General features: G+C 46.1%; 51 protein-coding genes and 1 tRNA gene. 30 read left to right on the forward strand and 22 right to left on the reverse strand.

Annotation, left to right across the window (positions count from 1 at the left end; genetic code table 11):
- Positions 1–926: 926 nt before the first annotated feature.
- The 4 genes from OPS25_RS05610 (at position 927) to ilvN (ending at position 5,695) form a co-directional block, all read left to right on the forward strand.
- On the forward strand, positions 927–2,474 hold the full coding sequence (locus OPS25_RS05610) for a tetratricopeptide repeat-containing sulfotransferase family protein (protein ID WP_265616673.1): 1,548 nt from the start codon (positions 927–929) through the stop codon (positions 2,472–2,474).
- A gap of 320 nt (positions 2,475–2,794) precedes the next feature.
- Positions 2,795–3,286: a DUF4442 domain-containing protein gene (locus tag OPS25_RS05615; protein ID WP_265616674.1), complete on the forward strand. Its 492-nt coding sequence runs from the start codon at positions 2,795–2,797 to the stop codon at positions 3,284–3,286.
- A gap of 199 nt (positions 3,287–3,485) precedes the next feature.
- Positions 3,486–5,198: an acetolactate synthase 3 large subunit gene (locus OPS25_RS05620; protein WP_265616675.1), complete on the forward strand. Its 1,713-nt coding sequence runs from the start codon at positions 3,486–3,488 to the stop codon at positions 5,196–5,198.
- Positions 5,198–5,695: an acetolactate synthase small subunit gene (gene ilvN / locus OPS25_RS05625; RefSeq protein ID WP_265616676.1), complete on the forward strand. Its 498-nt coding sequence runs from the start codon at positions 5,198–5,200 to the stop codon at positions 5,693–5,695. The genes OPS25_RS05620 and ilvN overlap by 1 nt, the downstream gene beginning before the upstream one ends.
- A gap of 16 nt (positions 5,696–5,711) precedes the next feature.
- Here the strand turns inward: ilvN and OPS25_RS05630 are convergent, their stop codons facing one another.
- Positions 5,712–6,710 (reverse strand): hypothetical protein, encoded by a 999-nt coding sequence (locus OPS25_RS05630; RefSeq protein ID WP_265616677.1) that lies wholly within the window; start codon positions 6,708–6,710, stop codon positions 5,712–5,714.
- A gap of 152 nt (positions 6,711–6,862) precedes the next feature.
- On the opposite strand from OPS25_RS05630, the gene tatA reads away from it, so the two are divergent.
- Genes tatA through hemB form a run of 7 tightly spaced genes read left to right on the forward strand, consistent with a single transcriptional unit; the run spans position 6,863 to position 12,397 of the window.
- On the forward strand, positions 6,863–7,132 hold the full coding sequence (gene tatA, locus OPS25_RS05635; RefSeq protein WP_265616678.1) for a Sec-independent protein translocase subunit TatA: 270 nt from the start codon (positions 6,863–6,865) through the stop codon (positions 7,130–7,132).
- Positions 7,132–7,431 carry a Sec-independent protein translocase protein TatB gene (tatB, locus tag OPS25_RS05640; protein WP_265616679.1) on the forward strand — a complete coding sequence of 100 codons (300 nt, stop codon included), beginning with the start codon at positions 7,132–7,134 and terminating at the stop codon, positions 7,429–7,431. The genes tatA and tatB overlap by 1 nt, the downstream gene beginning before the upstream one ends.
- Positions 7,431–8,177: a twin-arginine translocase subunit TatC gene (gene tatC, locus OPS25_RS05645; RefSeq protein WP_265616680.1), complete on the forward strand. Its 747-nt coding sequence runs from the start codon at positions 7,431–7,433 to the stop codon at positions 8,175–8,177. Before tatB ends, tatC begins: the two co-directional genes overlap by 1 nt.
- Positions 8,178–8,194: 17 nt before the next feature.
- Positions 8,195–8,734, forward strand: coding sequence for a hypothetical protein (locus OPS25_RS05650; protein ID WP_265616681.1), 540 nt, complete (start codon positions 8,195–8,197; stop codon positions 8,732–8,734).
- 1 nt (position 8,735) lies between these two features.
- Positions 8,736–9,515: a TatD family hydrolase gene (locus OPS25_RS05655; protein WP_265616682.1), complete on the forward strand. Its 780-nt coding sequence runs from the start codon at positions 8,736–8,738 to the stop codon at positions 9,513–9,515.
- A 4-nt stretch (positions 9,516–9,519) separates the two neighbouring features.
- Positions 9,520–11,403, forward strand: coding sequence for a sensor domain-containing diguanylate cyclase (locus tag OPS25_RS05660; protein ID WP_265616683.1), 1,884 nt, complete (start codon positions 9,520–9,522; stop codon positions 11,401–11,403).
- Positions 11,396–12,397: a porphobilinogen synthase gene (gene hemB, locus OPS25_RS05665; RefSeq protein WP_265616684.1), complete on the forward strand. Its 1,002-nt coding sequence runs from the start codon at positions 11,396–11,398 to the stop codon at positions 12,395–12,397. Before OPS25_RS05660 ends, hemB begins: the two co-directional genes overlap by 8 nt.
- 16 nt (positions 12,398–12,413) lie before the next feature.
- On the opposite strand, the gene OPS25_RS05670 is transcribed toward hemB, so the two are convergent.
- Entirely contained in the window at positions 12,414–13,925 is a 1,512-nt protein-coding gene (locus tag OPS25_RS05670) for a Ppx/GppA phosphatase family protein (RefSeq protein ID WP_265616685.1), read from the reverse strand.
- 3 nt (positions 13,926–13,928) lie between these two features.
- Positions 13,929–15,218, reverse strand: coding sequence for an ATP-dependent RNA helicase RhlB (gene rhlB, locus OPS25_RS05675; protein WP_265616686.1), 1,290 nt, complete (start codon positions 15,216–15,218; stop codon positions 13,929–13,931).
- Between the two features lie 103 nt (positions 15,219–15,321).
- On the opposite strand from rhlB, the gene trxA (OPS25_RS05680) reads away from it, so the two are divergent.
- From trxA (OPS25_RS05680) to OPS25_RS05695, 4 genes are all read left to right on the forward strand, one after another.
- On the forward strand, positions 15,322–15,648 hold the full coding sequence (gene trxA / locus OPS25_RS05680) for a thioredoxin TrxA (protein ID WP_265616687.1): 327 nt from the start codon (positions 15,322–15,324) through the stop codon (positions 15,646–15,648).
- A gap of 241 nt (positions 15,649–15,889) precedes the next feature.
- Positions 15,890–17,155, forward strand: a complete 1,266-nt coding sequence (gene rho / locus OPS25_RS05685; RefSeq protein WP_265616688.1) for a transcription termination factor Rho — start codon at positions 15,890–15,892, stop codon at positions 17,153–17,155.
- Positions 17,156–17,378: 223 nt separating this feature from the next.
- Positions 17,379–18,617 carry an amidohydrolase gene (locus OPS25_RS05690; RefSeq protein WP_265616772.1) on the forward strand — a complete coding sequence of 413 codons (1,239 nt, stop codon included), beginning with the start codon at positions 17,379–17,381 and terminating at the stop codon, positions 18,615–18,617.
- Between the two features lie 23 nt (positions 18,618–18,640).
- On the forward strand, positions 18,641–21,433 hold the full coding sequence (locus tag OPS25_RS05695; protein ID WP_265616689.1) for an ATP-binding protein: 2,793 nt from the start codon (positions 18,641–18,643) through the stop codon (positions 21,431–21,433).
- Here OPS25_RS05695 and OPS25_RS05700 read toward each other — a convergent pair.
- Positions 21,425–22,321, reverse strand: coding sequence for a LysR family transcriptional regulator (locus OPS25_RS05700; protein ID WP_265616690.1), 897 nt, complete (start codon positions 22,319–22,321; stop codon positions 21,425–21,427). The two genes, OPS25_RS05695 and OPS25_RS05700, sit on opposite strands and share 9 nt — an antisense overlap.
- 193 nt (positions 22,322–22,514) lie before the next feature.
- Here OPS25_RS05700 and purE point away from each other — a divergent pair, with 193 nt between their 5' ends.
- From purE to OPS25_RS05730, 6 genes are all read left to right on the forward strand, one after another.
- Entirely contained in the window at positions 22,515–23,003 is a 489-nt protein-coding gene (gene purE / locus OPS25_RS05705) for a 5-(carboxyamino)imidazole ribonucleotide mutase (RefSeq protein WP_265616691.1), read from the forward strand.
- Positions 23,003–24,151, forward strand: a complete 1,149-nt coding sequence (locus OPS25_RS05710; protein WP_265616692.1) for a 5-(carboxyamino)imidazole ribonucleotide synthase — start codon at positions 23,003–23,005, stop codon at positions 24,149–24,151. The genes purE and OPS25_RS05710 overlap by 1 nt, the downstream gene beginning before the upstream one ends.
- 70 nt (positions 24,152–24,221) lie before the next feature.
- Positions 24,222–24,297, forward strand: a tRNA-Thr gene (locus OPS25_RS05715).
- Between the two features lie 200 nt (positions 24,298–24,497).
- The gene (locus OPS25_RS05720; protein WP_265616693.1) at positions 24,498–24,983 is read left to right on the forward strand and encodes a copper chaperone PCu(A)C; all 486 of its coding nucleotides are present in this window, start codon (positions 24,498–24,500) and stop codon (positions 24,981–24,983) included.
- A 121-nt stretch (positions 24,984–25,104) separates the two neighbouring features.
- Positions 25,105–25,578, forward strand: coding sequence for a Dps family protein (locus OPS25_RS05725; RefSeq protein WP_265616694.1), 474 nt, complete (start codon positions 25,105–25,107; stop codon positions 25,576–25,578).
- A gap of 13 nt (positions 25,579–25,591) precedes the next feature.
- Positions 25,592–26,701 carry a PQQ-dependent sugar dehydrogenase gene (locus OPS25_RS05730; RefSeq protein ID WP_265616695.1) on the forward strand — a complete coding sequence of 370 codons (1,110 nt, stop codon included), beginning with the start codon at positions 25,592–25,594 and terminating at the stop codon, positions 26,699–26,701.
- A 352-nt stretch (positions 26,702–27,053) separates the two neighbouring features.
- Here the strand turns inward: OPS25_RS05730 and OPS25_RS05735 are convergent, their stop codons facing one another.
- The 3 genes from OPS25_RS05735 to OPS25_RS05745 all read right to left on the reverse strand — a co-directional run bounded on the left by OPS25_RS05735 (position 27,054) and on the right by OPS25_RS05745 (position 30,620).
- Positions 27,054–27,530 (reverse strand): LabA-like NYN domain-containing protein, encoded by a 477-nt coding sequence (locus tag OPS25_RS05735; RefSeq protein WP_265616696.1) that lies wholly within the window; start codon positions 27,528–27,530, stop codon positions 27,054–27,056.
- A 621-nt stretch (positions 27,531–28,151) separates the two neighbouring features.
- Positions 28,152–30,233, reverse strand: a complete 2,082-nt coding sequence (locus OPS25_RS05740) for a S9 family peptidase (protein ID WP_265616697.1) — start codon at positions 30,231–30,233, stop codon at positions 28,152–28,154.
- A 33-nt stretch (positions 30,234–30,266) separates the two neighbouring features.
- Positions 30,267–30,620 carry a DUF962 domain-containing protein gene (locus tag OPS25_RS05745; RefSeq protein WP_265616698.1) on the reverse strand — a complete coding sequence of 118 codons (354 nt, stop codon included), beginning with the start codon at positions 30,618–30,620 and terminating at the stop codon, positions 30,267–30,269.
- Positions 30,621–30,782: 162 nt separating this feature from the next.
- Here OPS25_RS05745 and trxA (OPS25_RS05750) point away from each other — a divergent pair, with 162 nt between their 5' ends.
- The 6 genes from trxA (OPS25_RS05750) to OPS25_RS05775 all read left to right on the forward strand — a co-directional run bounded on the left by trxA (OPS25_RS05750) (position 30,783) and on the right by OPS25_RS05775 (position 36,451).
- On the forward strand, positions 30,783–31,643 hold the full coding sequence (trxA, locus tag OPS25_RS05750) for a thioredoxin (RefSeq protein WP_265616699.1): 861 nt from the start codon (positions 30,783–30,785) through the stop codon (positions 31,641–31,643).
- A 29-nt stretch (positions 31,644–31,672) separates the two neighbouring features.
- A complete protein-coding gene (locus OPS25_RS05755) occupies positions 31,673–32,842 on the forward strand; it encodes an aminotransferase class V-fold PLP-dependent enzyme (RefSeq protein WP_265616700.1) in 1,170 nt (389 codons plus the stop codon).
- A complete protein-coding gene (locus OPS25_RS05760) occupies positions 32,842–33,027 on the forward strand; it encodes a DUF2065 domain-containing protein (protein WP_265616701.1) in 186 nt (61 codons plus the stop codon). Before OPS25_RS05755 ends, OPS25_RS05760 begins: the two co-directional genes overlap by 1 nt.
- 103 nt (positions 33,028–33,130) lie before the next feature.
- The gene (locus OPS25_RS05765) at positions 33,131–34,429 is read left to right on the forward strand and encodes an adenylosuccinate synthase (RefSeq protein WP_265616702.1); all 1,299 of its coding nucleotides are present in this window, start codon (positions 33,131–33,133) and stop codon (positions 34,427–34,429) included.
- Between the two features lie 187 nt (positions 34,430–34,616).
- The gene (locus tag OPS25_RS05770; RefSeq protein WP_265616703.1) at positions 34,617–36,017 is read left to right on the forward strand and encodes an aldehyde dehydrogenase family protein; all 1,401 of its coding nucleotides are present in this window, start codon (positions 34,617–34,619) and stop codon (positions 36,015–36,017) included.
- A gap of 17 nt (positions 36,018–36,034) precedes the next feature.
- A complete protein-coding gene (locus OPS25_RS05775) occupies positions 36,035–36,451 on the forward strand; it encodes a VOC family protein (RefSeq protein ID WP_265616704.1) in 417 nt (138 codons plus the stop codon).
- Here OPS25_RS05775 and ggt read toward each other — a convergent pair.
- Together ggt and OPS25_RS05785 are read right to left on the reverse strand one after the other, a co-directional pair.
- Positions 36,448–38,130: a gamma-glutamyltransferase gene (gene ggt, locus OPS25_RS05780; protein WP_265616705.1), complete on the reverse strand. Its 1,683-nt coding sequence runs from the start codon at positions 38,128–38,130 to the stop codon at positions 36,448–36,450. The genes OPS25_RS05775 and ggt overlap by 4 nt on opposite strands.
- A 4-nt stretch (positions 38,131–38,134) precedes the next feature.
- Positions 38,135–39,511, reverse strand: coding sequence for a Na+/H+ antiporter NhaC family protein (locus OPS25_RS05785; RefSeq protein WP_265616706.1), 1,377 nt, complete (start codon positions 39,509–39,511; stop codon positions 38,135–38,137).
- A gap of 229 nt (positions 39,512–39,740) precedes the next feature.
- Here OPS25_RS05785 and OPS25_RS05790 point away from each other — a divergent pair, with 229 nt between their 5' ends.
- On the forward strand, positions 39,741–41,582 hold the full coding sequence (locus OPS25_RS05790) for a glycoside hydrolase family 3 protein (protein WP_265616707.1): 1,842 nt from the start codon (positions 39,741–39,743) through the stop codon (positions 41,580–41,582).
- Positions 41,583–41,627: 45 nt separating this feature from the next.
- Here OPS25_RS05790 and OPS25_RS05795 read toward each other — a convergent pair whose 3' ends face one another.
- From OPS25_RS05795 to OPS25_RS05810, 4 genes are read right to left on the reverse strand one after another with little or no spacing between them, the layout of a single operon-like run.
- Positions 41,628–44,465, reverse strand: a complete 2,838-nt coding sequence (locus OPS25_RS05795) for an FAD-binding and (Fe-S)-binding domain-containing protein (RefSeq protein WP_265616708.1) — start codon at positions 44,463–44,465, stop codon at positions 41,628–41,630.
- Between the two features lie 8 nt (positions 44,466–44,473).
- Positions 44,474–45,622, reverse strand: coding sequence for an exo-beta-N-acetylmuramidase NamZ family protein (locus OPS25_RS05800; protein ID WP_265616709.1), 1,149 nt, complete (start codon positions 45,620–45,622; stop codon positions 44,474–44,476).
- On the reverse strand, positions 45,612–46,541 hold the full coding sequence (gene murQ, locus OPS25_RS05805; RefSeq protein WP_265616710.1) for an N-acetylmuramic acid 6-phosphate etherase: 930 nt from the start codon (positions 46,539–46,541) through the stop codon (positions 45,612–45,614). Before murQ ends, OPS25_RS05800 begins: the two co-directional genes overlap by 11 nt.
- A 5-nt stretch (positions 46,542–46,546) precedes the next feature.
- The gene (locus tag OPS25_RS05810; protein ID WP_265616711.1) at positions 46,547–48,106 is read right to left on the reverse strand and encodes a sodium:solute symporter; all 1,560 of its coding nucleotides are present in this window, start codon (positions 48,104–48,106) and stop codon (positions 46,547–46,549) included.
- 135 nt (positions 48,107–48,241) lie between these two features.
- Here OPS25_RS05810 and alr point away from each other — a divergent pair, with 135 nt between their 5' ends.
- Positions 48,242–49,315, forward strand: coding sequence for an alanine racemase (gene alr / locus OPS25_RS05815; RefSeq protein WP_265616712.1), 1,074 nt, complete (start codon positions 48,242–48,244; stop codon positions 49,313–49,315).
- A 19-nt stretch (positions 49,316–49,334) separates the two neighbouring features.
- Here the strand turns inward: alr and OPS25_RS15910 are convergent, their stop codons facing one another.
- Positions 49,335–50,279, reverse strand: a complete 945-nt coding sequence (locus OPS25_RS15910) for a GGDEF domain-containing protein (RefSeq protein WP_265616713.1) — start codon at positions 50,277–50,279, stop codon at positions 49,335–49,337.
- Positions 50,280–50,543: 264 nt separating this feature from the next.
- Here OPS25_RS15910 and OPS25_RS05825 point away from each other — a divergent pair, with 264 nt between their 5' ends.
- A complete protein-coding gene (locus OPS25_RS05825; RefSeq protein WP_265616714.1) occupies positions 50,544–51,440 on the forward strand; it encodes a BadF/BadG/BcrA/BcrD ATPase family protein in 897 nt (298 codons plus the stop codon).
- 10 nt (positions 51,441–51,450) lie between these two features.
- Here the strand turns inward: OPS25_RS05825 and OPS25_RS05830 are convergent, their stop codons facing one another.
- The 8 genes from OPS25_RS05830 to OPS25_RS05865 all read right to left on the reverse strand — a co-directional run bounded on the left by OPS25_RS05830 (position 51,451) and on the right by OPS25_RS05865 (position 57,470).
- Positions 51,451–52,092: a YitT family protein gene (locus OPS25_RS05830; protein ID WP_265616715.1), complete on the reverse strand. Its 642-nt coding sequence runs from the start codon at positions 52,090–52,092 to the stop codon at positions 51,451–51,453.
- Positions 52,093–52,243: 151 nt separating this feature from the next.
- Entirely contained in the window at positions 52,244–52,765 is a 522-nt protein-coding gene (locus OPS25_RS05835) for an O-acetyl-ADP-ribose deacetylase (RefSeq protein WP_265616716.1), read from the reverse strand.
- A gap of 11 nt (positions 52,766–52,776) precedes the next feature.
- Positions 52,777–53,130, reverse strand: coding sequence for a DUF1428 domain-containing protein (locus OPS25_RS05840; RefSeq protein WP_265616717.1), 354 nt, complete (start codon positions 53,128–53,130; stop codon positions 52,777–52,779).
- Between the two features lie 105 nt (positions 53,131–53,235).
- Positions 53,236–53,700: a GNAT family N-acetyltransferase gene (locus OPS25_RS05845; protein WP_265616718.1), complete on the reverse strand. Its 465-nt coding sequence runs from the start codon at positions 53,698–53,700 to the stop codon at positions 53,236–53,238.
- A 353-nt stretch (positions 53,701–54,053) separates the two neighbouring features.
- A complete protein-coding gene (locus OPS25_RS05850) occupies positions 54,054–54,515 on the reverse strand; it encodes a nuclear transport factor 2 family protein (protein ID WP_265616719.1) in 462 nt (153 codons plus the stop codon).
- Positions 54,516–54,527: 12 nt separating this feature from the next.
- Positions 54,528–55,538: a cytochrome d ubiquinol oxidase subunit II gene (locus OPS25_RS05855; protein WP_265616720.1), complete on the reverse strand. Its 1,011-nt coding sequence runs from the start codon at positions 55,536–55,538 to the stop codon at positions 54,528–54,530.
- A gap of 8 nt (positions 55,539–55,546) precedes the next feature.
- Positions 55,547–56,908, reverse strand: coding sequence for a cytochrome ubiquinol oxidase subunit I (locus OPS25_RS05860; RefSeq protein WP_265616721.1), 1,362 nt, complete (start codon positions 56,906–56,908; stop codon positions 55,547–55,549).
- 19 nt (positions 56,909–56,927) lie between these two features.
- Positions 56,928–57,470 carry a GbsR/MarR family transcriptional regulator gene (locus tag OPS25_RS05865; protein ID WP_265616722.1) on the reverse strand — a complete coding sequence of 181 codons (543 nt, stop codon included), beginning with the start codon at positions 57,468–57,470 and terminating at the stop codon, positions 56,928–56,930.
- Positions 57,471–57,671 lie beyond the last annotated feature (201 nt).

Raw genomic sequence — 57,671 nt, forward strand, 5'->3', positions numbered from 1 at the left:
TCACGACAGTGATTGCCAAGGTTGGGGTCGCGACCGGATGCCGGCCAGTTACAAGTCTCGTTTCCCGCTCCAAATCTTCATTTCTTTTTCGAATCTTCCTTTGTGAAAAATTACGCTTATCCTATTAAGCGCACAAGCGGGAATAGCTCAGTTGGTAGTGCACATACCTCGTCACGACAGTGATTGCCAAGGTTGGGGTCGCGACCGGATGCCGGCCAGTTACAAGTCTCGTTTCCCGCTCCAAATCTCATTTCTTTTTCGAATCTTCCTTTGTGAAAAATTACGCTTATTCTATTAAGCGCATAAGCGGGAATAGCCCAGTTGGTAGTGCACATACCTCGTCACCACAGTGATTGCCAAGGTTGGGGTCGCGACCGGATGCCGGCCAGTTACAAGTCTCGTTTCCCGCTCCAAATCTACATTTCTTTTTCAAATCTTTCTTTGTGAAAAATTACGCTTATCCTATTAAGCGCACAAGCGGGAATAGCTCAGTTGGTAGTGCACATACCTCGTCACCACAGTGATTGCCAAGGTTGGGGTCGCGACCGGATGCCGGCCAGTTACAAGTCTCGTTTCACGCTCCAAATCTACATTTCTTTTTCAAATCTTCCTTTGTGAAAAATTACGCTTATTCTAATAAGCGCACAAGCGGGAATAGCTCCGTTGGTAGAGTACATACCTTTGCACGACCGTGATTACGAAGGACGGGGGTGGCATGGTTCGAAATGGGGGCGGTTTCTGTTGTGTAGTGTTTTAGGTCTACTCCAAAAATTTAATCTATCTGATACGACCTCATTTAATCCGGTTACATTAAACCTGTGTAATCATTTATAATCGCAACGAACCCAACAAACGGAGTAAAGCGGCTATCCTATCCCTAAGAACACCATCAATAACCAGAAAATAGCCGTCGCAGTATATAAAAAATGGAAACTCGTAGTCAGTTAATATCAGAAGCAGAAGCCGCTTGCGAAGCTGGTGATGTTGTCAATGCGCAACGCGTCTGTTCTATTTATCAGAAACAGTTTGGTGAAGATCCAGATATCCTGTATTTAACGGGACGGACTTTTTTAAATCTTCGCCAGTATAAAGAAGCAGAAGAAGCCTTAGAGCAATCGTATAAGCAATCGAATAATAACCTCGCATTGGCCTACCTGATTATTGCAAGCAGCGCCACATTCAACAGAACGAAGGTGGAAAAAAATTTTTCTAAGCTTGCCCTGAACACGATCTCGCATTTTGAACTGCTTATGCACCTCGGGCACAGCTTGTCAGCGTTAAACCTATATACCCAAGCGCTACAGGCTTTCACATCAGCCAGCATTCAGATGCCTCAACAGGTTGAAGGTTATTATCATGCAGGATTAATGTTGACGAAGTTGGGTAAGGTAGAACAGGCTGTAGAAGTATTTACTCAAGGCTTGAGTTATCAACCGGACCATCATCTTACCCTTTACGCTCTGGCTCAAACGAAACCGGATTATTTCGAAGCACAAAAAATGACTGACCTTTTACAGCAGTCTGCGCATTCGGAAACCTCTAGGGAGCTAGAAAGAAACGTGGTGCTGGCTCACACCTTAGCTAAAGTTTACGCATATCAAGGCGCGTACAAACAAGCCGAAGATATTTTACTTAACGCACGCGCTAAGTTTGAAAGTGAAGCTGAAATATCTGAAGCTAAAAATGCGGCTATTTTTGATTGGTTGCTTGATGGCAAACGCGAAAATTGCTTTGGCTCTATCGGCTGTGCAAGTCGGCAACCTATTTTTGTGGTAGGGATGCCTGCTTCAGGACTGGATAAAATTGCACAGATTATCTCGTCTCATCCTGACGTTGCGCCGCCGGTTACCACTAACCTGTTTGTCCACACCGTTAGCCAGTTAGTAAACGGTAAAAAGCTGCCTTTTTTGGATTTAAAAACCATGTTGGCAGCGGAAGAGCTTGATAATCTGCAAATTGGCGAGGGCTATATTAATGCGACGGCAGGTTTAAAGTCTGGTGATGAAAAATATACGGTTGATTTTCAACCCTACAATTTTTTTAATGTCAGTTTGATAAAACGCGCTCTTCCCAACGCTAAAATTATCATTGTCCAGCGTGACCCACTCGAATCTGTTGTGCTGAATTTTCTCAAACTTCAATGGCCGTTTAATCAGTCAAACGGCTACAGTTATGATTTAACTTATTGTTGCCGATACTACCGCCATTTTCATAACTTAATGCTCAGGTGGAAAACAGTATTTGGGGATTCCATTAAGGTGCAGTCCTATACCTCCTTGAGGTGTAATTTTGACGAGGAAGTGGAAGCCCTGTTTAACTACTGCGGTCTGTCCCAGGTAGATAAAAAAAACCAGAGTGTGCAGACAAGGTTATCGGCACTTCAAGATCAGCTGGGGCAGGGTACAGACGTTAACCGATACAAAAGATTTGTCGAAATAGTTGAAACGAAGTTGTCTGACATTATCACCGATTAATAAGACGCTCTGCTATTCAAAAAGTCACAGGTGCGCTGGCCATATCGTAGATTTCCATATGTAATATAGCTTAGCGCTTCGATCTCCACACTCAGCTTTCCTTGTCTTTCCACGCGTCATAAGAACATTATTGATATCTTTTTTATGGCGGCGAATCTACTTTATCCCTATCCACGGTAACGTGTACTTCATCAAAAAGCAGGTCCGAAGTAGCGTATAATTCATGCACTCAGAGAAAACATTTCGATTGGCATCTGTTGTAATTTGAGTCGCGATTATATAGCCTCACTGGTCTAACCAGAAGAGGTGGGAGTCCGAGTGTGTCAAAAACAAATCCTTTAAGAAAATTTGCTGTCTGGGCAATGAACAAGCCAGAGTGGTTGAGTCATAGGTTATTAACCTGGATGTTTCGTTTCAAAGTTAAATTGACAGGTACCACCAAGCTTGAAGTGCTGAGTACAGATCTAACTACTGTTACCTTTCGCCAGCGTAATTTGAAGCGAGTTCAAAATCACATTGGCAGTGTCCATGCAGCCGGAATGGCGTTGTTGGCAGAATCTGCGACAGGTTTTATTGTGGGAGTTAACCTGCCAGGAGATAAGTTACCCCTCATAAAGTCAATGGAACTTAAGTACGTAAAAAGAGCAACAGGCGACATGCAGGCGGTGGCTTCGCTCACCAACGAGCAAATCGAACTTATGCAGCTGGAAGATAAAGGTGAACTGACAGTGGCAGTAAAAGTGACCGATGCGACGGGAATAGAACCTGTAATGTGTCAAATGGTATGGGCATGGGTTCCACGGAAGTCATAACACGTAAGGCTCTATTTTGTAAAAATTATGTTAAATGCACTAAATAGCGGCGATTTGTAAGCCCAAAAGAAATTTTTATCCTATTTATTGCTTATATAGGGATATACATCTCACTTTATTAAAAAATGTTGTTTAACCTTCCTATTTCCTTAGATATAGTCACAAAACGATGATTTTGTAGACGATGGGGGAGGGGACTGTGAAGATGATGTCAGGTGCGGCGATGGTGGTTGAAGCATTGAAAGATGCGGGCGTCAGCCACGTTTTTGGTTATCCGGGGGGCGCTGTTCTTGACATTTATGATGCACTTTTTGCGCAAGATGCTGTTAAACATATTTTGGTACGTCATGAACAGGCTGCCGCTCATATGGCGGATGGCTATGCGCGCTCTACGGGGAAAACCGGCACCGTTTTGGTGACGTCGGGTCCCGGGGCGACCAATACTATTACGGGTATTGCCACTGCCTATATGGATTCAATCCCGATGGTAGTGCTGTCTGGACAGGTGCCTTCCATGCACATTGGGGAGGATGCATTTCAGGAAACTGATATGGTGGGGTGCTCACGTCCTATTGTTAAACACAGTTTCTTGGTTAAACGCACAGTGGATATTCCCCATGCGATAGCCAAAGCGTATTACATAGCTAATACCGGCCGACCCGGCCCTGTAGTTGTAGATCTTCCCAAGGATCTGGTCAATATTCAGGAGCAGCATCCGTATAGCTATCCACAATCTATCTCGATGCGGTCATATAACCCAACCCTTAAAGGCCACAAGAAACAAATTAAGAAAGCCGTGCAGGTTCTTGAACATGCACAACGCCCGGTGTTATATGTGGGGGGAGGAGCAATTGCAGCCAATGCCGCAGACAAGGTGGTAGCATTAGCAGAGCGTCTATGTGCTCCAGTTACCTGTACTTTAATGGGATTGGGAGCCTTTCCTGGTCCCCATGCACAGAGTCTGGGAATGCTTGGCATGCACGGAACGCTTGAAGCCAATAAAGCCATGCACAATGCCGACTGTATTCTGGCGTTAGGGGCGCGATTTGATGACAGAGTCACCAATAACGTGGCTAAATTCTGTCCTCATGCCACCATCATTCATGTGGACATCGACCCAGCTTCCATTTCCAAGACGGTGAATGCCCATATACCGGTAGTGGGAAGCGTCGACAACGTGCTTGAACAGTTACTTGAAGAGGTTAGTTTGCCTGCAGCACAAAGTGAGAAGCTGGCCGATTGGTGGCAACAAATTGAGCAGTGGCGAGAGCGTGATTGCCTGCAGTATCAATCTGATTCAGACCAAATTAAGCCTCAGCAAGTAGTGCAAAGCGTATATCGACATACACAAGGTCAGGCATTTGTCAGTTCTGATGTGGGCCAGCACCAAATGTTTGCCGCACTGTATTACCTGTTTGAACGTCCTCGCCAATGGATTAATTCCGGTGGGTTGGGCACTATGGGTTTCGGTTTACCCGCCGCGATGGGCGTGCAGGTGGCGCATCCCGAGGCCACATCCGTAGTCATAACGGGCGATGGCAGCATTCAAATGAACATTCAGGAGTTATCGACCTGTCTACAATACAATTTGCCAATAAAAATTATTTCTCTGAATAACCGAGCATTAGGCATGGTGCGTCAGTGGCAGGACATGAATTATAAAGGGCGGCATTCGCAATCGTATATGGAGTCGATGCCTGATTTCGTCAAACTGGCCGAAGCGTATGGACATGTTGGCATTCGAGTTGAGCATCCGGATGAACTGGAAGGGGCAATGGAGCAATGTTTTAGTCTGAAAGGTCGTTTAGTGTTTGTGGATGTAAAAATTGATCAGAACGAACACGTTTATCCCATGCAGATAAAGTCTGGGGCAATGGATGATATGCGGTTAAGTAAAATGGAGCGTACCTGATGAAAAGAATTATTTCGGTATTGATGGAAAACGCACCAGGTGCTTTATCTCGAATTATAGGGGTATTCTCGCAGCGTGGGTACAATGTGGATTCTTTATGTGTCGCCCCCACCAGTGACCCGAGTTTATCTCGCCTAACCATCATCACTCACGGTGACAATAAGGTAATTGAACAAATCACCAAACAGGTTAACAAACTGATAGACGTTTTAAAAATAGCCGATTTGACAGAAGGCGCACATATTGAGCGGGAATTAATGCTGATAAAAGTGGCCACTCGAACAGAAGCAATTCGATCAGAAATAAAGCGTAATGTGGATATTTTCAGAGCTCGGATTGTGGATGTAAATGCCCACAACTATACTATCGAAATTACCGGTACTACTGACAAATTGGATGCGTTCGCAACGACCATGAGTCAAGCTTCGGAGATTATCGAATCTTCCCGTACTGGAGTGTGCGGCCTGGGGCGTGGAGAGCGTTCACTTCGTCCCTAACAGCTAAAAAAACTACCTACAGGTGATATTTTCCATAATACACCTCGATGCGCATGGCTAAGCCGTAAGAGGGCTTGAAGTCCTCTTCTCTTAGCCACAGTACAAACGGTTCTACTTCGTAAAATAACCACTCCCGATGTGGATTGGTGCGGTAGCGAGCACTGATATAATATTGGTCAAGTCGATTGCCTGGTTTCGTAAAGCCTTCTGTAAACAAGTTATAAATGACCGCAGAGTCATCGGTTAAAGGTTGTAAAAACTGCAGCTCATGCCGCCACATCCAATCTTCACTGGTGTCGCGATAGTAGTACCGATTATTAAAACGAAACACATGATCTGTCTCGTTAACGTGCTGAAATGATGCCCCCACCTCAGCCCCGAATTCGTCGCGGGTGTAATAGTAGGCTTCGGCGTCGTACTGCAAAGACCAGTGCTGATTAAAGGCATAGGTGTCGCGGTAACGGGATTTCAGATATATCTGCCCCCGGCGTCCTGTGCCTATGCGGTGGGAGAGGGAGGAGTCATCAGCTTGTTTGAAACGCAATGCTATAGTGGTACTATCCCTGCGCGACAATGCCTGATCGCGCACTGCATTAATGGTATCTTCTTCCTCATAATCATCGTTGTCGCTCAGTAATAAGTCGACTCTGTCTTTCAGAGCAGGTAGCTTCACTCTTACTCGAAACTTCAGATCCAGCTCAGACATATCGCGCGTACGCGGCTCCCAGCCCAATCTGACTCGTCCTTCCGCACGGGCATCTTTATATGCATCACTGCCTTGCACGGCGAAAAAGCTATCAAGTTGCCGAGCAGTGTAATCCATTGAGTGAGTTAAATTTTGTTGCCAGCGGTCAAACCATGAGGCATCGCTATTTTCGACAGAATCCTGGAGCGCTGGGCGAACGATCTCATGAGTTTTGGCTTCAGCGTCAGCTTTGCGACGCTGCGATATTGCGTCGGTGGTGGTGTCTTCTACTGCAAGAGAAGAGCAAAACAATAATATCAAACAAGACATTGCTTTCAACAAACTACTTATCCATGTATTACTTTAGCATGCTTGCTATTTGGCGAGAGGTCAAATGAGTTTTTTGTCTATTCGGGATAAAGATAATGAAAGCCGCGTCAGGCAGTGGCATACTGTAACTTCTGATGTAAAGGAGAATTGATATGGGGATCAGTATTTGGCAATTGCTGATAGTGTTGGTAATTGTAATATTATTATTCGGTACCAAACGCCTAAAAAACATCGGCAGTGATTTAGGTGGAGCATTGAAAGGCTTCAAAAATGCTGTCAATGACGATAAAGATGCTGATTTTGAGGCTGATGAAGCAAAAAAAGTTGAGCAGCAAGATGCGCAAAAGCAAGCCTCAGCTGTGCAAACGGATACACAAAAAAAGCCAACTCCTGCTGAGCAGGAAACTAAAGAAAAACACTAATGTTTGATATTGGCTTTTGGGAATTGTTGACTGTTGCAGTGCTTGCACTGCTTATACTGGGGCCGAGCAGGCTACCCGGTGCGTTGCGCTCAACGATTTCGACCGTACGAAAAGTTCGCAACATGGCGACTGGCTTTAAGCATGAAGTCGAGCATCAGCTACGTATCCACGAACTGCACGAAAACCTCAAAAAAGCCGAGCACGACGGACTTGAAAACGTTTCACCTGAGCTTCGAAAAAGTGTGGAAGAGTTGAAACAAGCTGCCAACTCTGTGCAAGAACCTTATAAAAAGAAATAATGACTGACGAAAACAGTTTGCTGTTCCATTTAATCGAACTTAGGAGTCGAATTTTAAAGGCGTTACTAAGTGTATTAGTGGTATTTTTATGCTTAGCATATTTTGCGCAGGACCTATATCAGGTGTTGGCTCGTCCATTGTTAGATGCGCTACCTGATAACGCCTCTATGATTGCCACCGATGTCGCATCGCCCTTTTTTGCACCGTTCAAACTTACTTTGGTACTCTCATTTTTTATCGCCATCCCGTATGTACTATATCAAGTGTGGGCATTTGTGGCGCCGGGTTTATATAAAAATGAAAAGCGCCTCGTCGCGCCTTTACTGATTTCCAGTACCTTGCTTTTCTATGCTGGGATGGCGTTCGCGTATTTCGTGGTGTTTCCTCTGGCATTTGCCTTCTTCACCAGTGTGGCTCCCGCCGGCGTCACAGTAAGTACCGACATCAACAGCTATTTGGACTTCGTACTGAAATTATTTTTTGCGTTTGGCATCTCTTTTGAAATCCCTATCGCTATCATTTTACTGTGTTGGACTGGGGCAACAGATGCAAAGAGTCTTCGTGCCAAACGTCCTTACGTCATCGTGGCGGTTTTTATTGTCGGCATGTTACTCACGCCTCCTGATGTTATTTCGCAAACACTTTTAGCATTGCCCATGTGGCTATTATTCGAAGTGGGTGTGATGCTTGGGGGCTTGTATTCCCGACGCGATGAATCCTCTTCAAGTTTGAAAAGTCATGAATAAGTAAGCAAGGAAAATATATGAAATTTATCACACTGGTAAGTATGGTCGCCCTTACGCTATCGGCTACAGTTTGTGCTGAGACCATTGAAGAAGCATTAGTGAACTGTAGTAAGGTAGAGAATAGCCTGCAACGATTAATGTGCTTCGATAAGGTGGTTAAAGACGTCAAACAGTATTCAGGAGTGGAAGCGGCGGTCAAGCGAGGATACGCTGTCCCTGGCACCGCAGCACAAAACGACGCGGCACCGCGCCCAGCACCACGCCATTCATTTGAAGCCACGACAGTGAAGTCTGCTCCAACTCCATTTGGATTAGAAGCAAAAGAACAAACTGAAGAAGTGGAAGAAATAACCAGTACTGTCGCTAAGATAGATAAGGCCCCGCGGGGCGAGCTCATCATTACGCTATCTGACGATGCGGTATGGCGCCAGCGAGATGATAAACACTATAAGCTGAAAGTCGGCGATGTGGTGAAAATAGAACGTGGAATGTTGGGGTCTTTTTATCTTTCTAAGCCCGACCAGAATACCCGGATAAAGGTTAAGCGAACTAAATAACATGAGTTGGTTTGACGCCGGAGTAAATCTATTGGATCGGCGCTTTGATCCTCATGCCGTTATTGAAAACGCGATAGCGGCGGGGGTCGACAAACTGTGTGTCATCACCACGCAGCCAGATGAGTGGTTGCTGGCCGAAAAACTTGCTTATGCTTATCCCGACAATTTAGTATTTACAGTGGGAATTCATCCCCATAACGCTAAGTTGGCAAAGCCCGATGATTTTACACAATTAAGCGATATTATCTCGCATACGCAAGCCGTTGCGGTTGGTGAATGTGGCTTGGATTTTAATCGTAATTTCTCCCCCCCGGACGTCCAACGAAATGTGTTTGACCAACAGCTTCAGGTTGCGATAGAAGCAGGAAAACCGGTTTATCTTCATGAACGTGACGCTTTTGAAGATCAAGTTACGATACTTGCACCCTACCTGCCGCAACTTAAAGGGGGGCTGGCTCATTGCTTCACTGGTTCAGCACCACAACTTCAAGCCTACGTGGCAATGGGATTTTACATCGGCATTACTGGTTGGTTGTGTGACGACAAGCGTAACCAATTATTGGTTGAAGCTGTGCGCGCGCTGCCCTTGGATAAAGTAGTGCTTGAAACCGATGCCCCCTATCTGTTTCCGAAGAACAGACGTCCCCGCGCGCGCAATAATGAGCCCGCCTTTTTACCAAGCATCGCTGAAAAACTAAGCGAAGTGATTAATTTACCAAGTGAAACCCTTCAACAGACAAGTTATGCTAACGCATGTAAATTATTCGGAATAAAAAAATAGCGCGATGCAGCAAACAGCTTTTACAGTACGTAAATATGATTTGTGGTTACTGGGTGTTACCAGCATCTTGGTCGCGCTGTTAGTAATAATCGCGTTTCGTTTTGCGGCTGTGGATACCCAGGAACAGCGCATCAAGGATCTGCGTTATAGCTTCAATTTCGAAAAAGACGCGCCGATAACCGCTAACCAAAATTGGCTCCCAGTGGCTAACCCGGTAAATCTGGGAATGTTGGATGAACCTACCTGGTTTCAATTTGATATTTCGCCTTCGAGTGGTGACGTACGGCATTTATTGGAAGTACAGTATCCCTTGCTGGATACCTTAACGGTGGCTTTTTATACCCCTGATGCATTAACGCCGGTGGCGCAATTTGATGCGGGTGATGGAATGACATTCACCGACCGGCCAATTTTACACGAATCTCTTTTATTTCCGGTCCCAGTAAGCGAAGGTGAGTTGACAGTAATAATTAAGGTACAGTCATCGGGAACCATTCGGGTGCCACTCAGGTTATGGACAAAGACGGAGTTTATTGAATACACGTCAAAACATAACCTGCTGATGGGCATGTTTTTCGGATTTCTGGCGGCGATGGGGATCAGTAACCTGTTTTTCTTTTTTACTACCCAAAACCGTACTTTCGTTGTCTATTCCGGGTACGTCTTTTCCTTAATGCTCACCCTTTTGTCAGTTCAAGGGCTAGCTTATGCGCACATTTGGCCTAATTGGGTATGGTTTCAAGAACGGGCGGTAGGGATTTTTGCTAACGCGGCCATCATGTTTGCGGTCATATTTTCCAACTGGTTATTAAATGTTAAACACTACAGTCCCCGGTTAGCTTTGTTGCTGCAAGGATTTGGCTGGGTGTTTCTAGCGAATATTTTCATCAGTCTTGTGTTGCCTTACTCCTATTTAATAAAGTTATTTTTCGTCTTACTTAGTATTGCCGTGACTGTCACCTTTTCAATTGGTATCTGGCTTGCTCTACGCGGGGTAGTGATCGCAAGGTATTATTCGTTCGCCTGGTCAATATTATTACTAAGTGGTTTGCTCGCCAGTCTGGATAATCTGCAACTGATCTCTATCAATATACAATCAAATTATTTACTGATGTTGGGGGGAGCGGTTGAAACTTTACTGCTGGCCTTGGCACTGGCGATTTCCTACAATGTAAATCGCAACGAGATGTTGGACGCCAAAGAGATTGCGATAGTCCAAGAGAAAACCGCTTTAAATGTCAAAGAACAACTGCTGGCTGTACAAGAACAATACCAAAATGAGCTTGAGTACAAAGTGCAAGAGCGGACACTAGAGCTAGAGGTCGCGTTACGGGAACTTTCAGAGGCTAACCGCGAGTTGGAAACGCTTAATACGATTGACTCCCTGACCAATATTAAAAATCGGCGCCATTTTGACAAGCGCTTACTTGCAGAAGGAAGACGTAGCCGGCGCGAGCAAACCCCTCTTAGTATCATTATGGCTGATATTGACTACTTCAAAAGAATTAACGACGAATACGGGCACGCTGCGGGCGACGCATGTATTCGGCATGTGGCGAACTTGCTAAAAGAAACTCTTCGTCGCCCTAGTGATGATGTCTGTCGTTATGGCGGAGAAGAATTTGCCATTATCCTCCCCAATACCGATTCTGAAGGGGCTGCGCTAGTGGCAGAATTGATGCGCGAAAAAGTAGAGGGCGCACCTGTAATAATAGATAATGTCACCATCAACATGTCATTAAGTGCTGGTGTAGCTAGTGCTATCGTCACCGATGAAGATCAGGAGCTAGCCATTTTGAAACAAGCCGATCAAATGCTGTATGCAGCGAAACAAGATGGTAGGAATAATGTGAAAATATGGAGTTATCAGGATGCGAAAGATGAGTAGCAATAATTTCCCCGTTCGCAGAATGCGCCGACTTCGATACAACGAATCACTTCGCTCATTAGTCACTGAGCATCAGTTGCATGTAAGTGACTTAATTTATCCAGTTTTTGTTTTGCCTGGCAAAAAACAACGTGAGTCGGTGTCGTCTATGCCGGGAGTTGAACGTCTTTCTGTTGATGAATTAATTGCCGAAGCAAGTGAATGGTATGCATTGGGTATTCGAGCTCTAGCAATTTTTCCCGTGACGCCAGCGGAAAAAAAATCCTTATGTGCCAGCGAAGCCTTTAATCCACAAGGGTTAGCGCAGCATGCCATTAGTGAACTAAAAAACGCATTACCTGAAATGCTGGTTATTTCAGATGTCGCATTGGACCCCTTTACTTCTCACGGTCAAGATGGGCTCGTCGACGACTCAGGCTACGTTCTTAACGACGAAACCGTCGAGGTTTTAATTAAACAAGCGGTTTCGCATGCCAAGGCTGGCGCGGATATTGTTGCCCCTTCAGATATGATGGATGGTCGCATAGGTGCCATTCGTGAAGCGTTGGATTCAGAAGGGTTCGTTAATACATGCATAATGGCGTATTCAGCAAAATATGCCTCAAGTTACTATGGGCCGTTTCGTGATGCAGTGGGTTCGGCGGCAAATATCAAAGGTGGTAATAAAAAGTCATACCAAATGAATCCAGCCAATTCAGATGAGGCGATCCAGGAGATAAGACTGGATATTGATGAAGGCGCCGATATGGTCATGGTTAAACCGGGTATGCCATATCTGGATATTGTAAGGCGCTGTAAAGATGAATTTCGTGTTCCTACCTTTGCCTATCAGGTAAGTGGTGAATATGCCATGCACACGGCTGCTTTCGATCAAGGCTGGTTAGATAGAGAGGCGGTAATACTTGAATCTTTATTGGCGTTTAAGCGCGCGGGGGCCGACGGTATTCTAACGTATTTCGCAGTGCAAGCTGCCAAGTTGCTAAGCCAGAAATGAATCCAATCAAGATGGATCAGTGGCAGTTAAGGGTCCAGCCCGCCTTGTGTTGAAGCCAGCGTTCGTTAGCCAGCTCAGCTTTGATTAATGGATGTTGATTCAGCCAACCTTCGGGAAAACGCAACGTCCACTCATCGTTTTCAACAAGTAACTCCACCGTCGGAATGTGTTTATTTTGACGACGTATACACAGTACAACGGCAATTCGTAAAATCCGTAGCATACCTCTTAACATGGGTTGAATGTCGCTATGATAGCCGTTAAAAATACTGGCTTGAATTGGCATGCGGTGGGCTGAAACCAGATCTCTTATCGCCGCGCGCTGCAGGCGCGTATAGCCAGGCAATTCGATGTGATTAAGAATATAGGCGCCATGCTGATGGTGCTTTTTGTATTCGATGTGCAGCCCGGTCTCATGTAAAACAGCAGCCGCCCCTAAAACCGCCTCAGTATCAATATGACAGATACTTTGCTGGGCACATAGCTGATGACAGAGCTTTAACGCTAATGACTTGACCAGCTCAGCGTGGTGCACATCAATGTGATATCGTAATACGATCTGGTTTAAGGTTTGCTGGCGGCGGTCATTGTCTTGCAGGTTGTCTAACATGCCATAGATAAGCCCTTCACGTAAGGCGCCACCCGCGATGTTCATAGTGTTGATATGTAATTGTTCAAACAAGGTAATGAGAATAGCCAGACCACTGGGGAATATGGCTTTTCGGCTTTCTTCCAGACCTTCAATATTTAATGTCTTGACGGACGCGCAATCAATGCATTGCTGGCGAAGGTGATAAAGGTACGGCAAACGGATTGCATCGCTAATCCCCTGTTTCACTAATATCTCGACGATTGCTTGGGGGGTGCCAGATGCGCCCAAACAATTTTGCCAGTCAAAACACAGAAAGCTGTCTACCCACTTCCCCAATAGTACGGTGGCTGCAGCCTGAGCCTGCTCAAAGGCTTCTTTAGTTATTTCGCCACCTTTAAAATAACGTTCCATAAAAGTAACGCAACCCATATCGGTACTTACACAGTGAATAGGTTGTAAGTCATTTCCTAAAATAATTTCAGTACTGGCCCCCCCGATATCAACCACCAGACTATTGCCCTGGTTGGCTGAGGTATACGCCACACCCAGGTAAATCTGCCGAGCTTCTTCTTCACCACTGATTACATCAAGGCGGAGGCCAAGAATTTCTTCGGCCCGCTTGACAAAATCGTGGGCATTGGACGCTAAGCGGAGGGTGGCAGTCGCCACTGCTTTTACATTTGATGCAGGTATATCTTCAAGACGTTCAGCAAATGACTCCAGGCATTTCCAGCCTCGTTCCATACTTTCTGAACTTAGCTTCATGTTGTTATCGAGACCAGCTGCTAGGCGTACCTTTTGTTTGATTTTACCTACAATTTGTACGCTGCCATTCACCACGTGCACTACGACCATATGAAAACTATTAGAGCCTAAATCGATGGCTGCATAGTATTCGCCGTTGACAATGGTTTCCTGAAAGATCTCTGCCTGCATAGTTTACGACTGTCTGTAAGAAGGCCTTTTATTATTATTGCGTCCACGACGGGGAGAGTTGCGATTACTGCTATTGCGCTTTCTATGCTGGGGACGCGGTGTTTTCACATCATCCAATAAAGCAGTCCTGTCATAATCAGTGACTGGAATAGCATGATGAATGTAAGTTTCAATGGCCGGTAGATTAAGCGCATACTTTTCGCATGCAAAGCTAATCGCGTGTCCGCTCTTGCCAGCACGTCCTGTACGACCAATTCGGTGGACGTAATCTTCGGCGTCATCCGGTAAGTCGTAATTAAAGACGTGGGAAACTTTGTCAATGTGTAGACCACGTGCGGCAACGTCCGTGGCAACCAATATATCAAGCTGACCTTTGGTAAAATCTTCTAAAATACCCAGGCGTTTTTTCTGCGGCACGTCACCGCTTAACAAGCCCACCCGGTGTCCATCGGCCTCTAGCCAGTCATTGATTTTTTCGCATGCATGTTTCGTGTTGGCAAAGACAATCGCCTTTTCGGGCCACTCTTCCTCTAACAAGGTTAGCAGTAACAGCATCTTGTCATCGTCAGATGGGTAAAATAACTCCTCCTGTACACGACTGGCGGTTTTTTGCTCTGGCGCCACCTGGACATGTGTCGGATTATTCATGTGTTCGTAAGCCAATTCCTGTACTCGATATGAAAGCGTAGCAGAAAACAACATACTCAAGCGTTCTGTAGCGGGTGGCATACGCCGAAATAGAAAGCGAATATCTTTGATGAAACCTAAATCGAACATGCGATCGGCTTCGTCCAGCACAGCGACTTGAATATGTTTAAGGGTAAACACACCTTGTTTATTGTAATCGAGGATGCGTCCAGTTGTACCAATGATGATATCGACACCGCCTTCTAACACTTCCCGTTGACTTTGGTAGCCTTCGCCCCCATATATCAATCCAAGCGTTATTCCAGTGTGTTCACTGAGTAATTTCGCATCATTATAAATTTGTACGGCAAGTTCCCTGGTGGGTGCCATAATAATAGCTCGTGGTGCATTAGCCGGGCGTGAGGCATCGTCTTCCGATTGAGGATTTCTCAATAAATAGTGGAAAGTCGCCACCAGAAATGCGATGGTTTTGCCGGTGCCGGTTTGAGCCTGACCCGCAATGTCCAAACCTTCTAATAGCGGAGGTAAGGCTAACGCCTGGATGGGCGTGCAATGAGTGAAGTTGGCAGCACTAAGTGCTGAGACCACTTTCTCATTGATAGGCAAGTCAGAAAAATGAGTTTCGGTTAAATGAGTTGTTTGCATAATAGCTTATAGCTTAACATTGCTTGCATTAAATAACAGTTTCTATATAACACTTAGGGTAAAGCTGAGCAAATCAGCAGTAGACCAAATGACGGAGAAAAGAATGAGCGACAAAATTATCCAGTTAACTGACGATAAGTTTGAGGCGGATGTAATCAATGCTAGCAGTCCTGTACTGGTTGACTTTTGGGCAGAATGGTGTGGCCCGTGTAAAATGATCGCACCTATTTTAGAAGAAATTGCGAACGACTTTGAGGGCAAGTTAACAGTTGGTAAACTGAATGTCGATGAAAATAATGAAACCCCACCAAAATATGGTATTCGCGGCATCCCAACATTGTTGTTATTCAAAGATGGTAATGTGGCTGCAACCAAGGTTGGTGCGTTATCAAAAGCGCAATTAACAGAATTCTTAAACGAGAATCTGTAAGTTATTTTGAAAGCCAGCGTAATCGCTGGCTTACCCTGCTATATCAAACTCGATTGCGTATTTGAAGATAAATTTGTGTTTTTTAGGTGAAAACACTGGACGCGCTAAAAATATGGTGCTAACTTTCACCTTAGCTCATACCTGAGCTGCGTTCTGCAAGCCCATATCCGGGCGGTATAAACTACTCAAATTAAACTAGTGACATTTAGTCCCGAATGCGAAGTCCAAAAGACCCACCAGTATGAATTTAACTGAACTGAAGAATAAACCCATAAGCGAATTGGTTTCCTTGGCCGAAGAAATGGGCCTGGAAAATATGGCTCGCGCCAGAAAACAAGATATCATTTTTTCGATTTTGAAAAATCACGCCAAGGGCGGTGAAGATATTTTCGGGGATGGCGTATTAGAAATTCTACAAGATGGATTCGGCTTTTTACGTTCCGCCGACTCTTCCTATCTTGCCGGACCAGATGACATTTATGTGTCACCAAGTCAGATTCGGCGATTTAATCTTCGCACGGGCGACACTATCGCCGGTAAAATACGCCCACCCAAAGACAGTGAACGATATTTTGCCCTTCTAAAAATCCGCGAAGTTAATTTCGACAAACCTGAAAATTCCCGCAATAAAATTCTTTTCGAAAACCTCACGCCGCTACACGCTGCGTCACGTATGCGGATGGAGCGAGGGAATGGGTCTACTGAAGATATTACCGCGCGTGTGCTTGACCTGGCATCTCCCATAGGGAAAGGACAGCGTGGCTTAATTGTTGCCCCCCCTAAAGCGGGTAAAACACTCTTACTGCAGAATATTGCGCAGTCGATTGCCGCGAATCAACCAGACTGTGAACTGATGGTATTGCTCATTGACGAGCGCCCGGAAGAAGTGACCGAAATGCAGCGGCTGGTGCAAGGTGAAGTGGTAGCGTCAACTTTTGACGAACCAGCCAGTCGACACGTCCAGGTAGCCGAGATGGTTATCGAAAAAGCCAAGCGTTTGGTAGAACACAAAAAAGACGTGGTGATTCTACTGGATTCTATTACCCGGCTGGCACGTGCATACAACACAGTTATACCTTCATCAGGTAAGGTGCTAACGGGTGGTGTTGATGCTAACGCCTTGCATAAACCCAAGCGCTTTTTTGGTGCAGCCAGAAACGTCGAAGAGGGTGGCAGCTTAACCATTATCGCCACCGCACTTATTGATACCGGCTCTAAAATGGATGAAGTTATCTATGAAGAGTTTAAGGGTACGGGCAATATGGAACTGCATCTAAATCGCAAGATTGCAGAAAAACGCGTATTCCCTGCGATTGACTTTAATCGTTCTGGTACTCGTCGGGAAGAGTTGCTGACTAATCAGGAAGAACTGCAGAAAATGTGGATCCTGCGCAAAATTGTGCATGAAATGTCAGAAATTGATGCGATGGAATTCTTAATCAATAAGCTTTCCATGACCAAAACCAATGATGAATTTTTTGATGCAATGAAGCGCCAAAAAGGTTAATTCATTTTTCGAAAGCGCAGAGTCTTCTCTGCGCTTTTTGCGTTATATTTCTCTTTTACCTCCTCTTTTTAAATTCCACTGTTTCAGCGAGTTAGTTAAATGCTGTTAGCTTTCCATTAGTTTGGAATTACGCTACTGTGTAGGCTTGATAAATGACTTCGAACAGGACAAATTTATGCTTCGTGCGCTATTAGGCTCTTCAATACTTTTCTTTTCATCTGCAATGCTGGCAGACGAACGCCTCACTACCTTAATTGATAAGGTGGAGCCTGAAGTAATTAAGTGGCGTCATCATTTTCACGAATTTCCAGAACTTTCTAATCGCGAATTTCAGACGGCCGAATATATTGCTGAATATCTACGCGGACTCAACTTAGATGTGACTACTGGCGTGGCAAAAACTGGTGTGGTGGCTGTACTGGATAGTGGCAAACCGGGCCCGGTTGTGGCATTACGGGCGGATATGGATGCGCTGCCGGTAAAAGAAGAAAACGATTTGCCTTTCAAGTCTGAGCAAATGGGTGAGTACAAAGGAGTAACAGTTCCTGTCATGCATGCGTGTGGGCATGATACCCACATGGCGATGTTGATGGGTGCAGCAAAAGTGCTGGTCAATATGAAAGACCAGTTGAACGGCAAGGTGAAATTCATTTTCCAGCCCGCTGAAGAAGGTGCACCGCCAGGAGAAAAAGGGGGCGCTGAAGTGATGGTTGCTGAAGGCGTACTCAAAAACCCAGATGTAGATGTTATTTTTGGATTACACATTAGTGCCAACAGAGATGTGGGCACGGTAATGTATAATTCAGGCGGCGTTATGGCAGCCGTTGATCCCTTTAAAATCGTGATCAAAGGTAAACAAGCTCATGGCGCTTATCCCTGGAAAAGTGTAGACCCTATTGTGACTGCCGCCCAGATGATCATGTCGCTACAGACTATCGTCAGCCGCGAAATAAAAGTAATTGATAATGCGGCCGTGGTTACAGTGGGTTCAATTCATGGCGGCAATCGTTCCAATATCATTCCCTCAGAGGTGGAACTAATCGGGACTATTCGTACCCTTGATAAAAAAGCGCGCGAACTGATGTATGAAGCCATGCCAAGAAAGGTAAAAGGAATTGCCGACAGCATGGGGGCTGAAGCCGAACTCACATTACCTTTAGACTACAGTTACCCGATTACTTATAATGATCCTCAGTTAATGGCAAAAATGCTACCAACCATCCAAGCGACTGCTGGCAAAGAGAATGCCATTCAAGACAAGCCGGTGACTGGAGCGGAAGATTTCTCATTTTTTCAACAGCAAGTGCCAGGCCTGTATTTGTGGGTAGGGGGTAAACCAAAAGATGTACCGGAGAGTGAGTCTCCCGCCCACCATACCCCCGAATTCTATGTGGATGACAGTGGCATGAAATTAGGCGTTAAGTTGTTAACTAATCTCACACTAGACTATATGAATCAATAAGAGGCCAGTAAGGGAGTAAGGCTTTGAGAACAGCGAAAAATGTATTTATTTACTTGCTTCTTATTGTCGCAGGGACAATCGGTAACAGCCTTGCTCCTCCTATCATTTCAGATGGAATTTTTGCTTATGGTATAGCGGCGTCAATATTTATTGCGTTGAAGTATCGTCCATTACTGGCTATTCCTGCGGCCTTTATCATCGCATTTCCACTCAGCTTTCAGCATCCCCTGCTGGCGGTGACTGCACTCCTGGCTCAGCCTGTTGTCATTAGTTGCTTTTGCTATCCAAAACGAATCTTGAAACCGCTGATCTATGCCGGTTTTTTTTGGAGCCTGTTCGCGCTTCCGGTAATGGGCGTCGCATTTATGGGGGAGCAGATTGAAACCACGTCTGAACTTATAACGGCCAGCTTGATTAGCTGGTTGGGCGGCGTGGTCGGTCTACTAATCGGCCATATTGGCTACTGTATAACCAATCGTGCTCGAATAGCCGCTTCACCTGAGCTCATCCCCGCCAGAGGGATGCTAAGTTATATCTTCGCCAGCTTGTTGTTTCTAATCATTTTAGTGATTTTTATGGGCTATATGCACATATTCCAGAAACAGCAAAAAATGCAAATTAACAAATATATTGTCGAACGAACTGAAATTATCGCTGAACAGGTAGAAGATTTCTTAAAGAAAAATCAAAGTGCCATTAATCTGACTGCCAATCTGCTTGCCTCTGCAAAAGAGCACGGGAGCGTGAGTGACCAGGGGGTCAACGAATATTTACGTTCGTTAGCCACCAACCAGCCCCACTTTCTTTCGTTTTTAGTAGCCGACGGCGAGGGCAGGATTACCAATGCATTTCCTCCTGGCTTGCGAGAGAAGGCCGAGCAACAAGGACATAACAGTGTTGCTACACGGCCTTATTTTACTCACGTCGAAGCTACCGGGCAGCCTTATCTGTCTAACGCTTTTCAAGGTGTCGGTTTTGGCAATGACTTGATTGTAGCCATATCTTCACCAATTTTAGTCAATAGTGAATTGGCCGGTATTGTAGAAGGGTCGTTATCATTAAGTAGTTTCGCTCAATTTGATAAACAGAAAATTCCAGGGTTTGTTGTGATTATAGAGGACGCAGCAAAAAACGTGGTATATGCAAGTGAGCGGCTAAATTTACCACCCCTGGCACCTGTCGAGTTTGAAACCTGCCAAAACAGTCGGTGTGAGCAGGGAGTTCGATTAAAAGAAAACGATTGGCTACAGTCTCGCCTTCAGGTTCCCCAGACTAACTGGCAGGTGCGTTTGTTGTATGACTTTTCGCGTTTTACCGATACGTTTAATACCTGGTTACTTTTAGCCCTTGCCGTATTGCTGTGCCTGGCTGTCATGAGCGTGTTGGTTGGGCATATTCTTGCTACGGTGTTTACAGCACCCATGAACAACCTGGTACGTTACTTTGAATCCTTTACTCCTGACAGTGAATATAGCGAGACTCTGCCACCACGAAAATATTTTTATGTGCGCGAAATCAGCCAATTGCATGAAGCATTTTTAAATCTGCAGGAGCGTCTGGTAAAAGCGTTCAAAGATTTAGCCCAATCCCGCTCAGAACAGGAAGTGTTGAATAAGCAATTGCGTGTGCTTAACATTTCCCTTGAAGAAAAAGTAGCAGAAAAAACTCTATCGCTTAAAAAAGCATTAAAACGAGCGAACTTAGCCAATAATGCGAAAAGCCAATTTTTGGCCAATATGTCTCACGAAATCCGAACGCCTATGAATGGTATTCTAGGAAGCTGCGAAAACTTACTGGAAATTCCTCTGCCCGAGGGAGTGTCTAAAAAGGTCGAAGTCATTCACTACTCTGCCAGCCATTTACTGTCAATATTGAACAGCATTTTGGATTGGTCAAAAATTGAAGCAGGGAAGATGACGTTAGACGAGCACCCCTTTTCGTTGCGAACCTTGATTGAAAGTCTTCTATTTTTGCATTCTCAAGCGGCCCAAAATAAATATGTGACCCTTCATTCAAATGTAGATGCGTCGGTGCCAGAGCATCTGCTGGGGGATGGTGGAAAACTGAATCAGATACTTAACAACTTACTTAGTAACGCCATCAAATTTACCCAAAATGGAACAGTGCAGGTGGATGCGTTTTTCAACAAGGGCAAATTGAGTGTCAGTGTTATTGATTCAGGCATCGGAATGAGTGACGAACAACTTGAACGAATATTTAAACAATTTGAACAAGCAGATTCCTCAACCACGCGCGTTTATGGTGGGACTGGGCTTGGGTTGTCCATTACCAAAAAATTAATTGAGCTGATGGGTGGGAACATACAGGTTCGCAGCATACCGCATGAAGGAACTACCTTTACCGTCGTGATCCCTTTCACGCCAGAGGTAAAGAGTGCCAATAAAGAAGCAAGCGTGTTACCCCCACTTCCTAAAAAACTGAAAATTTTACTGGTGGAAGACAATAGCATTAATGCAGAGATTGTCGCCGATATTGTTAAATCGCAGAAATGGGTATACTTATGGGCAAAAGATGGGCAGCAAGCATTGGATGTGTTGTCTAAACATAATTTTGATTTGATATTAATGGACTGTCAGATGCCGGTTATGGATGGGCTTGAAGCCACTCGCCATATCCGCGCACGGTCCGACGCTAAGGCTTCCACTCCTATCATAGCGCTGACAGCGAATGCGTTTGAAGAGGACAAAAACGCGTGTTACAAAGCGGGTATGGACGCCCACCTGGCCAAACCATTTAAGAAAGAACAATTACTTAATATTATCGCGCAAACACTATCCGGCGACAGGTTAAGCTAATGGTGTATGTTCCGAGTGACGAATTAACAAATCTCTGAACGATTCGGCTGCGGGACTGATAGGCCGGTTTTTCAAGGTGACGACCTGCCAGTAGGTGCTAATCGGGAATCCTTCAACATTCAATATTTTTATCTGGTCCTCCGCGTTTTGAGCCACCGTATGACGAGACAGTATTGCCAGACCAAGCCCGGAAGAAACAGCCAGACGGATGGCATCATTGCTCTCAATCATCATTACATTGTCCAGTTTAATATGATGCGTTTGGCAGAACTCATCGATGGCATTTCTGGTGGCACTGCCCGGCTCTCTTAGCAAAAACTTGTTATTGGCTAACGTTGCAAGATCACACTGGTCAGGACCTTGAAAATCCGGAGGGGCGATCACAACTAATTCATTTTCTTGAAAAGGGGTGGCGATGATTGGCATATCTGCAGGGGGCTGACTAAAAATATATAAGTCGTCCTTATTGTTTTCCATTCGTTCAATAACCTGGGCGCGATTGCCAATAGTGAACTGGACGTCTATGTTTGGGTGGGCTTTACAAAAAGAACTTAACAGAGGCGGAATAACATATTTTACGGTTGTCACTACAGCCAAATTTAACGCGCCCGTTTCCATACCTTTAAGGGCCTGAATTTGACTGTGCAGCTTATCTTGAGAATTTTGTATTTCCTGCGCGCATTGATATACCGCCACACCAGCCTCGGTCATTCGAAGTGTGCCCTGGTATTGTTCAAGCAGAGGCATACCTATAATTTCTGTTATTTTTTTTAACTGCAAAGAGATAGTCGGTTGTGAAAGTGACATCGCTGTGGAAGCCGCTGTAACCGAACCGCAATCAACCACCTGTCGAAATACTTCCAGTAAGCGAAATGTGAGTGCATACATAAACTATCCCGCCATTATTAGCATTAAAATTTATTGTTATTGATGAATGATATTAAAGTTAAACTCCTCTTTTGGCTATGGGCAACGCGCGGCTTTTGCGTTAAAATTGCCCGCTTTTCCACTCACCGTTTTTCGTGCTCACAAAACTGCATTTGTAGCGCACGGAAAAAAATAGCGTTATCAGGAGCTGTTGATGGCAAAAGTCGCGATTGTTATGGGTTCAACCTCAGATTGGCCTACAATGCAGCAGGCCGCGAAAATGCTGCGCTCGTTCGGGGTCGAATTTGAAGCAAAAGTTGTATCCGCTCACCGCACCCCTAATTTGCTTGTGGAATTTGCCGAGGGCGCTGCCGAAGAGGGTTTTAGCGTAATTATCGCAGGAGCTGGGGGAGCCGCCCACTTGCCAGGTATGATTGCTGCCCATACACATCTCCCTGTTTTTGGTTGCCCTGTACAGTCTAAGGCATTAAACGGGCTCGACTCTTTGCTCTCCATAGTCCAAATGCCTAAAGGTGTCGCCGTAGGAACGCTGGCGATTGGCGAAGCCGGTGCTGCTAATGCAGGTTTGCTTGCCGCTCAGGTTGTCGCTTTACAACACCCCGAGGTGGCTGACGCAATTAAACAGTTCCGTAACAAACAAACTGAAACTGTGCTGAGCAACAGTAATTTGGAGCTTAATTGATGCAAGTGCTGGTTTATGGGGCCGGGCAGCTGGCGCAAATGATGTACCTTGAAGGCTGCCCAATGGGTATCGAAGTACATGCTGTCGATGTTAAAAATGAACAAGTGGTTCACCCTGTTTCTAAGCAGGTAATTGAAATTTCTCTAGCGCATGCCATAGCCAATGCTGACGCCTTAACAGTTGAATTCGAACATGTTCCCGAACACTTACTTGAGCAAGCTTCCCGCTCAGGCAAATTGTTTCCTTCCATTGACGCTGTGCTTATCGGCGCAGACAGAGTACGTGAAAAACGTTTGTTAACGCGGCTGGGCGTGAAAAATTGCGCGCACCAGGTTGTCACCCATATTGACCAGTTGGATGAATGTGTAGAAGCGTTAGGCGAGCGATTGATTGTAAAGGCAAGCAGGGATGGTTATGACGGTTATGGACAGTGGCGATTAACTGAAAAATCTGAATTACCGGCCCTTAAGTCAGCGCTGCAGGGATTAGATTTGCAAACCGTACCACTGGTTGTCGAGCAGATGCTAGAGTTTGATCGGGAAGTGTCAATTATCGGTGTAAGAGATAAACAAGGCGTAGTTCGCGTTTATCCGCTCGCCGAAAATCTTCACCATAAGGGGCAATTGCATGTTTCCGTTGCCCCCGCATTCAATATTACAGAGGCTTTGCAACAACAGGCGGAAGCAATTTTTACCACCCTTGCAGAAGGTATGGAATATATTGGTGTACTGGCTGTGGAATTGTTCCAATGTGGGGAGCAGTTATTAGTCAATGAGATAGCGCCACGTGTGCATAATTCGGGGCATTGGACATTAAGTGGCAGCGATGTCAGCCAGTTTAATAATCACCTGCGTGCTGTAACCGGGTTACCGCTTGGTCGATGCAATTCACATAGAATCAGTGCAATGATCAACATCATTGCCTGCAGTGCATTTTCAAGTGACTTGTTAAGTATCCCTGGATGTCATCTTTACTGGTATGGAAAAACTGTGCGCGAGAAGCGTAAGATGGGGCATATCAACGTTACCGCAGAAAACTATGCTGAGCTGGGTGATAAGCTCCTGGCGTTGAGTGAATATCTCCCAATAGAATATTTCCCAAAGTTAGTGAGTGAAGCGAAGCGATTAAAATCACTAAGTGCTGCTTGACAAGTGGAGTGCGGACGCTAAAATACGCGTCCGCTTTGGCCGGAATTGGTTGAAGCGAGTACTTTAGTGTGCCGACTTAGCTCAGTTGGTAGAGCAACTGACTTGTAATCAGTAGGTCGCCAGTTCGATTCCGGCAGTCGGCACCATTTTTTTACTTTTTACTTTTTAACTTTTTACTTTTTAACTTTTTACTTTTTAACTTTTTACTTCTCATTATTTTTCCTGTTTATCTCCCTCTCTTCCATTCTGGTCTTCGTATCACGCTTTAACGACATGTAAATGCTATACCATTTCGTAGGTTACTTTGTTAACGTAGATTTTTGACAAAAAAGAGTGAAATATTACGATGATGAAACTACGCTTTTTAGCTGCTTTCATTTTACTTGGGCTAGCTAAGCTGTCACACGCATCAACTCATCAGATTGAAGTAAGAGATGTGTATGCTAAGGCTACCTTTGCAATGGCAACGACTGCGGCCGTTTATATGACACTAGAAAATCAAAGCGACAAAGAAAGACAACTAAATTCTGTCACGGTCGACAAAACGCTTGCTGATGAAGCCCAAATCCACACCACACAAATGGTAGGGGAAATGGCAAAGATGCGGGAAGTTAAAAAAGGTGTGACGTTACCATCACATCAAGCCGTTCAATTTATGCCGGGGGGACATCATATCATGTTGCTTGGTTTAAAAAGGCCGCTTAAGAAAGGAGATAGCTTCATGCTCACCCTGCTTTTCGATGAGGGGGCATCTCACTCAGTTAACGTTATTGTCCGTAAAGAACACCCTGTGCCAACTCAGTCTGAGCATCACCATGATTCTCATCATTAAACATTAAAGCAATGCTATTTCTCATTTTTGTAATCCAAAATGCGCTTTAAGGGATATTAAATATATATAACACGGGGCTAATCAGTCCTTATTTTTTTGTCTGCTTAACAAGGGGTAATGAATGAGTAAAATCGACATCGGTATTTCTGAAGGAGATCGTAATCAGGTCGCAGAAGGGTTGAAGAGCCTCTTAGCTGACTCGTATACATTGTATCTTCAGACGCATAATTTTCACTGGAACGTGATTGGCCCCCAGTTTCGTGATCTGCACTTAATGTTTGAGGAGCATTACACCGAACTGGCTGAAGCTGTGGATGATATTGCTGAACGGATCAGAACGTTAGATGTTCCCGCACCAGGCACCTATAAAGCTTTCGTTGAACTTAGTTCAATTGAGGAAGTGGATGGTGTACCTGAAGCTACTGAAATGGTGCGCTTATTGACCCATGGCCACGAACAGGTAGTGAAAACCTGCCGAAAGGCCCTTAAAATGGCGCAGGAGGCAGACGACGAGTCTACTATCGCGCTGGTTTCAGACCGTATGAGAGTTCACGAAAAAACTGCCTGGATGTTACGGGCACTCACTCAAAAATAAAATAGGAAAAATTTTGAATAATACGTCCATCTTCTGTCGCTTCGCTGCGACTAGCTTAATTGCTTGTTCAGTCTCTGTGACTGCGGCTGACACTGCCGAGTTAGAGGTTAAAGAGTTGGCAACAGGGTTAAATCACCCTTGGGGTATGACGTTCCTGCCTGATAACAGGCTGGTCATTACCGAGCGTGGAGGAGCCATTCGTATTTACGATGCGCAGAATGGGTTGAGTAGCGATTTACAGGGGGTACCGGACGCTGCTACGAACAATCAGGGCGGAATGCTAGATATTGTCGCTGATCCGGATTTTGCTAACAATCAGACGTTATATTTTTGTTACAGCAAACCCGGTGAAGGGGGCAGTAGCTCCGCAGTCAGCCAAGCAAGGTTAGACGGAGAAATGCTGGTGGAAGTCAAAGATGTTTTCACTGCTCAGCCTTTGGTTGACAATGGCTTTCATTTTGGCTGCCGATTAGGCTTCGATGCGCAGAAAAATTTGTATATCACATTAGGTGATCGCTACAAATATATGAAAGAAGCGCAGAACCCTGACAACCATTTCGGGACGATTGTTCGTATTCGTCCTGACGGCTCCGTTCCTGAAGATAATCCTTTTATTGATGGTAATGCACCTGAAGTCTTCAGCTATGGGCATCGAAACGTGCAAGGACTGACCATTCACCCTGTGACGGGTGATGTGTGGGCCATGGAGCATGGTCCCAAAGGTGGCGATGAAGTTAATAAACTGGGTAAAGGGAATAACTATGGTTGGCCAACTATCACCTACGGTGTGGATTATAGCGGCGAGATCATTTCTGATAAAACCAAACAGCAAGGTATGGAGCAACCCGTCATTTATTGGGACCCTTCTATAGCTCCCAGTGGTATGACGTTTTATCAGGGCGACAAATTTAAGGCCTGGCAAGGTGATTTGCTCGTGGGCGCGCTGAAATTCACCCATCTGCGCCGCATTGAAATGGATGGCGACAAGCCTGGCAAACAACATGAATACTTGCGAGATCGCAACCAGCGTATTCGTGATGTTGAAGTGGGGCCGGACGGATTAATCTATCTGCTCACTGATGAAGCGAATGGCAAGTTATTACAGGTGTCACCGGGTAAATAAAAAAGTTGAATGGACTCACTGTCGAATTCTTAATGCGAAAGTGAGTCAACTATTCCATATCATTAAAGGGGGCTGACGTAGAAAAATACGTTCGCCCTGATAAAGCTAGGTTATTTCTTACCATCAGAAGAGAGCCAACGGTGCGAATCAAAGGAGGGGCGAGCACTTTAGTTATGTGGGTCCATCAGATAAACAAACTGCATATCCTCCCCCTATATTAAGACACCCAACCTAGCACCTAATTCTGTGCCGCGCTGCCGCTTACCGGTTTTACAGAAAAGTCAGGCTTATGGCGGATACCGTTGTTGTGATACTGTCCAAGCATAAAAAATAAGTTGACCACGCAACCTAATCAACCTAGTAACCACTCTGGGGTTATCTCGACATAGTGACTTGCTACATTGATTAGACTGGTGGCAGTCAACGTGGGCACGCCATATACGTCAACATCTTTACCATTATGTGTCTTAAGTCTGTCTACCAGTATGTCAAAGTCGCCGTCGCCGGAAACGAGTATAAGCTTATCGACTCGTTCAGCATTTTCCAGCATGTCGATGGTAATGCCTACATCCCAGTCACCTTTGGCGCTGCCGTCTGCACGTTGAATGAAAGGTTTTAATTTCACTTCAAAACCAATCGCACGTAGAATATTTTGAAATTCCTGTTGTTTTTTGTCTCCCCGCTCCACGGCATAGGCAATGGCGGTGATGACGTCTTTACCTTCGGTGACGGTACGCCAGAATTTATTGTAATCAAAATTCCGTTTATAGGCTTGTCGGGTGGTGTAATAGACGTTTTGCACATCAACAAAGATAGCGATTTTTTCCATAGAATTCTTTCTTAAATTTTCCAGTATGCCAGGCGTTGGTCATTGACCCATTGATTGGCGCGATAGACGAAGTGTGTAGTATGTCAATGGTTGAGCCGCTCACAGGTACAATGCACTCTTTTCCCGCTTTCCGCCATTCATAAAATAAAAAACATATTTTCGCCCTTTTAACTGCGAGACATCAGGGCATCAATCGAGCGAATACATTGCATTACATCGAGGAGCCATAGGTCGGTAGGGATATGAATTGTTTTGCTAGGTCCAACGTTGAACAAAGCGCAAGGTCATGTCAGGGAAGCGGCCTGTATCACCACTGTACTGGAATCGCTTGTGTTGCCACCATTTAGTTTCATTTTTAAGAACCCAATATAAGGCGAATTATAATCTTCTAAGCGACTCGGCCGCTATCAATGCCTGTATAATTTGGATCCCAGTCCTCCCAGCCTGTCTACAAAAATGGAGAAATGCCAGTTTAGAAAAAACAACGCCTGACTGTTTGCAAGGCTTAGGGGGCGAGAACATGCCGGATTATTACAGTGGACGTATATCATCTTGGCAAAAAGTTAACCGGGATAGGGTTGTTATCTGGCAGAAAAACGCGCCCCATGGGGCGCGGTTTCGTTAGTGGGAAGTTGCCACCTTTTTGTCGTGGTGATGGTCATTCTCTCTATAACGTTCAAACCAGGCTATAATATTACCGACTTTTTGAATCAGGCGGGAAGGTTTACCCGCAATTCCATGCGGCGCGCCGGGGATCCTTACCATTGCTGCATCCACACCTTTCAATCGCAACGCCTGGTAAAATTGCTCCGATTCGCTTATCGGCGTACGGTAGTCTGATTCACCAGTTAATAATAAAGTAGGAGTATTTACGTTTCCAACTAATGAAAGCGGTGAACGCTTCCATAACTGATCGGCAATATTCCAAGGCATGTCGGGCATCCAATACTGGCTAAAAAACGGGTAGGCGTCTGCGGTGAGTGCAAAGCTCATCCAGTTGATGACAGGTTTGGCAACAACGGCCGCTTTGAAGCGATCGGTTTTGCCTATAGACCAAGCTGTAAGCACCCCACCGCCGGAGCCGCCGGTTATAAATAAATTACTTTTATCTACATTACCCTGTGCGATGGCTGCATCCACCACATCCATCAGATCGTTGTAATCTTGCGAGGGGTAGTTGTGATGGATCAGGTTACCAAAGTCTTCCCCATACGAACTGCTCCCACGAGGATTAGACCACACCACCATGTAGCCTTTGGATGCCATCAACTGAACTTCCATGGAAAAATGCGGACCATACGCTGCATGAGGACCGCCATGAATCTCAAGAATTAATGGGTAGCTTTTGCTGCTGTCAAAATGGGGAGGATAGGCTACCCAGGCATCAATTTTGCGCTCGTCTACCGACGAGGTAACGTTCAATGGCTTCACCTCTGCCAGCGCCAAATGACCCAATGCATCGCTGTTTAAGTCGGTTAATTCTACCTGCTTGTCACTACCTGCTTTTATCAGGGCGAGGTCGGCGGGCTTATTCATATTCGCTTTGGTAAACGCAATATCGCCATTTTGGTTGACGGCAAACTTACCTGATGTATAAGGACGCCCCATGGACTGCCCCCCTAACGTCACCGCAATTTTTTGAATATTGCCCGACAAATCGGTGCTGGCAACTTTATGCTCTCCCTGGTCAAGGTAAGAAAACACGATTGTTTCGCTGTTGGGTTTCCAATAAAAATTTTGGATAGAGCGATCTAGTGCCGAGGTAATACGATTAGCTTCACCAGAGGCCAGGTCCATCACCATTAAATCAGCATTCTGGTAAGACAGTTTTCGGTCATTAAGCTGCATGAAAGCCAATTTTTTACCGTTCGGGCTTAGCTGCGGGGAAAACTCCGGGCCAGTCATGGAAGTAACCTGGGTGATATCACGTGTGTGAATATCGACCTTATAAATATCTGACGTCAATGGATTTAAGGCATAGTCTTCGTTTCGGTTCGCAGAAAAGAAAATCGACTTATTGTTTTTCGCGAATGCCAGTGTGCCTGAATGGGGAAACTTACCAGTTGTTAACTGCCGGGGAGTACCGCCCGTCACCGGTAAAATGTATAGCTGCTTATAACCGTGTGGAAGATAGCCTGCACCATCTGATCGATAATGGGTACGCTCAATAAATTTCGCACTATCCGCCCATGTTGCCCCATCGGGTTTTGCTGGCATGTCGGTGAAAAGGGGTGTTTCCTTAGCCGGAGTGAACATGCTAAACGCCAGAGCTTTACTGTCGTGGGACCAGGTAATGTCGGCAGGACGGTAGGGCAGCGTCGAGATTTTAGCATGCTCCGCTGAGTCGAAATAATACACATAGATTTGAGAATTGGACACATACGCTAGCATATTGCCATCGGGCGAGAGGGAAGCCTGACTAACACTGTCATCTTGAGCAATAAGCGGACGGTGTTTGTTACCATCTAATGACACTTGCCACAGCGCGGTATGGGTACGATCCTTCATGATATCCATAGAGCGGCGTTCATATATAATACTTTTGCCATTGTGACTGAACAGCATTGAGCCTGGGTATTCCAGGTTGAAGGTGTCTGCGTACTGTAAGGTCGTGGGCAGTGCAGTATCTGTTTCCTGGGGGACTGCCGCCCCTTTAAACGTGGTCGCGGCTAAAAATAATGAGGCATACCAAGTATATCGCATGTGTCGTGTTACTCCTTTCCCTTTTATAAATGGTCAATCATCATCATGTTGAGACACTGATGCTGTATTTTTTTTTAAAGTTACCCGGCCAAATAGAATGTCTTTATACATAACCCAGTCACCAATTAAACTATAAAGAGGGTAGCGGAAGGTTGCAGGCTTGTTTTTCTCATAAAAAAAATGCCCCACCCACGCAAATCCGTAGCCTAAGAATGGTAATAACCATAATAGTGCCCACTGTTGGGTGAAAAGTGCAAGAACCAGCACGATTAGTACGAGAGTAGAACCGATAAAATGCAATAGCCGGCAAGTTGGATGAGCGTGCTCTTTTAAATAGTACGGGTAGAATTCGTCGAACGTGCGAAATCGCTCTTCAGTTATGCTCATTTGCAACCCCTAATTAAAACAAAACTAACTTACCATTTACGTTGCCATTAGAACAGTGGAAGTGTTTCAATGGGCTGCTAAAGCAAGAAAGTGTAAGGTTATTGTTTTTCTTCAGGCGCGCCCCATATACACTTTCACAATCGCATGAAACAGGCAGAGCAAATGGATAACTTAGTCGCAAATAATATCGTGGAAATCACGGTGGAAAATTTTCAGCAGGTCATTTTGCATGACTCCCGTGAAAAAATTGTATTGGTAGACTTTTGGGCTGACTGGTGTGAGCCCTGTAAAGATCTGATGCCGATCTTGGAAAAAATCGCCGGGGAATACCAGGACAGTATGATTCTGGCAAAAGTAGATTGTGAAAAGCAACAGGAAGTGGCCGCCCAGTTCGGCATTCGTAACCTACCTACGGTAATGGTGGTAAAAGACGGACAACCCATTGATGGTTTTGCTGGCGCACAATCTGAAGCGCAAATTCGCGAGATGCTGGCAAAATATTTACCCCAGCCAGAGGACGAGTATTTAGAAAAAGGTATGCAACTAATTGCTGAGGGCAATTATCAAGAGGCCTTCCCTTTGGTGAAACACGCATACGAATTGAACGAAGCTAATCTTGAAGTAAAGTTGTTATACATTGATTGCATGATAGAAACAGGTTCGATTAATCAAGCTAAGGAACTGTTAGCAACGATTAAACTGGTAGACCAGGATAATCGTTACCACGCATTAAACAGTAAAATTGAATTGGCTGAACAGGCATCGCAAAGCCCGGAAATGCAAAAATTAAAAGAAGCGGTGGAACAAAATCCTAACGACTTGCAGCTTAAAATTGATTTAGCGGTACAGTTGCAACAAGCGCACAAAGCAGATGAAGCATTAGAGTTGTTGTATCAGGTGTTATTAAAGGATGTTAATTTCGGCGATGCGAAGAAGGTGATGCTCGACATGATCAACGCGTTGGCTGACGGTGACACCCTGAAATCATCCTATCGTCGGAAAGTCTACAGCTTACTTTATTAATCGAAATAGTATTCACGGCCGGATAAATCATGTATCAGCAATTTTATCAGCGCTTCATAAACGCTAATCAGGGTAAGCAGCATTACTCTTGTCATAGTCATTATTTTTGGCCAGATGTCACGCGGGATGCCATGCTGGCCTACTGGGACGATAGCGCTAAATGGGTGGACGACAAGTGGGGACATTTTTTTCAGGATGTGGTGCCAACCGTTCAACGTAACATTGCCGACACGTTAAATACAGATTGGCCTGAGCAGATTGTCTTTGCACCCAATACGCACGAATTTGTCTTTCGCATTTTATCTTGCCTGGATTTTTCAACACCACAAACGATTGTTACGACGGATAGCGAATTTCATAGTTTCCACCGCCAGCTTAACCGTTTAGATGAGCTCGATACTATCAATGTTGTACGCGTGCCAACGCAGCCATTTGCGACATTCAATCAGCGTTTTATTTCAGCTATTCAACAAAACCAGCCGGATCTGGTGTTCTTTAGTCACGTGTTCTTTAATTCCGGTTATTGCGTGCAGGACATTGAGCATATTGTGACCTCGGTTAACGATGCTGATACATTAGTTGTTATAGACGGCTATCATGCCTTCATGGCTTTACCGATTGATATCAAGACAATCCAGCAGCGCGTATTTTATTTGGGCGGAGGCTACAAATATGCGCAAAGTGGCGAAGGGGTCTGTTTTGCACACGTTCCTCCTCAGACGAGATTAAGACCACTCTACACGGGGTGGTATGCTGAATTTGGAGCGTTAGAAAAACGTAAAGGCAAACAGGTCCAATACAGTGAAGATGGCATGCGATTCGCTGGTGCTACCATGGACTTTTCGGGACTGTATCGCATGCGGTCTGTTTTTGAGCTGCTAAAAAGTGAGAATATAAATGTTTCGGCGATTAATCATTATATTAAAACCATTCAGCAGGCATTTCTTGCCAAACTGGATGAAATTGATCATCCATTAGTGAACCGTAAAACGCTTGTGGTTGACTTAGTAGAGCATTGTGGTCATTTTCTCACTTTTACGCTACCCGATGACGAGACCACTGCTCGATTAGCTGCGTTTCTTAAACAACACGGCGTATTAACGGACTACCGAGGTGATCGCCTGCGATTTGGCTTTGCTCTCTACCATAACGCTGATGAGATTGATTTGTCCTGCCTGACCACGTTTTCGGAGACATAATGGATTGGCTTTGGCCCGCACTGGCAATAGTTTGTATTATCGAAGGCCTTGGCCCTTTATTGATTCCAAACCGGTGGCGTCTTTATTTATTAGAAATTAGCCAGCAGCCCACCAATCACCTTCGTCAGATTGGCGGTGCGCTGGTGGTCATTGGTACAATCAGCTTGTTTTTCCTCATTAGCTAATTATGTATATTTTGAATTTGCATTAAATTTGTACATAAAGGGGGTGATTATCCTCCCACATTTTTGGTAGAATCCCCGCCTAATTTTTTAACACTTCTGATCCATGGCAAAAAATGTAGTCGTACTCGGCACCCAATGGGGCGACGAGGGAAAAGGTAAGGTCGTCGACCTACTCACCGATCGAGCGAAATATGTGGTGCGCTATCAGGGCGGCCATAACGCAGGTCATACGCTGGTTATTGACGGTGAAAAAACCGTCCTTCATTTAATTCCTTCGGGTATTCTTCGCGACAATGTAACGTGTATTATCGGAAACGGCGTAGTGTTGTCACCAGAAGCATTGATGAAAGAAGTGAAAATGCTCGAAGAACGCGGAGTTCCTGTGCGTGAGCGCTTAAAAATCAGTGAAGCCTGTCCACTTATCTTACCTTATCACATTGCCCTTGATGTGGCGCGAGAGAAAGCGCGTGGCAGTAAAGCTATTGGCACTACCGGTCGTGGAATCGGGCCTGCGTACGAAGATAAGGTTTCTCGTCGCGGTTTGAGGGTAGGTGATCTGTTCAATCCTGAAGACTTTGCTGCCAAACTCAAAGAAGTGTTGGCCATTCATAACTTCACTTTAACCGAATATTTCGGCGAAGAAGCGGTTGATTATGATAAAACCTTGCAAGATGCGTTAGCGGTGGCTGATATCTTAAAGGCTATGGTCGTGGATGTCACTGACGAACTGGATAAGGCGCATCAGGCTGGTCTGCCGATTATGTTTGAAGGTGCGCAAGGGACGTTACTGGATATCGACCACGGTACTTACCCCTATGTTACGTCGTCAAATACAACCGTTGGTGGTGTGGCCACTGGGGCCGGGTTTGGCCCATTACGTTTAGATTACGTACTGGGTATTGTTAAAGCTTATACTACGCGTGTGGGCTCCGGTCCATTCCCCACCGAGTTAGCTTGCGAAGTCGGCGAGCACCTGGGTGTTAAAGGGCACGAGTTCGGTGCCACCACTGGCCGTAAAAGACGTACAGGTTGGTTTGATGCAGTCGCCATGAAACGTGCAGTGCAAATTAACTCTATCACCGGTTTCTGTCTCACCAAGCTTGATGTGTTGGATGGGCTTGAAACTTTGCAAATTTGTATAGGGTATAAAGATGCAGATGGGAACGTCAAAGATGTCCCGCCGATGGCAGCCGATGGCTATGATCTGGTAACACCGGTTTACGAGGAAATGCCCGGCTGGAGTGAAACCACATTCGGCGTGACTGAATACGACAAGCTTCCCGCCGCGGCTAAAAACTACATTGCGCGTCTTGAACAAATTACCGGGGTGCCGGTAGATATCATTTCAACTGGTCCAGATCGTAACGAAACGATCGTATTGCGTCACCCCTACGACGCCTAATATTTTGGCTTCTCCAGATTATTCTGGAGAAGCGTTTATCATCTTTATTTTTCCCGCTTTTTTCTAGTCCCCTTATTAACTTATATTGAGGCAAATGAGCCTTCATCAGGGCTAAGTTTTATAACTTTTTCTTCCCTGTTTCCCTGATATACTGGCTTTAGATTTGTAAACAGTCATGGGTATCAACATGTCAGTATCGTCCGCCTCCTCTTCTGCTTGCAGCAATGCTGAAGAAGTCCGTCGCGCCCTTAATACTTGTTTTCATTCAGGTAAGACCCGTGCGTTGACATGGCGAAAGCAGCAACTTGAACAGCTTAATAAGTTACTTACCGAAAATGAACAAGCCATCTTTGATGCCCTGAAAGATGATTTAGGGAAGAGTCAAACCGAGGCATGGCTAGGAGAATTTGGCTTTTTACAAAGTGATATCGCTCACACGTTATCGAACCTGGAAAAGTGGGCGGCACCCCGAAAAGTAGCGACGCCCCTGGTTGCTCAACCGGGTAAGAGTTACTTGCAAGCAGAACCGCTCGGTGTGGTTCTCATTATTGGTGCCTGGAACTACCCCTTACAACTACTTCTTGCGCCCCTGGTTGCCGCGCTTGCCGCAGGGAATTGTGTACTGTTAAAACCCTCCGAGCTGGCGGCTGCCACCTCATCTCTTATCGCCCAACTCGTACCGCAATATTTGGATCGTGAGGCGATACAGGTAATTGAAGGGGGGAAGGACGAAACCAGCGATCTACTCACCCAAAACTGGGATCATATATTTTATACTGGTGGTGAACAGGTCGGTAAAATTGTTATGCGTGCCGCGGCAGAACATCTAACGCCAGTAACGCTGGAACTGGGCGGCAAAAGCCCCTGTGTCGTCGACTGCAAGACAGACTTATCCACAACAGCCAAACGTATTGTCTGGGGGAAGTGGATGAACGCAGGGCAAACGTGTATTGCGCCTGATTATATTTTGGTAGAACAATCCTTCAAAGATGAACTTATATTGGCACTTAAAAAAGTGTTACAGCAACAATACGGCGATTCTCCGCTAACTAATGACGACTATGGAAAAATCATTAATCAGCGCCATTTCGAACGCTTAAAAAATTATTTGCATAAGGCTCACGTAATCCATGGCGGCAATGCAGATGCGCAGAAGATAAAAATCGAGCCCACCATTGTCGAAGTATCAGATGAGACCCATCCCTTACTTCAGGAAGAAATCTTTGGTCCTATTTTGCCAATTATCGCGGTAACGGACCTTAATGAGGCGATTGAATACATCAATCAGCGTCCTAAGCCACTAGCCCTTTACTTATTTACCCAACGTAAAGATTTTGAGCAAAAAATACTTCAACAAACCAGCGCGGGCAACGTGTGTATAAACGATACCTTGATGTTTATGTCGAACCCGGATTTACCATTCGGCGGTGTAGGCAGCAGTGGTATGGGTAATTATCACGGTAAAGCAGGATTTGATACATTTAGCCATTTGAAAAGTATAATGAAGCGTTCATTTAAGTTTGACGTGCCAGTGCGCTATGCACCATTTAAAAAATGGAAACTGGCAATACTGAAAAAATTAGCGTAAACCATAGAGAAGTAGTGATGCCGCAACCGTTTCATTTAGCTATACCAGTCGACGATTTACTAGCAGCAGAAGAGTTCTATGGCGGCTTATTAGGCTGCGATAAAGGCAGAAGTAGTGACCATTGGGTGGATTGGGATTTTTTTGGTCATCAGCTGGTCACCCATTTGGTTAAAGCCATGCCATCGCTACCGGAATTTAACCTGGTGGATAATCACCAGGTACCCGTGCCGCATTTTGGCGTTGTATTAACCATGGAACAATGGCGCGCCCTGGCGACCCGCTTAGAAGCTGCACACATTGATTTTGTCATTAAGCCATATATCAGGTTCAAAGGACAGCCTGGCGAGCAGGCCACCATGTTCTTTATAGACCCCGCGGGCAACGCGTTGGAATTCAAAGCGTTCGCTTCAATTGAGCAATTATTTGCCATTTAATTGCGCTTATCTTTGCCTACCACCATACTTTTTCCGCGGCCGCTTTTTTCTGAAGCGGCTTCCAGCCCGGCTGGTGTGTGCTTGATTAAATGAATATCACCAAAACGGCGCTTGTCCAGCGTATATCCCATCTCACTTAACGCTTGAAGCATGGTAGCATCGAAGCCCTCATGCACGCGCAAGGTGTCTTTGGGCAAAAGCTGATGATGGAAACGCGGGGCATTTGCCGCTTGTTCTGCATCCAGATTAAAATATAGGCTGGCTAAGATAGATTGCGCCACCGATGAAATGATGGTGGTTCCCCCTGGCGAACCGGTCACCAGTTTAACGCGGTCATTTTTAAGAACGATGGTGGGCGTCATGGAAGACAGCATACGTTTATGGGGCTGAATTTCATTCGCTTCGCCCCCAACGGCACCAAAGAAATTAGGCACGCCCGGCTTTGCACTGAAATCATCCATTTCATCGTTAAGTAAAAAACCAGCGCCTTCCACTACTACCCCGCTGCCAAACGTCAGGTTGATTGTGGTGGTATTAGCCACCGCATTCCCCCACTTATCTACGATCGAAAAGTGGGTGGTATCTTCACTTTCTGCTAAGCCAGGTTTGACCGCATCTGTATCTGAAATGGCCGTTAAATTAACTTCAGCTGCCCGCGATTCGATATACTTAGGGTCGATCAGCGCTGCCTGCGGGACATCAATAAAGTCGGGATCGCCCATATAAGTGGCGCGGTCGGAAAACACCCTTTTACTGATCTCTGCCATCAGGTGCACATAAGCTGCGCTGTTGTGTTCAAGCTGCTCAATGTCATCTGCGCGTGCAGCAAACATTCCCAGAATTTGTGCCACCGCAACACCCCCGGAACTGGGGGCGGGAGACGTCACCACATCGTAACCCTGCCACTCAACGGTGATGGGTTGCCGCCACGCCGCTTCGTAATTCTTTAAATCGGCTTTATTTATCAGGCCGTCATTTTTAAGCATGTAAGCATCGATAAGTTTTGCGGTTTCCCCTTCGTAAAAGCCTGCACGGCCCTCTTGTTGAATGCGTTTTAATGTTTCTGCGAGTTCAGGCTGACGAAATACTTCATTCGCGTGCATGTGACCGAAATACTTACTGAAATTACCTTTTAGCCCTCTTTTTTCCAGCTTTTCTAGATACCACACGACATTGTCGGCAAGCGCTTTGGGAACTTCAAAGCCTTTTTCTGCCAAGGTGACGGCAGGCTGTAACAAGCGCTGCCAAGGTAATGTGCCATAACGTTTATGGGCTGCCCACATCCCTGCCACTGTACCTGGGACACCTGCTGCGCGCGCACCAAACAGAGAATCATATGGCTTGACGTTGCCCTTGTCATCCAGGTACATATCGCGGGTTGCCTTTTCGGGGGCAATTTCGCGATAATCAAGAAAAGCCGGTTTCCCCTCCATCACTAACGTCATAAAGCCACCGCCACCGAGATTACCTGCTTCTGGCAAGGTAACCGCCAACACGAATTGAGCAGTAATGGCCGCATCCACTGCATTGCCACCTTCTAGCAGCACATCCATCGCCGCATCAGCACTAAACCTGTCCGGCATCGCCACCGCGTGCTCTTCAACTTTCGCAATGGAAGCAGGGTCTGACGCACAACTGGTAAGCGTTAAGGTAACTAAAAACGAGAAAAATAAGCGCATAATTTTATCCAATCATGATTAAGCTGGTCACTAAGTACGCCACTAACGTCAGTCCCCCTGCAGTTAACGCATACGGCATTTGCGTTTTAACATGGGTTAACAGATCGCAGCCAGCAGCAATAGAAGATACCGCGGTAGTATCAGAGATAGGCGAACAATGATCGCCAAAAATGCCCCCACCCAGAATGGCGGCCAGTACGAGCGAGGGTGGAAGCCCGAATGCTTCAATCAAGGGTACCCCCAAGGGAACTAAAATTGCGAAGGTTCCCCAAGAAGTGCCGGTGGTAAATGACATGATTGCGCCAGCCAGAAAGAGAGTGGGGACAATCAGGTACACAGGTAGAAATTCACCCACAATTTGCGCCACAAACACCCCCGTGCCCAACAGCTTTAAACTGGCACCCAGCGCTAACGAAAATAGTACAATAACCACCACAGGAAGGAGCTCACCCATACCTTTAAATGCAGTTTCCACAATATGTAAATGACGCATTTGACGATGAATGATTAACAAAATATAAGCTACCGCTGTCGCCATTAGTGTCGCGTATAGCCCTGACTTACTGCCACTGCCATTAGCTAAAGAGCCGTCACCAGTCCAGAACATAAAGCCAACCATGCCCAGTACCAGGGTAAGCAAGGGTAAAATCATAAAACGGGCTTTCGATGCCTTGGTGGTCGTGAGCACAGAATCTTCGGTAGTTAATCGGGCTTCTTCAGCTGCCATAGGCCCATGTACTTTATCTGTGACTATAGTGTAAACAACGATAGCCAGCGTAATCAGTGCATAAAAATTAAAAGGCACACTCCCCCATAAAATTTCAGCGGAGGTTTGCGGTAAGCTGTAACTGTCCAGCAAACCGATGATAAACGCGCCCCAGGCATTTAACAGGATCAAAATACAGATAGGAGCACAGGTACTGTCGATGATATAGGCAAGACGGGCACGACTCATCTTAAACTTGTCAAACAGTCCACGGGCAAAAATCCCGGCAGTAAGCACGCTTAAATTGGATTCAATAAATACCACAATGCCGGTCACCATAGTGACGCTCCCCACCTGCCGTTTACTTTTGGCGACGCCTTTGGTGACCAACCAGTTAACAGTGGCCGCAATGCCACCCGAATCTCTGATGAGGGCCAGCAATGCACCGACGAGCAACGAAAACATTAATATACGTGTATTGCCAGGGGACGCTGCTACGTCAACAATCCGTTCAAGGGTATTAATGGGGGTTATCAACCAGTTTGGATCGGATGCTTGCCAAATAAGTAGTGCTTCGGCACAAAGAATAGCCAGAAAGAGAGCGAGAATAACTTCTTTTTTCCAGAAGACGACGATAATAGCGACGAGGGGCGGGATGATAGACATCCATTGCATACGATTTTCCTAACACACAAATAGTTATAATTGTTATTCTGGCTGTGACCGGTTTCGAACTGCACCAACCATATTTGTTTGGCTTCACCACGTTTACACAAGGCGGGTGGGGCAATAACAGAAAATCACTTGCAGAGCGAGTACACACCATTATGGATTGTTATCATACTGGCATGAGATCGAGTTTGAAACCTTGTGCAATTAAATTTCACTTAAAAAGTAGTTGTTAATGAAATCATTACCGTTGGCTATTTTGTTATATACCCTGATTGTGTCCTCAGCAAGAGGAGCTGGGACGACTATTTCCGACCAGCACACAAGGCATATTATCGGTCAGAAAATCATGCTGGATTTTCGCTACTTTTGTGCAGATAACAAGGCCGACCAACATTGCAATAAGCCGGTGCTACATCTAACCGATGAATTGGCTACGGTGCTGGTAAAGGGGCAGATTGGCGGCGTGATTCTGTTTACAGAAAACATTCAAACGATCGAGCAAGTCGTGACATTTATTTATGACATGCAACAGTTGATGAAGCAGCACAATTTGCCACCACTTTTCATCGCTATTGATCAGGAAGGGGGGCGGGTAGCTCGTTTCCCGGATCATATTGCCACCCGCTTTGTGGGTAATATGGCCATTGGTGCCACCTATAAACATCACGGTGTGGATTACGCCAGATATGTCGCTGATGGTATAGCCAATGCTCTCAAACTACTCGGCATCAACGTCAATTTTGCCCCCAATGTGGATGTAAACGTTAACCCTGCCAACCCTGTTATCAATGTGAGAAGCTATGGTGAGTCACCGGCAATGGTTGCGCAACTTGGGTTAGCGACCGTGGCCGCCTTTCAGCAACAGCAGCTGATAAGTGCTATCAAACATTTCCCCGGTCATGGCGATACCCATGTGGACAGTCATTCAGGTCTGCCCAGAGTCAGCCATACTCGTCAGGAAATTAACGCAACGGACCTGCTACCATTTCGCACCATCATTGCCAGTCATACGCCGCCGGCTATGGTGATGAGTGCGCATATCCAATATCCTGCCCTGGACGATACAACTCTCGTTACCGCAAAGGGCACCGTCACCACAGTACCGGCTACGCTTTCACGAAAAATACTGCATAACTTGTTGCGCCGGGAGTTGGCCTATGAGGGGGTTGTCGTGACAGATGCATTGGATATGCAGGCGATTTCACAGTTTTTTAGTCAGGCTGACGCTACGTTGCATGCGTTTAGAGCGGGCGCTGATATAGCGTTAATGCCCTATATGATAAGGAGTAACGCCGATATTGAAGATTTTTGGCAATGGCAGCAGACCCTTACTCTTGCTGCCGAATCTGGCGAATTGGATAACGGCGAGTTAGTTGCCTCTCTGACGCGTATCCAGCAGCTTAAACAACGGTTTCAGGTAGGGCAATTTATAAATCAGCCTAAACACGTAAGGATAAAGAACGCAAAAAAAGCCTTGCCGATACCCGCAAACAAGGAGCTTGAAAAGCAACTAGCCAAAGACTCTGTAACAACTTTAATTGACAACAATGCTTTACCGCTATCGGATAAGCGAAACTGGCAGGTTGTCATGCCTGATAGCGCGCGATGTGACGCATTTATCCGCAGCGTAAAAAAGGTTAACACGGCTGTTCAAATTAACTGTACCAGTCTAGCTACGATCCCTGTAAAACCACCACGTTTGTCAGCTAACGACATATTGATTATCGGGGACATCTCCCCGTTGCACTCGACTTACGAAATGGGCGGCATGGATCCTCCCGAACAACTAAGGCGACGGGCTAGTAATCAACAGCAACAGCAATGGCTCAAGCCCATCATGCAGGAAGCGAAAAACAACGCCATACCTGTAGTGCTTATCGCGCTGCGCACGCCATACCTCGTTGCAGAATTCGCACAATATGTAGATGTGGCGCTAGCAACCTATGGCTACAACGTGGAAGTGAATAACAGCAAAGCCTCGGGAGCAGTATTTGAAAGTGTCGCAGAAGTGCTGTTGGGAAATAGCAAAACGCAAGGGAGCCTCCCCGTGACGGTAGAGCTTGGATTGCAGTAAGGTTCGTTAGTCGACGTAATTTAATTGGTAAATATTAGCGATGCATCAACGGCTAACCTCATCTAGCAAATAGGCAATATGAGAAAATTCAACGCCGCTATAGCGGCTTAATCCTATCTCACAGCTGCGGTTATTACTGACCCCCCGGCGGTAATGGCTAAGATCGCTTTTGGCTAGTGGAGCTAAGGCTGACGCATTCAGTTCGGGGAGCCAGAATCCTTTATCGCCTGCGAACCCGCAACAACTAACGTCATCTATTTCAACGACCCGCGTAACACACAACTGAGTCAGTTGTTTTAGTATATCGTCTTGCTTACTGCGTTTGCTCGAGCAGGTGGTGTGTAAAAGAATTGCTTCGTCTAACGGCGTAATATTTAGCCTGGGTACCACGCGGTCAAGCAAAAATGCCCCCAGTTCCCAGTATGTTTGTCCACTTTGCTGAAACTGCAGGGCACAGGAACTGGCATCTGTAATCACCGGCAAACGGTTGTCATCGTTGAGTCGATTTATAGCTTGGCTGGTGTAGCCGTTAATTTCCTTCGCCAATTCAGCGTAGCCCTTTGACTGCCAGGGTTGACCACAACATAAGCTTTCGACTTGATGAGGAAGGATGACCTCTATTTGTGCCTTATTCAGCAACGACATTACAATCTGCTGCAACGGCGGTTGATTTTTGTTGCTACCAAAAATTCGATTGGGACAGCTGGTTAAATAAATCACTTTGTCGGCAAATTGAGCTGACGCAGAGTGTTCCGGCGCAGTGCCCGCTGGGGTAGTTTCCAGCCAAACCGGTATTCGTCGGCCACTGAGTTTGTTTAGCTTTCGCGTTACATTTTCCATCCCTGCCCCTGATAAAAGTCGGCTGGCATACTTTGCCAACGACAAGGTTTTACTGGTGGCGCGGGTTATCGTGGACAGGTGGTGCATTGAAAACTGGGCGAGCTTTGTATGGGGATTAGATTGACTGCGTAAGTCTCGCACCCAGTCACCGGTATCAATATTGACCGGGCAGGCGGTGGCGCACATCCCTGTGGCAGCACAGGATTCAACCCCTAGCAGTTGAAACGCTGCTGCAATCTCCTGTTGTTCTGGCTGAGTAAGTTGTTCAACCCGGCGCTGCAATGCAATTCGATGACGAGGTGTTAAGGTAAAATTTTTCGAAGGGCAGTTAGGTTCACAAAAGCCACACTCTATACATGCGTCCACTTTGTCATCAACCGGAGGCAGGGCTTTTAAATTCTCCAGATGCGTATTTGGGTTGTCGTTAAGCATCACTCCCGGATTCAAAATTCCTGACGGGTCGAGTAACGACTTGATTTTTCGCATCACATTAACGCTTTTTTGCCCCCACTGATGTGATAGGAAGGGCGCCATATTGCGGCCTGTACCATGTTCCGCTTTTAACGTACCGTCGTACTTGCGGGTGATAAGCGTAACCACTGCCTCCATCATCGCCTGGTAACGAAAGACTTCATTCTCAGTATCAAAGCCTTGGGTGAATACAAAGTGAACATTGCCATCCAGTGCGTGACCGAAAATAATCGCCTCGGAATAGTGGTGTGTTTCAAATAACTGGATCAGGTCGTGCAGCCCCTCTGCCAGTTGGTCTAAAGGCAGAGCGATATCCTCAATAATTACCGTAGTACCGGATTGGCGTACAGCACCTACTGCCGGGAACAGGCCTTTTCGGATGGCCCATAATGTTTCTATAGTGGCGGGGTCTGAGGTAAATCCGCAGATAGCTTGCCCACCTGCGGAAGTATTTATTAGCGTCTGCACAGAGTGGCGAAGATTATCCAAGGAATGCTCATTTTCGGCCCCGAATTCAATCAGCAAGGCAACGTGGCCATCTCTTACGGGATTAGTTGAAAAGCGAGCGAGCAAATGCGCAACGGCGCGTAACGCGTTGGTATCCATTAACTCCACCGCACTTACATTTAATGCTTTGAGGTGAGCTGGCAGGGCGCACGCCTCCTGCAAGGATGAAAACACGTATAGCCCTACACAGCGGTACCTTGATACGTTAACGGTGTGATAGGTAATGTTGGCGATAAACCCCAGTGTACCTTCAGAGCCAATCATTAAATGCGCCAGCATGTCCAGCGGGTCGGTAAAATCAAGCAAGGCATTAATGCCATAGCCCATGGTATTTTTGAGCCTGAACTGATGTCGAATATGATCGCAAAGCGGGTGGTCTGTCTTAATCGCAGCACTTAACTGGGCAAGTTGATTGAGTAAGCCTGCATGTGACTGTCTGAATGTGGCACAGCTTTCGCTGTCATCGGTGCGTACCTCGCTGCCATCAGCCAGGATCAGGTGCATGGCTGACAAGGTGTGATAGCTGTTGTGCTTTATACCGCAACACATTCCAGAAGCATTGTTGGCGGCAATCCCGCCCACTTTGCAGGCATTGATGGACGCCGGGTCGGGTCCAATTTTGCGACCATAGGGGGCAAGTAAGCGGTTAGCGCGGGCGCCGATAACCCCTGGCTGTAATGCAATTCTGCGCCCGTTATCTAAGATTTTGCATTCCTGCCAGTCAGGCGTGAGCATTATCAGTACAGAATCCGATACTGCCTGACCTGATAAACTGGTACCGGCTGCGCGGAAGGTGATGGCCACCGTATGAGAGTATGCCAATTTGATGAGCTGCGCCATTTGTTCAGGGGTGGCCACCTGTAAAATTAAACTTGGCGTGAGCTGATAGAAGCTGGCATCGGTACTAAATGCAATGCGGCGCGCAAGGTCACGGACGATTTGGTGCGGCGGTAACAATGCTTCGACTGCGTGTATAAAGGCTTGTTGTTGTGCCGCCGGCAGCTGATGTAACGCCTTGGCCTGGACCAACGGAAGTGTCGTATTGATGTTGCCGATATTTGTCATTCTTCTGCTTAGTGCACGGGATATAGCAGATAGGGTTCCCGCTGCCGTCTGAAATTGTCCAGTTCCGCTTGCCAGCTGGCGCGTATGGTCATTTCGTCCTGACCTTGCTCAATGGCTTCACGCAATGCTTTGGTTCCCGCCAGTTTGTCCATAAAACCAGGACGGTCAAAAAAGACTTCCCCTGCTTCATTGAAACGTTGGTACGCCTGAATTAAAAAATTCAGTTGCAGGCCATGCACAGGGCTCGCTCTTAAATCTTGCGCGAACAGTTTTTGCCCTTCAAGTTTAGGACTGATTGCAGCTGGTTGACTGGTTGGGGTAACAATAAACTCACCAAGTTTAACTTTGTGGTGACCCATTAACTGAAAAGGGTAAGGTGTGCCACGCCCAATGCTAACGGAAGTCGCTTCAAAAAAACACAATGAAGGGTACAAACGTACAGCAGTATCATTTGGGAGATTAGGGCTCGGCGGCACGGGCAGCGAATAAGCCATGGATTTATTATAATTTGCCACGGGAATGACGTGCAAAATCAGGTTTTCTGCCTGCTTAATCCATTGCTCACCTTTAATCATTAGTGCCAGTTCCCCTACCGTCATACCATGTAAAACCGGGATAGGATGCATCCCCACAAACGACTGTTGCGAGATGTCACGAAGCGGCCCATCTACAAAACGGCCGTTGGGATTAGGCCTGTCGAGCACCACCAGCGGAATACCCTGTTCGGCAGCTGCTTCCATGACATAGTGCATGGTACTGATATAAGTGTAAAAGCGTGCGCCCACATCCTGAATATCAAAAATCAGTATATCCACATTGCTTAACATAAATGGCGTGGGTTTTTTGGTTTCGCCATACAAGGAGAGTAAGGGAAGTTCACGTAAGGTGCTTACTTCATCTTTTACCTTTTCTCCAGCCGATGCCTGACCTTTAAACCCATGTTCAGGACTGAATATTTTGGTAACTTTAATATTTTTTGAAAGTAAAAACTCCACCAGATGCTGCTGATCCACCAAAGACGTGTGATTGACGACTACGCCAACATTTTTTCCTTGTAATAAGGGTAAATACTGGTCGCTCCGTTCTGCTGCAACGGTAATGGCCTGCACCCAATTGCTGAACACTAAGAAAATAAGTCCCACAACACTAGCTTTCATGATTAAGCGCCTTACGTAAGAATCCCTTGTTTTTATCCAGCAATGCAGCAGCCTCAGCTGCATCAATGTTCATAAGTATCATTAAAATTGCCTGTTTTGCATTTTGCTTGGCATGGCTCAGGGCGTGCTCGGCTTCGGCCGCGTTACATTCTGTTGCTTGCATCACAATACGTACAGCCCGAGCTTTCAATTTCTGGTTACTGGCTACCACGTCAACCATCAAATTCTGATAAGTTTTGCCCAGCTTGATCATCGATGTGGTGGAAAGCATGTTCAGGATAAGTTTTTGTGCGGTGCCCGCTTTCATTCGTGTTGAACCGGTCAATACTTCAGGCCCTACCTGCGGACAGATACTGATGCGCGCAATTTTAGTCATGGGTGAGCGCGGATTGCAGCTTACGGAAACCGACTGCGCGCCGGTTGCATTCGCGTATTCAAGCGCACCGATAACGTAAGGCGTACGTCCGCTGGCCGATAAACCTACTACGATATCGTTGACAGTTACCGCTAACAGCTCCAAATCCTGTTTCCCTTGCGTCGGATTGTCTTCGGCGCCTTCTACAGCATGCTGAACTGCCTGGCTGCCTCCTGCGATTACGCCGACCACCAAAGTGTCATCTACGCTAAACGTGGGACGACATTCTGCCGCATCAAGAATTCCAAGGCGGCCACTGGTACCTGCACCCACGTAAATTAACCGTCCGCCTTTTTGCATGCCCTCGACAATTGCATCTACCGCTTGCGCGATAAGCGGTAACTGTTCTGCTATGGCTGGCGCGACCAATGCATCCTGGTGGTTAATTTTGGCCAGAATATCAATGGTGTCCAGCGTATCCAGGGCTGTCGTTTCTGCGTTACGCTGTTCCGAGGTCAGCGTTTGAAGTTGCTCAAGTAAGTCTTCGCTGGGGTGGTTAGTCATAGCTATTATGCAGATTCCTTGTGTTCGGTGATGGGGGGCTTGCCTATCCAGCATACGACACTCGCCACTACTGTTCCAATGATAAGTTGCCAGGTGAAGGCTAGATCAAATTGCCAGCTAACGGGATAGAGCGTCACCACGTAAGGCTGCATTAACAGCGGGGTGACGAAACCAGCGCACAGCGCGCAGATAACAGAATGATAATTTCCTCTGCGGGTGAATAAACTGATAATGTATATACCTAGCAACCCACTATACGAAAAAATCATGACGCTTAGGGCAAACTGAAGTAGCGGCGTGTCACTGTACTGTTGCCAGTAAAAACACACAACGGCCATGCCGCCTAAGGCTACTGCAACAAGCGTCATCGCCAGTCTGCCGGCAAAAATTAATTGGCTTGGCGAAACCTCTAGTCTCTGTTTTCGTTTCATTGGCGCGTAAAAATCTTGTACTAGTACACTTGCCATAGAATTGAGCCCCGAATTTAGCGACGACAACGCTGCTGCAATAATCCCTATCGTTACCAGGCCTTTTACACCGGCGGGCAGATCCGTTAACACAAAATAGAGAAAGATTGTCACTGTTTGACCTAAGTAGTGGGGACTGTCCCCCATTAATGCAGTCGAGAGGTTTTTATAGTACACATAGAGTAATAAACCGATGGTAATAAATAGAAACATCACCGCGGCTGTTACTAACACTGAGATAAACAGGGCTCGCTGACCGGCCTTTTTATCGCGACAAGTAAGTAAACGTTGCGTCATGTCCTGATCAAGACCGAACGCGGCCACATTTAACAGCACCATACCCAGCAAAATATTGGGTAAAGAAAAAACGTGTGCTGAGGCGAGCGAAAATGAAGTATCAATGAATCTGAGTTTGGAAGCTTCGTCTTCCGACTGCCCCTGCAGCTGGCTAATTATCTCGTCGAAGGGGAGGGCAATTTTATCAAATAGCACAGCTATAACAGTAATCGCTGAGAGCGTATATACGGCAGCCTGAATGGCATCCGAATAAATGACCGAGCGAATACCACCGCTCACCGTGTAGAAAAGTCCACATACTATGATAACGCCTATTGAAACGAGAATGCTGGTGGGGGCGATATTGGCAAACAGAATCATCGATACTGCCAACGCAGCGATGTATAAACGCGCGCCGCTGGCAAATACGCGTCCTAACAAGTACATCAATCCCGCAGATTTTCTCGCTGGTGAGCCATACCGTTTTTCTAACAGCTCGTAAACGGTGAAAACGTTATTTTGATAAAACGCGGGCAGCAAAAATCGGCTGACAATAATTGCCGCAATCAAAGCAGAAAAAGTGGTGGTCAGATAAGTAAGATCACTACGGTAACCTTGATCGGGCCCGCCTAAAAAGGTAGCCGCAGACTGTGAAGTGGCCACAACCGAAATGGCCACTAATGCTACAGGCATGGCGTGATTACCCAGAAAATAGCTTTCGCCAGAGTGGGGGCGACGATTAATCAGCCACCCACTCCCCACTAATAACAGCAGGTAAATAAGAAACGCCACTCCATCTAGGGCGGAAAACTGTTCGAACATATGCGCCACAACGACTTATGAATAGCCTGTTATATCACGTAATAAATTAGATCGTTAACACCCAGAGTTGAATTACCTGGTGACAATAACGTGTTACACTTTGCAGTACATGAAAAACAACAGTTTTAGATTCCGTTGAGTAGACAAACTCAGGCACTTATTCACGCCGACGCGCTAATCCACAATTATGAAACCATTTCAGCCTTAACCCCTGACAGCAAGATCATGGCGGTGATAAAGGCTGACGCTTACGGGCACGGAGCGGTGAACGTTGCAAAGATTTTGCAAGGTCGATGTCCGTGTTATGCGGTGGCAATATCAGAAGAAGCACTGATCTTGCGTGAGGCGGGAATTGATGAGCCTATTGTTATTTTTGAAGGCGCACATCAACCACAGGAGTGCGAAGAAGCTGCCAGGCTTCATTGCATTTTAGTGGCTCACAACCACCAGCAGTTAGATTGGTTAACGAAAACCCCGGCCTCCCGGCGGCCTCCCGTGTGGTTCAAAATCGACACGGGGATGCATAGGCTGGGCTTTGATTTAGCAGATATTGATAAAGTAATGTCTGAATATGCAGCTTTAGTGACTGCGCAGACAGTTCTGGTGACCCATCTGGCAAGTGCAGATGATCTGTCCAATAGATTTACGCAACACCAACTGGATAAATTTGCCGCGCTTCAACAGCGATATAAACTTAATTGCAGTATTGCCAATTCGCCGGCCACGTTAGGTTGGCCTGGTACCCACGCCGCATGGAATAGAGTCGGGATGGGTCTATATGGTGGTGGGCCACTCCCACAGTTAAGTGCAGGCTCAACCCTTAAACCTGCAATGACCTTACAGGCGTCGATTATGTCGTTGCGAACAATCACCAGTGGCGAATCGGTCGGTTACGGCCAAACCTGGGTGGCGCCAAGAAAAAGCGTTATCGCGACAGTGAGTATTGGTTATGCGGACGGATATCCACGTCATTGTCCCAATGGAACGCCCACTGTAGTCCGAGGACAACGTGCACCATTAGTCGGGCGCGTATCTATGGACATGTTAAACATAGATGTTACCGACATTCCTAACGTGCGATTAGGGGATACGGTAGAACTGTGGGGGTCCCAAGTGTCGATAAATGAAGTCGCTAAACTGGCCGGTACCATTTCCTATGAACTCATGACCCGCTTGTCCACCCGCGTGCCACGCGTGATTGTAAAATAAGAATAGTCATTTTCCAGGATTAGAACGTTACGTCGGGTGCAGGGCACGTGGTATTACGTCCTGATTCTTTCGCCTTGTATAACGCTATATCTGCCCGCTCCAGCCAATGCCACTGATTTTCGTTTTTTTGGTATTGAGCTACGCCAAACGAAGCCGTAAGTGAGCACTTACCAATAAACTTGATATCCTCAATAGCATGGCGGAGAGATTCTGCCAGAGTAACTGCTTCTTCCTGTGACGTGTTCTCCGCTATTACCACAAATTCTTCACCCCCGAAGCGATATAATTTATCGGTGACACGAATTCGGTCGGCTATGGTATGCGTAAAGGTGATTAATACCTGATCACCAAAACTATGCCCAAAACGATCGTTAATCGACTTAAATTCATCCAAGTCGATTAACAGCAGTGACGCGGATTGATTCGGATAACGTTTTATTGATTCAATCAGTTCCATCAATTTCTCTTCTAAAGCTCTTCGGTTGCCGACGCCCGTGAGTGTATCCTGGGTTGCTAATACAGTTAATTCATCTTGATGTTTGCGCATGCGATATGAAAACGTAAAACAGAAAAGCATCGTTGAACCGGTGGCGATAAAGAATTGTAAGCTCATCACACTGTTTATTTCTGGCCAGACAATAGCAATTACCACTGCTAAAAAAGCCATCGCGATGGTCAGTGCAATATAGGGAGTGAGGGTGAAAAATACGGTAGTGAGGGCAGGAAATATCCATAAGATATTTTGATAGCCTTTAAGATAAACCGTAAACGTCATGACTACGACTGCCAAACTCGCGATAATCCATCGAGCAATAGCAGTACGACCGGTAATACTCACGTAAACGAAAACGCTGGTGAGCCCGATAAAAGCAGACATATTAAGAATGACCATTATCCAGTCTTTTTGTAAAAACCGAATAACGATAAAGGGCAACACTCCCAGCGAAATAGCGCCACTTAACACTAAGATGATAAATTCGTCAGAGGTTTTTTTTTATTCATCGACTATCACTTCTAGCCACTTCATTTTTCCCTTTTCCCTCACGCCCTTATCATTCACACTTGCTACGAGACTGTTCAACCATCGCGGTTCGTTGCAATGATTATGCTGTGAGAGAAGTTTTAATTCGTTATAACTCAGTAAAGTGCATAATCTGTTAAAAGCAAATATTTGAGCGCTTAGTACTTATCAAGATGTTTTTTCGTTTAAGTAACCAGAGGAAAAATCGTGGGGCAGTCTACTAGCTATTATATTGGCATCGATGGGGGGGGAACACGTTGCCGAGCGAAGCTGTTCAATAGCAAAGGTGAATGTCTTGGCTTAGCTGAAACAGGTGGGGCCAATGTCGCCTCTGATGTCAAACAGGCAAAACAATCTCTATTAGATGTTATTACTGAAGCTTTGCGCGTTGCTGACTTACACGCGCACGTGAGGTTGGCCGACTTGCATGTGGCCGCAGGTTTAGCTGGAGCAAATTTATCTTCTGCGCGCCATGCGTTAATCAACTGGGCGCATCCATTTGCTTCCTTCCATTTTACTTCTGACCTTGCCACGGCCATTATTGGTGCGCATGGCGGCGGTGAGGGAGCTCTGCTCATTGTGGGTACCGGATCCTGTGCGGCCTCGTGGCAAAAGAACACATTGCACCACTTCGGCGGGCATGGTTTTACACTTGGCGATAAGGGCAGTGGTGCATGGTTGGGGAAACAGGCAATCATCCACCTGCTGGAAAGTCTGGAGGGGGTGTTCGAACAAACCGGCTTTTGTCGAGCAATTCATTCGCACCTAGGTTTACCCTCCGCACAAGCATTGGTGGACCATTACCATCACGCGCCCCCTTCAGTCTTTGGAAAGTTAGCACCGTTAGTTATGCAATCAGCGAACAAAGGTGATGAAAAGGCGCTGGAGATAGTAAAAGAGGGAGCAGACTACCTTTCAAAAATTGCCAGTCTCGCCTTAAACAGTGGTAACAGCAAACTCGCCATAACTGGCGGGGTGGCTTCCTTGATTACCCCTTATTTATCTTGTGAGATGCGTGATGCGCTGGTACCCGTTGCACATTCTCCAGAATGGGGGGCGGTCTATTTGTTTTATAAGGAACGTTGCCAGTTAGTCCAACGATAGTCTGCCGCAATTAGCTGCCTTGAGCTGGCGCACCAGGAAGGCCAATTGGCTTAATTTCGTTGGTAGCGAACTGATACCGTTCTGGTCTGTGGTTAAGCGATATAACCGTATTAAGACAAATAGCCGCTAAAATCGAAATAACGACGAGCGGCCAACTTATAACGAACAAGCTACAGGTTAAAATAACTGTATCTACACATAATTGAAGCACCCCCGCCTTTACTCCCCAGCGTTGTTGCAGATAAAAGCCTAGAATCCCGACCCCTCCCAGACTAGAGGCGTGTCTGAACATGATAAGCATGCCGACCCCGATCAGTACTCCGCCAAAAATTGCGGCAAACAACGGATTTACATGAGTGATATTCACCACTTCGGGCAGCCATTCACTAAGAACAGATATCGTAGTTACAGTAATTAGTGTATTAATCGTGAAACGCCTGCTTATTTTTGTCCACGATAACCAATAGAAGGGAATATTGATTAGAAAAAATAACCATCCAAACTCAATTTCAATGAAAAAAGTACCCAATAAAGCCAGTCCTGCTGCACCACCCACCATTAGTTGCTGGGCCTGGAAGAGGACTAATCCAAAGGACACAAAAAGACCCGCGCAAAGCAATGCGAAAAAATCTTCAAGCAGGCTATGTTTCATTGACTTGTTAAACCTCGATGAGCTATGTAAGAAGCCCTATTATACGCGTATATGTCAAACGGGTTGTGCGCTGAGGTGAACCTTTTAAGGTTTGCAGACGTTATGCAGTAGCGTGCACTTTACACTTTATTGCAGTGGCGTGAACATGCTGTTAGGCAGTTGTGAATTCCGCCAGGATCCGTTGGTAAAGCCGGTGCATAGTTTCCTCTAAATTGACAAGGAAGACCGTCTGTATGGAGGATGGTGAGTGGTTTAACGTATCATTAATTGTGCTAATGCATAAATGTGCAGCTTTGTTCGCAGGGTATCCGAAAACTCCACAGCTTATGCCAGGAAAAGCAATGGATTCCAGCTGGTACTGGTTGGCTAAATCGAGACATTTCTTGTAGCACGATTTTAAAAGTTCGGGTTCGCCGTTGTCCCCCCCGCGCCATACTGGACCCACTGTATGAATGACGTACCGACAAGCAAGGTTAAAGCCGGGAGTGATTTTTGCTTGGCCGGTTTCACACCCATTAAGCGTGCGGCAAAAATCAAGAAGTTCGGGACCAGCAGCACGATGTATCGCGCCATCGACACCACCCCCGCCCAATAAGCTATTGTTTGCGGCATTCACAATCGCATCCACTTTTAGTTGGGTAATATCACCTAGATGAAGTTCGATTCTAGCCAAAGCGGATTACTCTAATTTTCTACAATAACGTTAAAACCACCAAAGATAAGTCTGGAGCCATCAAATGGCATTGGATTGGTGTCGCTGTTCATTCTGGGATCATTCATGACTTTTTTCATGCCGATATTACGAATTTCACGTGAGGGCCATACAATCCAAGAAAACACTACAGTTTCATCAGCCTGACACTGAACCGCCTTTATAAACGACGTTGATTTACCCTCTGGTACATCATCACCCCAACATTCAATCACCTTAAGTGCGCCACACTCTTTGAAGCATTGCGCGGTTAAGGTAGCGTGTTTGATATAGTCTTGTTTTTTGTCAGTAGGTACCGCCGCCACGAAACCGTCTACATAGTCCATGTATGTGCCTGTAACTTATCGTATGAATGAATACAGTATAGGGTGAGTTGGCACGATGTGTTAATTAATCATACCTTAATAAAGCAAGGGAAATCCGTTAAAAAACTACAAATGCTTCTGCATAAAAATACTATGTGGATCGAGTTGATAGTCAGCGAACGGACCACATTCAGTAAAGCCAAACTTCCTATACAATTCATGCGCTGGAGCAAAAAATGCTTGGGTACCTGTTTCAAGGCTTACGGTACGGTAACCGCGTTTTTTACTGATATTAATAAGGTGGCTTAACAAGGCAGAAGCGACACCTTTTCGACGTGCAGCAGCAGATGTCCGCATGGACTTTATTTCCGCGTGCACAGCACTCAGCTCTTTTAACGCCACCACCCCGAGTAAGTGACCCTCTTGCCGCATACTAAAGAATAAAATATTAGGCGCTTTTAGTGCGTTAACGTCTAAGGCGTGGACACATTCAGGTGGAGACGTAGCACGCATATCAATGAGGTGGCTCTCGAGCATTCCCACAATGTCGGGTGCCATCGGATCATCAACGGAGATTGTTTGGTTGAGCATAGATCTACTTAAATAACGCTGTTTCAGTTGTGAATAAGATAAAGAACAATGTTCGCTGAGCAGCGGTGAGGTGAGGTCCCGCTCAGGCTGCGTTCAGCGCGGTTGGTGCTTTTACATATTCTGCCTAGTACTCGCTACTTAGTCCCAAGTAGTGAGTACCTAGTATATATCTCGTGAGGAGGCTGTTGTATAGAAATTTTGTGTAACGGTGCGGGTGATAACGCCGTAAATGAAATAGTGCGTTAGCTGATTTATGCATTTCCCCCCCCCCCCGACCTTTGCCAATTATGCGTTTATTCGGACCCATTTCACTCTGCATAAGGCGGTTGCTTTAAAAGCCAGTTAATCGAGAATCATTTACTGTAATGCCGGATAACGGCTACTCTGCCCTCATCAAGCTCCAGTACATCTACGGAACGATAATCAAGGGAGGTGGCTTGCTGTGTATCCGGATGAACACCAGTGACCACCGTATGGTACTGAATGACGATGACATTGTGGCCCACCATTACTTTTTCGAGGGTGGCCTGATAAGACGTGGTGGAACCTAAGTAATGCAACAAGCCTTTTTTCAACTCTGCTTTGCCGCCAGCGGTACGCAGACCGCTAGTCACATAGGGCAGGTGTTGATAGCCGACATCATCCGTAAGTAAAGCTAAATAGGCGTCTAGCTCTTCTTCGCTTGCATCGGGCATTTGGGTAGCCTCCCATGCTTTAAAGTAGTGTTGGGCAAAAGTGCTACCAGACGCATCATCCATCTCAGCTGTCGCAGCCAACACCCAGACTAAACCCCAAAGCAAAACGAATACCCGCATAAGATAAACTTCCTAATAGTAAGTAAGGGCTTCAGCCTTACCAGCAAAAATCCGATATACTAATAAGGTATAGGCCAAGATACAGGGTACAACGATTACAATCCCCACTAGCAGGAAGCGCAACGAGTCTGCTGAACTGATGGCATCCTGAATGGTCATTTCACCGGGTACCACATACGGATAGTAACTGATGGCAAAGGCAGCGAAGCACAGACTGAACACTACAAGTGCAATAGCAAAAGGAAGCCAATCAGCGCGGCCTTTATACTCAGGCAATTTTTTCAGTGAAACCGCGCACCCGCTTAGTAGGATAAAGCAGGCAATAGGAATGGCGGCTAGGTAATATCCTGTTGGAGCCGATAGCCACATTTCTCTTACATCATCGTGTAGGGTGAGGTTTGCCAGACTCACTGCACTGATTCCCAGTGCTAGCGCCAAAAGGCCACGCTTTGCCCATTTAAAGGCCTTTTCCTGAAGTTCGCCTTCGGTTTTTAAGATTAGCCAGCACGAGCCAATAAATGCGTAAGCAGCAGACACGCCTACTGCTGAAAGCAGAGCAAATCCTTGCGCCCATAAATCAGTCCGTAGCCCGGTTACATAAATACCCAGCATATAGCCTTGGGTCAGGGTGACCACTAAGGATCCATATTTGAAAGACAAATCCCACTTACGTTTTTTGACCTGTGCCACTTTCGCTCTAAAGTCGAACGATACGCCGCGCATGATCAGGCCTAAAAGCATGAACGTTGCGGGTAGATACAAAGTCTGTAAGAATCGATTGTGCGCATCAGGAAAGGCAAATAACAGAATTCCTACAGCAAGCACTAACCAGGTTTCGTTAGCATCCCAATATGGCCCGATGGACGAAATCATCGTGTCGCGAAAGGGTTCATGACGTGGGGGTAACAAGATGCCAACTCCCAAATCGTATCCGTCCAGAATAGCGTAGAGTAAAACCGCTAATCCGAAGACACCTATATAAATATTCCCCAGGGTCTCTAACGATAAACTTTCAAATAGCATAAAACCTCCTAAGTATTTGCCGGGGACATACGACTGGCTTTGGCCATTTCGCGCTCTTCTGAGGTTATCTCTTCTATTTCAACTGCTCTTCGCGCCATGAGACCAAGCGTACCAATATAGGAAACTAACAGAAGTAGATAGATCAGTGCATAAAGTGTAAAGGACAGCCCCACATTGGAAGCAGGAACGGTGGTGACGGCATCTTCAGTAAGCAGTACACCGTTTACCAGATATGGCTGGCGTCCTACTTCTGTAACATACCAGCCGGCTAAGGTGGCAATCCAGCCGCTAAACGTCATCCCAGCTAATACTTTATTGCCCCACCGAGGCAGGCTTTTATGTCTGAGCAGTATGGCGCTGCTTAACCAGGAAACCAGCAACATTAATAACCCCATCCCTACCATGATTCGGAAACTGTAGAAGACTGGGGCCACGGGCGGATGTTTGTCAGGAAAGTCGTTTAAGCCTTTTAATTCACCCTCCATGTCATGTGTCAAAATAAAGCTGGCCAGTTTCGGGATTTCGACTGAGAATCGATTCTCTCGGCGCTCTTCGTCAGGATAAGCAAACAGCACTAAGGGTGCCCCAGTCTCTGTTTCCCATAACGCTTCCATGGCGGCTACTTTTTGTGGCTGATGTTTCACTGTATTCAAACCATGTAAGTCACCAGCCAGTATCTGCAAGGGAATTAATATGGCAGCGGTATACATTCCCGTGCGCACGGCAATCTTAGGGGCAAGTTTGTTATCACCCTGTAATTGGCGATACGCGGCTAAGCCGGCAATCAGAAAGCTTGCGGTGAGTCCTGATGCCAACAGCATGTGGGTTAGGCGGTAAGGAAAAGAGGGCGTAAATATGATATCCCACCAATCTTTGGCATAGACCACACCATCAATTATTTCATGGCCTTGGGGGGTATGCATCCAGCTGTTTAACGCAATGATCCAGAACGCCGACACAGTGGTGCCGAATGCAACCAGTAAGGTTGAAAGCGTGTGAAACCAGTTAGGTACTTTCCTGATACCAAATAGCATGATCCCTAAGAATGTCGCCTCAAGGAAAAATGCGGTGAGTACTTCGTAACCTAATAGTGGGCCCGCAACATTTCCCACCTTCTCCATGAAACCGGGCCAATTAGTGCCAAACTGGAATGACATGGTGACGCCACTCACTACCCCCAGTGCGAAGGTTAACGCAAAAACTCTTACCCAGAACCGGTAAAGTCTCATCCACACCGGGTGACGGGTGAAGGTAAAGCGTAGTTTAAAATAAAACAGGAACCAGCCGAGTGCGATGGTGATGGTCGGGAACAGAATGTGAAAACTAATGTTCAATGCAAATTGCAGACGAGACAGCAACAATGCGTCCACGATATTCTCCTGTATAAAATTACGGGTTACCTAGTTTGAGCTTGTCTTTAAACTCCAACACTTTGCCTACACTGGCGCCAAGTTTCATCAAGGTGGCAAGCTTGTCAGGCCCAAGTCGTTGTAACTCTTCTGACCAGCGCGTTACTGACTCAAGCAAATCGTGGATCTCATCGAGTTTTTTCTGCGCCTGTTTGTCAGTTGTGTTTGATGGCGTGTCGAGTAAGAGATCACGGAGTAAACTTAAGGTCGGATCAATTTCTCGCTTTTTTCTTTCTTCCAATACGCGGTTAGCGAGCGTCCAAATATCCCCTGCGGCTACAAAAAACTCTTTTCTTTCACCTGGCACAATGTGGAGCTTGACTAACTGCCACGACTGCAATTCCTTGAGACCCATACTGGTGTTACCCCTTGAAATACTGAGGGTGTCGGCGATTTCTTGGGCAGAAATAGGCTTATCATTGAGCACAATAAGCGCCAGAATTTGCCCTACAGTTCGATTAAAGCCCCAACGGCTACCCATCTCGCCAAAGTGCATTACAGCGGACATAATAATTGATGACATAACTTTATAATGAAGTTTCAGAAGTTACTGAAAGTTTAGATCCGGATGTTGGAGCTGTCAATGGAAATCCATCGTCTAACTAGTGGGACAAAAAATAAGTATGTCGTTTAGCTCTTCTCATGAATAGGTAACCTGACTGGAGGCCAGAGGAACCGCCGAGGCTCGGGAATATGGACCGTATTATCACCCTGACAGCGAAAC

This window comes from Alteromonas aquimaris, from assembly GCF_026183695.1.
GTDB classification, from domain to species: domain Bacteria; phylum Pseudomonadota; class Gammaproteobacteria; order Enterobacterales; family Alteromonadaceae; genus Alteromonas; species Alteromonas aquimaris.

Bases quoted from the DNA above. Each gene is read 5' to 3' on its own strand.
- OPS25_RS05610 (WP_265616673.1), top strand. From the start codon at position 927: ATGGAAACTCGTAGTCAGTTAATATCAGAAGCAGAAGCCGCTTGCGAA.
- ilvN (WP_265616676.1), top strand. From the start codon at position 5,198: ATGAAAAGAATTATTTCGGTATTGATGGAAAACGCACCAGGTGCTTTA.
- OPS25_RS05630 (WP_265616677.1), bottom strand. From the start codon at position 6,710: ATGTCTTGTTTGATATTATTGTTTTGCTCTTCTCTTGCAGTAGAAGAC.
- tatA (WP_265616678.1), top strand. From the start codon at position 6,863: ATGGGGATCAGTATTTGGCAATTGCTGATAGTGTTGGTAATTGTAATA.
- tatB (WP_265616679.1), top strand. From the start codon at position 7,132: ATGTTTGATATTGGCTTTTGGGAATTGTTGACTGTTGCAGTGCTTGCA.
- tatC (WP_265616680.1), top strand. From the start codon at position 7,431: ATGACTGACGAAAACAGTTTGCTGTTCCATTTAATCGAACTTAGGAGT.
- OPS25_RS05650 (WP_265616681.1), top strand. From the start codon at position 8,195: ATGAAATTTATCACACTGGTAAGTATGGTCGCCCTTACGCTATCGGCT.
- OPS25_RS05655 (WP_265616682.1), top strand. From the start codon at position 8,736: ATGAGTTGGTTTGACGCCGGAGTAAATCTATTGGATCGGCGCTTTGAT.
- OPS25_RS05660 (WP_265616683.1), top strand. From the start codon at position 9,520: ATGCAGCAAACAGCTTTTACAGTACGTAAATATGATTTGTGGTTACTG.
- hemB (WP_265616684.1), top strand. From the start codon at position 11,396: ATGAGTAGCAATAATTTCCCCGTTCGCAGAATGCGCCGACTTCGATAC.
- OPS25_RS05670 (WP_265616685.1), bottom strand. From the start codon at position 13,925: ATGCAGGCAGAGATCTTTCAGGAAACCATTGTCAACGGCGAATACTAT.
- rhlB (WP_265616686.1), bottom strand. From the start codon at position 15,218: ATGCAAACAACTCATTTAACCGAAACTCATTTTTCTGACTTGCCTATC.
- trxA (WP_265616687.1), top strand. From the start codon at position 15,322: ATGAGCGACAAAATTATCCAGTTAACTGACGATAAGTTTGAGGCGGAT.
- rho (WP_265616688.1), top strand. From the start codon at position 15,890: ATGAATTTAACTGAACTGAAGAATAAACCCATAAGCGAATTGGTTTCC.
- OPS25_RS05690 (WP_265616772.1), top strand. From the start codon at position 17,379: ATGCTGGCAGACGAACGCCTCACTACCTTAATTGATAAGGTGGAGCCT.
- OPS25_RS05700 (WP_265616690.1), bottom strand. From the start codon at position 22,321: ATGTATGCACTCACATTTCGCTTACTGGAAGTATTTCGACAGGTGGTT.
- purE (WP_265616691.1), top strand. From the start codon at position 22,515: ATGGCAAAAGTCGCGATTGTTATGGGTTCAACCTCAGATTGGCCTACA.
- OPS25_RS05710 (WP_265616692.1), top strand. From the start codon at position 23,003: ATGCAAGTGCTGGTTTATGGGGCCGGGCAGCTGGCGCAAATGATGTAC.
- OPS25_RS05720 (WP_265616693.1), top strand. From the start codon at position 24,498: ATGATGAAACTACGCTTTTTAGCTGCTTTCATTTTACTTGGGCTAGCT.
- OPS25_RS05725 (WP_265616694.1), top strand. From the start codon at position 25,105: ATGAGTAAAATCGACATCGGTATTTCTGAAGGAGATCGTAATCAGGTC.
- OPS25_RS05735 (WP_265616696.1), bottom strand. From the start codon at position 27,530: ATGGAAAAAATCGCTATCTTTGTTGATGTGCAAAACGTCTATTACACC.
- OPS25_RS05740 (WP_265616697.1), bottom strand. From the start codon at position 30,233: ATGCGATATACTTGGTATGCCTCATTATTTTTAGCCGCGACCACGTTT.
- OPS25_RS05745 (WP_265616698.1), bottom strand. From the start codon at position 30,620: ATGAGCATAACTGAAGAGCGATTTCGCACGTTCGACGAATTCTACCCG.
- trxA (WP_265616699.1), top strand. From the start codon at position 30,783: ATGGATAACTTAGTCGCAAATAATATCGTGGAAATCACGGTGGAAAAT.
- OPS25_RS05755 (WP_265616700.1), top strand. From the start codon at position 31,673: ATGTATCAGCAATTTTATCAGCGCTTCATAAACGCTAATCAGGGTAAG.
- OPS25_RS05760 (WP_265616701.1), top strand. From the start codon at position 32,842: ATGGATTGGCTTTGGCCCGCACTGGCAATAGTTTGTATTATCGAAGGC.
- OPS25_RS05765 (WP_265616702.1), top strand. From the start codon at position 33,131: ATGGCAAAAAATGTAGTCGTACTCGGCACCCAATGGGGCGACGAGGGA.
- OPS25_RS05770 (WP_265616703.1), top strand. From the start codon at position 34,617: ATGTCAGTATCGTCCGCCTCCTCTTCTGCTTGCAGCAATGCTGAAGAA.
- OPS25_RS05775 (WP_265616704.1), top strand. From the start codon at position 36,035: ATGCCGCAACCGTTTCATTTAGCTATACCAGTCGACGATTTACTAGCA.
- ggt (WP_265616705.1), bottom strand. From the start codon at position 38,130: ATGCGCTTATTTTTCTCGTTTTTAGTTACCTTAACGCTTACCAGTTGT.
- OPS25_RS05785 (WP_265616706.1), bottom strand. From the start codon at position 39,511: ATGCAATGGATGTCTATCATCCCGCCCCTCGTCGCTATTATCGTCGTC.
- OPS25_RS05790 (WP_265616707.1), top strand. From the start codon at position 39,741: ATGAAATCATTACCGTTGGCTATTTTGTTATATACCCTGATTGTGTCC.
- OPS25_RS05795 (WP_265616708.1), bottom strand. From the start codon at position 44,465: ATGACAAATATCGGCAACATCAATACGACACTTCCGTTGGTCCAGGCC.
- OPS25_RS05800 (WP_265616709.1), bottom strand. From the start codon at position 45,622: ATGAAAGCTAGTGTTGTGGGACTTATTTTCTTAGTGTTCAGCAATTGG.
- murQ (WP_265616710.1), bottom strand. From the start codon at position 46,541: ATGACTAACCACCCCAGCGAAGACTTACTTGAGCAACTTCAAACGCTG.
- OPS25_RS05810 (WP_265616711.1), bottom strand. From the start codon at position 48,106: ATGTTCGAACAGTTTTCCGCCCTAGATGGAGTGGCGTTTCTTATTTAC.
- OPS25_RS05830 (WP_265616715.1), bottom strand. From the start codon at position 52,092: ATGAAACATAGCCTGCTTGAAGATTTTTTCGCATTGCTTTGCGCGGGT.
- OPS25_RS05840 (WP_265616717.1), bottom strand. From the start codon at position 53,130: ATGGACTATGTAGACGGTTTCGTGGCGGCGGTACCTACTGACAAAAAA.
- OPS25_RS05845 (WP_265616718.1), bottom strand. From the start codon at position 53,700: ATGCTCAACCAAACAATCTCCGTTGATGATCCGATGGCACCCGACATT.
- OPS25_RS05850 (WP_265616719.1), bottom strand. From the start codon at position 54,515: ATGCGGGTATTCGTTTTGCTTTGGGGTTTAGTCTGGGTGTTGGCTGCG.
- OPS25_RS05855 (WP_265616720.1), bottom strand. From the start codon at position 55,538: ATGCTATTTGAAAGTTTATCGTTAGAGACCCTGGGGAATATTTATATA.
- OPS25_RS05865 (WP_265616722.1), bottom strand. From the start codon at position 57,470: ATGTCATCAATTATTATGTCCGCTGTAATGCACTTTGGCGAGATGGGT.